Annotated in this window: 50 protein-coding genes and 1 riboswitch (2 of these 51 cut by a window edge); of the genes, 19 read left to right on the plus strand and 31 right to left on the minus strand. The window is 64.3% G+C overall.

The genetic code is table 11. From position 1 onward, the window contains the following. The 8 genes from ssuC to BVH06_RS05630 all read right to left on the minus strand — a co-directional run. Window positions 1-161 carry the 5' end (the start) of an aliphatic sulfonate ABC transporter permease SsuC gene (gene ssuC, locus BVH06_RS05595; RefSeq protein ID WP_075932367.1) on the minus strand. The gene continues 631 nt to the left of window position 1, outside the view, so only the first 161 of its 792 coding nucleotides appear in the window; the start codon lies at window positions 159-161; its stop codon lies off the left edge, out of view. Between the two features lie 50 nt (window positions 162-211). Next, entirely contained in the window at window positions 212-1,360 is a 1,149-nt protein-coding gene (gene ssuD, locus BVH06_RS05600) for an FMNH2-dependent alkanesulfonate monooxygenase (RefSeq protein ID WP_075933478.1), read from the minus strand. 55 nt (window positions 1,361-1,415) lie between these two features. Beyond that, a complete protein-coding gene (locus tag BVH06_RS05605; protein WP_075932366.1) occupies window positions 1,416-2,381 on the minus strand; it encodes a sulfonate ABC transporter substrate-binding protein in 966 nt (321 codons plus the stop codon). 103 nt (window positions 2,382-2,484) lie between these two features. Then, a complete protein-coding gene (gene ssuE / locus BVH06_RS05610) occupies window positions 2,485-3,072 on the minus strand; it encodes an NADPH-dependent FMN reductase (RefSeq protein WP_075932365.1) in 588 nt (195 codons plus the stop codon). A gap of 9 nt (window positions 3,073-3,081) precedes the next feature. Then, window positions 3,082-3,720 (minus strand): peroxiredoxin, encoded by a 639-nt coding sequence (locus BVH06_RS05615; RefSeq protein WP_075932364.1) that lies wholly within the window; start codon window positions 3,718-3,720, stop codon window positions 3,082-3,084. Window positions 3,721-3,856: 136 nt separating this feature from the next. After that, the gene (locus BVH06_RS05620) at window positions 3,857-4,408 is read right to left on the minus strand and encodes a sugar O-acetyltransferase (RefSeq protein WP_075932363.1); all 552 of its coding nucleotides are present in this window, start codon (window positions 4,406-4,408) and stop codon (window positions 3,857-3,859) included. A 59-nt stretch (window positions 4,409-4,467) separates the two neighbouring features. Further along, window positions 4,468-5,133 (minus strand): DUF4375 domain-containing protein, encoded by a 666-nt coding sequence (locus tag BVH06_RS25895; RefSeq protein WP_075932362.1) that lies wholly within the window; start codon window positions 5,131-5,133, stop codon window positions 4,468-4,470. 81 nt (window positions 5,134-5,214) lie between these two features. Next, window positions 5,215-7,572, minus strand: coding sequence for a DNA polymerase II (locus BVH06_RS05630; protein ID WP_075933479.1), 2,358 nt, complete (start codon window positions 7,570-7,572; stop codon window positions 5,215-5,217). A 101-nt stretch (window positions 7,573-7,673) separates the two neighbouring features. On the opposite strand from BVH06_RS05630, the gene BVH06_RS05635 reads away from it, so the two are divergent. After that, entirely contained in the window at window positions 7,674-8,309 is a 636-nt protein-coding gene (locus BVH06_RS05635) for a class I SAM-dependent methyltransferase (RefSeq protein WP_075933480.1), read from the plus strand. Between the two features lie 125 nt (window positions 8,310-8,434). On the opposite strand, the gene BVH06_RS05640 is transcribed toward BVH06_RS05635, so the two are convergent. Continuing rightward, window positions 8,435-10,309 carry a potassium transporter Kup gene (locus BVH06_RS05640; RefSeq protein ID WP_083651885.1) on the minus strand — a complete coding sequence of 625 codons (1,875 nt, stop codon included), beginning with the start codon at window positions 10,307-10,309 and terminating at the stop codon, window positions 8,435-8,437. Window positions 10,310-10,478: 169 nt separating this feature from the next. Between BVH06_RS05640 and BVH06_RS05645 the strand changes: the two genes are divergently transcribed. From BVH06_RS05645 to BVH06_RS05685, 8 genes are all read left to right on the plus strand, one after another. Further along, complete coding sequence (locus tag BVH06_RS05645) at window positions 10,479-12,005, plus strand: ATP-binding protein (protein ID WP_075933482.1); 1,527 nt, start codon at window positions 10,479-10,481, stop codon at window positions 12,003-12,005. Further along, window positions 12,002-12,685: a response regulator gene (locus tag BVH06_RS05650; RefSeq protein WP_075933483.1), complete on the plus strand. Its 684-nt coding sequence runs from the start codon at window positions 12,002-12,004 to the stop codon at window positions 12,683-12,685. The genes BVH06_RS05645 and BVH06_RS05650 overlap by 4 nt, the downstream gene beginning before the upstream one ends. Before the next feature lie 314 nt (window positions 12,686-12,999). After that, window positions 13,000-13,590 (plus strand): transcriptional regulator BetI, encoded by a 591-nt coding sequence (betI, locus tag BVH06_RS05655; RefSeq protein WP_075933484.1) that lies wholly within the window; start codon window positions 13,000-13,002, stop codon window positions 13,588-13,590. A gap of 518 nt (window positions 13,591-14,108) precedes the next feature. Beyond that, a complete protein-coding gene (gene betB / locus BVH06_RS05660; protein WP_075933485.1) occupies window positions 14,109-15,581 on the plus strand; it encodes a betaine-aldehyde dehydrogenase in 1,473 nt (490 codons plus the stop codon). 140 nt (window positions 15,582-15,721) lie between these two features. Further along, a complete protein-coding gene (gene betA, locus BVH06_RS05665; protein WP_075933486.1) occupies window positions 15,722-17,431 on the plus strand; it encodes a choline dehydrogenase in 1,710 nt (569 codons plus the stop codon). A gap of 109 nt (window positions 17,432-17,540) precedes the next feature. Continuing rightward, a complete protein-coding gene (gene mdtD, locus BVH06_RS05670) occupies window positions 17,541-18,956 on the plus strand; it encodes a multidrug transporter subunit MdtD (RefSeq protein ID WP_075932353.1) in 1,416 nt (471 codons plus the stop codon). Window positions 18,957-19,029: 73 nt separating this feature from the next. Continuing rightward, complete coding sequence (gene dbpA, locus BVH06_RS05675; RefSeq protein WP_075932352.1) at window positions 19,030-20,409, plus strand: ATP-dependent RNA helicase DbpA; 1,380 nt, start codon at window positions 19,030-19,032, stop codon at window positions 20,407-20,409. A 318-nt stretch (window positions 20,410-20,727) separates the two neighbouring features. Then, window positions 20,728-21,963: a diguanylate cyclase domain-containing protein gene (locus tag BVH06_RS05685; RefSeq protein WP_075933487.1), complete on the plus strand. Its 1,236-nt coding sequence runs from the start codon at window positions 20,728-20,730 to the stop codon at window positions 21,961-21,963. A 4-nt stretch (window positions 21,964-21,967) separates the two neighbouring features. Here BVH06_RS05685 and BVH06_RS05690 read toward each other — a convergent pair whose 3' ends face one another. Continuing rightward, window positions 21,968-22,720, minus strand: a complete 753-nt coding sequence (locus tag BVH06_RS05690) for an ABC transporter substrate-binding protein (protein WP_075933488.1) — start codon at window positions 22,718-22,720, stop codon at window positions 21,968-21,970. Between the two features lie 253 nt (window positions 22,721-22,973). Between BVH06_RS05690 and BVH06_RS05695 the strand changes: the two genes are divergently transcribed. Next, window positions 22,974-24,158 carry an NAD(P)/FAD-dependent oxidoreductase gene (locus BVH06_RS05695; RefSeq protein ID WP_075933489.1) on the plus strand — a complete coding sequence of 395 codons (1,185 nt, stop codon included), beginning with the start codon at window positions 22,974-22,976 and terminating at the stop codon, window positions 24,156-24,158. Between the two features lie 57 nt (window positions 24,159-24,215). Here the strand turns inward: BVH06_RS05695 and sstT are convergent, their stop codons facing one another. Together sstT and BVH06_RS05705 are read right to left on the minus strand one after the other, a co-directional pair. Beyond that, window positions 24,216-25,457 (minus strand): serine/threonine transporter SstT, encoded by a 1,242-nt coding sequence (sstT, locus tag BVH06_RS05700; protein ID WP_075933490.1) that lies wholly within the window; start codon window positions 25,455-25,457, stop codon window positions 24,216-24,218. 231 nt (window positions 25,458-25,688) lie between these two features. Next, window positions 25,689-27,077 carry an L-serine ammonia-lyase gene (locus tag BVH06_RS05705; RefSeq protein ID WP_075932348.1) on the minus strand — a complete coding sequence of 463 codons (1,389 nt, stop codon included), beginning with the start codon at window positions 27,075-27,077 and terminating at the stop codon, window positions 25,689-25,691. 142 nt (window positions 27,078-27,219) lie between these two features. On the opposite strand from BVH06_RS05705, the gene BVH06_RS05710 reads away from it, so the two are divergent. Continuing rightward, entirely contained in the window at window positions 27,220-28,161 is a 942-nt protein-coding gene (locus tag BVH06_RS05710; protein ID WP_075932347.1) for a LysR family transcriptional regulator, read from the plus strand. 10 nt (window positions 28,162-28,171) lie between these two features. Here the strand turns inward: BVH06_RS05710 and BVH06_RS05715 are convergent, their stop codons facing one another. The 9 genes from BVH06_RS05715 to BVH06_RS05755 all read right to left on the minus strand — a co-directional run bounded on the left by BVH06_RS05715 (window position 28,172) and on the right by BVH06_RS05755 (window position 37,475). Continuing rightward, the gene (locus BVH06_RS05715) at window positions 28,172-28,876 is read right to left on the minus strand and encodes a membrane integrity-associated transporter subunit PqiC (protein WP_083651887.1); all 705 of its coding nucleotides are present in this window, start codon (window positions 28,874-28,876) and stop codon (window positions 28,172-28,174) included. Between the two features lie 254 nt (window positions 28,877-29,130). Further along, window positions 29,131-31,380, minus strand: coding sequence for a DNA topoisomerase IV subunit A (gene parC / locus BVH06_RS05720; protein WP_075933491.1), 2,250 nt, complete (start codon window positions 31,378-31,380; stop codon window positions 29,131-29,133). 7 nt (window positions 31,381-31,387) lie between these two features. Beyond that, window positions 31,388-31,912: a TIGR02281 family clan AA aspartic protease gene (locus BVH06_RS05725; RefSeq protein ID WP_075932344.1), complete on the minus strand. Its 525-nt coding sequence runs from the start codon at window positions 31,910-31,912 to the stop codon at window positions 31,388-31,390. After that, entirely contained in the window at window positions 31,909-32,892 is a 984-nt protein-coding gene (locus tag BVH06_RS05730; RefSeq protein ID WP_075933492.1) for an esterase-like activity of phytase family protein, read from the minus strand. The genes BVH06_RS05725 and BVH06_RS05730 overlap by 4 nt, the downstream gene beginning before the upstream one ends. Beyond that, a complete protein-coding gene (gene parE, locus BVH06_RS05735) occupies window positions 32,892-34,790 on the minus strand; it encodes a DNA topoisomerase IV subunit B (RefSeq protein WP_075933493.1) in 1,899 nt (632 codons plus the stop codon). The genes BVH06_RS05730 and parE overlap by 1 nt, the downstream gene beginning before the upstream one ends. A gap of 45 nt (window positions 34,791-34,835) precedes the next feature. After that, window positions 34,836-35,417: a YqiA/YcfP family alpha/beta fold hydrolase gene (locus BVH06_RS05740; protein WP_075932341.1), complete on the minus strand. Its 582-nt coding sequence runs from the start codon at window positions 35,415-35,417 to the stop codon at window positions 34,836-34,838. Between the two features lie 64 nt (window positions 35,418-35,481). Next, on the minus strand, window positions 35,482-36,300 hold the full coding sequence (cpdA, locus tag BVH06_RS05745) for a 3',5'-cyclic-AMP phosphodiesterase (protein ID WP_075933494.1): 819 nt from the start codon (window positions 36,298-36,300) through the stop codon (window positions 35,482-35,484). A 114-nt stretch (window positions 36,301-36,414) separates the two neighbouring features. Then, on the minus strand, window positions 36,415-36,867 hold the full coding sequence (locus BVH06_RS05750) for a DUF1249 domain-containing protein (protein ID WP_075932339.1): 453 nt from the start codon (window positions 36,865-36,867) through the stop codon (window positions 36,415-36,417). Next, window positions 36,858-37,475, minus strand: coding sequence for an NUDIX domain-containing protein (locus BVH06_RS05755; protein ID WP_075932338.1), 618 nt, complete (start codon window positions 37,473-37,475; stop codon window positions 36,858-36,860). Before BVH06_RS05755 ends, BVH06_RS05750 begins: the two co-directional genes overlap by 10 nt. A gap of 171 nt (window positions 37,476-37,646) precedes the next feature. On the opposite strand from BVH06_RS05755, the gene BVH06_RS05760 reads away from it, so the two are divergent. Then, window positions 37,647-38,402, plus strand: coding sequence for an RsiV family protein (locus tag BVH06_RS05760; protein ID WP_256575137.1), 756 nt, complete (start codon window positions 37,647-37,649; stop codon window positions 38,400-38,402). A 97-nt stretch (window positions 38,403-38,499) separates the two neighbouring features. On the opposite strand, the gene thiC is transcribed toward BVH06_RS05760, so the two are convergent. Next, the gene (gene thiC / locus BVH06_RS05765; RefSeq protein WP_075933496.1) at window positions 38,500-40,386 is read right to left on the minus strand and encodes a phosphomethylpyrimidine synthase ThiC; all 1,887 of its coding nucleotides are present in this window, start codon (window positions 40,384-40,386) and stop codon (window positions 38,500-38,502) included. A 309-nt stretch (window positions 40,387-40,695) separates the two neighbouring features. Next, a riboswitch (TPP riboswitch) is annotated at window positions 40,696-40,802 on the minus strand. A 140-nt stretch (window positions 40,803-40,942) separates the two neighbouring features. On the opposite strand from thiC, the gene BVH06_RS05770 reads away from it, so the two are divergent. Continuing rightward, window positions 40,943-42,373 carry a TolC family outer membrane protein gene (locus BVH06_RS05770; protein WP_075933497.1) on the plus strand — a complete coding sequence of 477 codons (1,431 nt, stop codon included), beginning with the start codon at window positions 40,943-40,945 and terminating at the stop codon, window positions 42,371-42,373. A 170-nt stretch (window positions 42,374-42,543) separates the two neighbouring features. On the opposite strand, the gene waaA is transcribed toward BVH06_RS05770, so the two are convergent. Both waaA and BVH06_RS05780 read right to left on the minus strand, forming a co-directional pair. Next, window positions 42,544-43,824 (minus strand): lipid IV(A) 3-deoxy-D-manno-octulosonic acid transferase, encoded by a 1,281-nt coding sequence (gene waaA, locus BVH06_RS05775; protein ID WP_075932335.1) that lies wholly within the window; start codon window positions 43,822-43,824, stop codon window positions 42,544-42,546. Window positions 43,825-43,875: 51 nt separating this feature from the next. Beyond that, window positions 43,876-44,763, minus strand: a complete 888-nt coding sequence (locus BVH06_RS05780) for a LysR family transcriptional regulator (RefSeq protein ID WP_075933498.1) — start codon at window positions 44,761-44,763, stop codon at window positions 43,876-43,878. An 86-nt stretch (window positions 44,764-44,849) separates the two neighbouring features. Here BVH06_RS05780 and BVH06_RS05785 point away from each other — a divergent pair, with 86 nt between their 5' ends. From BVH06_RS05785 to BVH06_RS05800, 4 genes are all read left to right on the plus strand, one after another. Next, window positions 44,850-45,182 (plus strand): multidrug efflux SMR transporter, encoded by a 333-nt coding sequence (locus tag BVH06_RS05785; protein WP_013793240.1) that lies wholly within the window; start codon window positions 44,850-44,852, stop codon window positions 45,180-45,182. 39 nt (window positions 45,183-45,221) lie between these two features. After that, window positions 45,222-46,394 (plus strand): FAD-binding oxidoreductase, encoded by a 1,173-nt coding sequence (locus tag BVH06_RS05790; RefSeq protein WP_075933499.1) that lies wholly within the window; start codon window positions 45,222-45,224, stop codon window positions 46,392-46,394. Then, window positions 46,391-47,227: an aldo/keto reductase gene (locus tag BVH06_RS05795; RefSeq protein WP_168172892.1), complete on the plus strand. Its 837-nt coding sequence runs from the start codon at window positions 46,391-46,393 to the stop codon at window positions 47,225-47,227. The genes BVH06_RS05790 and BVH06_RS05795 overlap by 4 nt, the downstream gene beginning before the upstream one ends. Window positions 47,228-47,297: 70 nt before the next feature. Beyond that, the gene (locus BVH06_RS05800) at window positions 47,298-48,257 is read left to right on the plus strand and encodes a metal ABC transporter ATPase (protein ID WP_075932330.1); all 960 of its coding nucleotides are present in this window, start codon (window positions 47,298-47,300) and stop codon (window positions 48,255-48,257) included. Between the two features lie 55 nt (window positions 48,258-48,312). Here BVH06_RS05800 and hldE read toward each other — a convergent pair whose 3' ends face one another. The 3 genes from hldE to BVH06_RS05815 form a co-directional block, all read right to left on the minus strand. After that, the gene (hldE, locus tag BVH06_RS05805) at window positions 48,313-49,734 is read right to left on the minus strand and encodes a bifunctional D-glycero-beta-D-manno-heptose-7-phosphate kinase/D-glycero-beta-D-manno-heptose 1-phosphate adenylyltransferase HldE (protein WP_075929673.1); all 1,422 of its coding nucleotides are present in this window, start codon (window positions 49,732-49,734) and stop codon (window positions 48,313-48,315) included. Window positions 49,735-49,816: 82 nt separating this feature from the next. After that, entirely contained in the window at window positions 49,817-51,238 is a 1,422-nt protein-coding gene (locus BVH06_RS05810; protein WP_075933501.1) for a PIG-L deacetylase family protein, read from the minus strand. 4 nt (window positions 51,239-51,242) lie between these two features. Then, a complete protein-coding gene (locus tag BVH06_RS05815; RefSeq protein WP_075929676.1) occupies window positions 51,243-52,139 on the minus strand; it encodes a GNAT family N-acetyltransferase in 897 nt (298 codons plus the stop codon). A 109-nt stretch (window positions 52,140-52,248) separates the two neighbouring features. Between BVH06_RS05815 and BVH06_RS05820 the strand changes: the two genes are divergently transcribed. Beyond that, entirely contained in the window at window positions 52,249-53,433 is a 1,185-nt protein-coding gene (locus BVH06_RS05820; protein ID WP_075929678.1) for an O-antigen ligase, read from the plus strand. Continuing rightward, window positions 53,430-54,092 carry a lipopolysaccharide kinase InaA family protein gene (locus tag BVH06_RS05825; RefSeq protein WP_075929680.1) on the plus strand — a complete coding sequence of 221 codons (663 nt, stop codon included), beginning with the start codon at window positions 53,430-53,432 and terminating at the stop codon, window positions 54,090-54,092. Before BVH06_RS05820 ends, BVH06_RS05825 begins: the two co-directional genes overlap by 4 nt. A 28-nt stretch (window positions 54,093-54,120) precedes the next feature. On the opposite strand, the gene BVH06_RS05830 is transcribed toward BVH06_RS05825, so the two are convergent. The 4 genes in view from BVH06_RS05830 to BVH06_RS05845 are tightly spaced (at most 8 nt apart) and all read right to left on the minus strand, a layout consistent with a single transcriptional unit that may run on beyond the window. After that, window positions 54,121-54,999: a glycosyltransferase gene (locus BVH06_RS05830; protein WP_075929681.1), complete on the minus strand. Its 879-nt coding sequence runs from the start codon at window positions 54,997-54,999 to the stop codon at window positions 54,121-54,123. Beyond that, complete coding sequence (locus BVH06_RS05835) at window positions 54,996-56,144, minus strand: glycosyltransferase (RefSeq protein WP_075929683.1); 1,149 nt, start codon at window positions 56,142-56,144, stop codon at window positions 54,996-54,998. Before BVH06_RS05835 ends, BVH06_RS05830 begins: the two co-directional genes overlap by 4 nt. After that, window positions 56,137-57,036 carry a glycosyltransferase family 2 protein gene (locus BVH06_RS05840; protein ID WP_075929684.1) on the minus strand — a complete coding sequence of 300 codons (900 nt, stop codon included), beginning with the start codon at window positions 57,034-57,036 and terminating at the stop codon, window positions 56,137-56,139. The genes BVH06_RS05835 and BVH06_RS05840 overlap by 8 nt, the downstream gene beginning before the upstream one ends. An 8-nt stretch (window positions 57,037-57,044) precedes the next feature. Further along, window positions 57,045-57,671, minus strand: the 3' portion of a protein-coding gene (locus tag BVH06_RS05845) for a glycosyltransferase family 9 protein (RefSeq protein ID WP_075929685.1). The gene runs 426 nt beyond the window's last position; the window shows 627 of its 1,053 coding nt (coding positions 427-1,053); the start codon falls outside the window, past its right edge; the stop codon is at window positions 57,045-57,047.

The raw sequence follows: 57,671 nt of genomic DNA on the forward strand, positions 1-57,671 counted from the left end.
AGCAGTTGCCAGCCGGCCTCGAATACCGCGCTGGGCGCCGGCAGAATGCGCGTGGACAACAGCCCCAGCGCCACCGAGCCCTGCCAGGCGACCAGCAGCGCCACGGGCAAAGCCCAGGGCGCCAGGCGTAGGGCCAGGCTGTTGGAAGATGTTTTGCTCATCGCGTACCTCGAAATCATCGCGGGCCGGGCCATCCACGCCCGGCCGTGTTTCAGCTGGCCGAAGCCGCCTTGGGCAGAATGTCGTTGGCGACCATTTCACCGAACGGACTCATGTAGTTGGCGCCTTCCGGCAGCGCCGGGCGATTCACCTCCAGATGGGGGAACAGCAGCTCGGCGACGCGATAAGATTCTTCGAGGTGTGGATAACCAGAGAAGATGAAGGTATCGATGCCCAGCGCGGCGTATTCCTTGACCCGTTCAGCGACCGTAGGGCCATCGCCGACCAGCGCCGTACCGGCACCACCACGCACCAGGCCGACGCCCGCCCACAGGTTGGGTGACACTTCCAGGTTGTCCTTGCTGCCGCCATGCAAGGCAGCCATGCGCTGCTGACCGACCGAATCGAAGCGCGCCAGGGACGCCTGGGCGCGGGCGATGGTGTCGTCGTCGACATGGGCAATCAGCTTGTCGGCGGCCTTCCAGGCCTCTTCATTGGTTTCCCGCACGATCACGTGCAGGCGAATGCCGAAGCGCACTTCGCGGCCCTGAGCCGCAGCCTTTTCGCGCACCTGGGCGATCTTCTCGGCCACCGCGGCGGGCGGCTCGCCCCAGGTCAGGTACAGCTCGACCTGCTCGGCAGCGAGATCCTGCGCCGCTTCCGAAGATCCGCCGAAGTACAGCGGCGGGCGTGGTTGCTGGACAGGCGGATAGAGCAGCTTGGCGCCTTTGACCTGAATGTGTTTGCCGTCGTAATCGACCACCTCGCCTTCCAGCACGCGGCGCCAGATGCGGGTGAATTCGACGGACGCCTCGTAACGCTCGGCATGGGACAGGTTGAGGCCATCGCCGGCCAGCTCGTCCGGGTCACCGCCGGTCACCAGGTTGAATAGCGCGCGGCCACCGGACAAGCGATCCAGGGTCGCCGCCTGGCGCGCGGCCACGGTCGGGGAAATGATCCCCGGCCGCAGGGCAACGAGGAATTTCAGCCGCTGGGTCACCGGGATCAGCGAGGCGGCGACCAGCCAGGAGTCCTCGCAGGAACGTCCGGTGGGGATCAGTACGCCGCCGAAGCCGAGGCGGTCGGCGGCCTGGGCGATCTGCTGCAGGTAGCCGTGGTCGACGGCTCGGGCCCCTTGCGAGGTACCGAGGTAGTGGCCATCGCCGTGGGTGGGCAGGAACCAGAAGATGTTGAGGCTCATGGAGTGGTCTCCTTGGAAGTCGCGAGGCCCCCGCCCGACAGGCAGGGGCGAGGGTTCATTGCTGGGCGACCTTGGTGGCCGGGGCATGCCAGATCACGTCGCTGATGTTCAGCTTTTTGGGAATCAGCTTGAGCGCGGTAAAGGTGTCGGCGATCTTCTGCTGGGCCTCGACCACCTCAGGGGTGATCAGTTGTGCACCGTAGCTCTGGCGCTCTACGGCCAGGCGAGTAATGTCCGCCGACAGGCCAAGCAGCGGCGCGACCTGGGCAGTGGCCTCGTCGTTGTTGGCCTTGACCCACTCGCCGACGGCACGGATTTCCTCGACCAGCGCCTCGATCACTTCCGGGTGTTTCTCGGCATACGGGCGGGTCGCCAGGTAGAACTGGTGGTTGCTGACCAGGCCCTTGCCATCGATCAGGGTGCGGGCTTGCAGTTGCTGTTCGGCGGCCGCCTGGAAGGGATCCCAGATCACCCAGGCATCGACGCTGCCGCGTTCGAAGGCGGCGCGGGCGTCGGCAGGCGGTAGGTAAACCGGCTGGATATCGCTGTATTTAAGACCGGCCTCTTCCAGGGCGCGCACCAACAGGTAGTGCACGTTGGAGCCCTTGTTGAGGGCGACCTTCTTGCCCTTGAGCTCGGCGACCGATTTGATCGGCGAATCCTTGGCGACCAGGATGGCTTCGCTGGTCGGTGCTGGCGGCTCGAAGGCCACGTAGAGCAGATCGGCACCGGCGGCTTGGGCGAACACCGGCGGCGTTTCGCCAGTGGTGCCGAAGTCCACCGAGCCGACGTTCAGGCCTTCGAGCAGTTGCGGCCCGCCGGGAAACTCGGTCCATTTGACGTCGATGCCTTTGGCGGCCAGGCGCTTTTCCAGGGAGCCGTTGGCCTTGAGCAGTACCAGGGTGCCGTACTTCTGGTAGCCGATACGCAGCGTCTCGGCCTGGGCTTGAGTGATGGCGCCGAAAGAAATGGCCGCGGCAAACAAGGCGACCAGACTCCGACGCAGGGTGACAGTGCGCATGGCGCTCTCCTCTGCATTGAGTGTGTGGCCACCTGCTGCCTCGTTGACGGGCTAGTAAGGTGGGGCGGCAGCGAACTGCCTGGGATCTGTAGGTTGGCTTGCTTCAGGCGCTCCAGCGCCCACTGAGCAGACGCTCGTTCAGCAGGCCCGGCTCGATGGGCTGGGGCCGGCGATTGAGCGCCTGAATCAGGTGTTGCAAGGCGTCGTCCAGACGCTGTTCCAGGGCCGGCGCCAAGTCGCCGCCGTCCTCGGTGTAACTGATCTGGCTGTCATCGGCGAACACGCCGTGCAGCACTTCCTGGGCCTTGAGCGCGGACAGTACCGGCTTCAGGGCGTAATCGACCGCCAGCATGTGCGCGCTGCTGCCACCGGTGGCGACCGGCAGCACCACCTTGTGGTGCAACGCGCGTTCGGGCAGTACGTCGAGCAAGGTCTTCAGGGCACCGGAAAACGACGCCTTGTACACCGGCGTCGCCACCACTAGGCCATCGGCCGCCGCTACATGCGCTTGCAAACCCTGGATCCGCGGGCTGTCGAAACGGGCAAAAAGCAGGTCCTCGGCCTCGAAGTCGCGTACCTGATAGGTCACCACTTCAACACCAACGGCCTGCAGCCATTGCCTGGCCTTGCCCAGCAACACATTGGAGCGTGACCTCAGGCTCGGGCTGCCGCCCAGAAAAACCACCAACATGAGACATCCTTACTTGTTGGGCTGCGGGGTGAGGCGCAGGTAAGGCTTCACGGCGCGATAGCCTTTGGGGAAGCGCTGCTTGATCTCGTCCTCGTCCTTGAGCGACGGCACGATCACCACCTCATCACCGTCCTGCCAGTTGGCGGGCGTGGCCACCTTGTGGCTGTCGGTGAGCTGCAGCGAATCGATCACCCTCAGGATTTCATGGAAGTTGCGCCCAGTGCTCGCCGGGTAGGTGATGGTCAGACGCACCTTCTTGTTCGGGTCGATGACGAACAGCGAACGCACCGTCAGGGTGTCGTTGGCATTGGGGTGGATCAGGTCATAGAGCTCGGACACCTTGCGGTCGGCATCGGCGAGGATCGGGAAGTTGACCGCGGTGTTCTGGGTCTCGTTGATGTCGCCGATCCACTTCAGGTGTGAATCGACCGGATCGACGGACAGGGCGATGGCCTTGACGTTGCGTTTGGCGAACTCGTCCTTCAGCTTGGCAGTGAAGCCCAGCTCGGTGGTGCACACCGGGGTGAAGTCGGCAGGGTGGGAGAACAGGATGCCCCACTGGCCGCCCAGCCACTCGTGGAAACGAATGCGGCCTTCACTGGAATCCTGTTCGAAGTCGGGGGCGATGTCGCCCAGGCGAATGCTCATGGGTGTGCTCCTCAGGTGAGTCGTTGCGTGGCGCTCACTATGCTGAGGAACAGAAAATATTAAAAAGAATAAATAATGATTTATTTATAACCAAACAATAAGTGCTCGATCAGTAAGCGAGCCGTCATCATTGCGATCAATCGCGTATTCGTGCCGGGTTGCCGACCACCGTGGCACCAGCCGGCACGTCACGGGTCACGACGCTGCCCGCACCGATCAGCGCGTCGTCGCCCACCGTCACGCCCGGCAGGATCAACGCGCCGGCGCCTATCCACACATTGCGGCCGATAGTCACCGGCCGCCCGAACTCCAGGCCGGACTCGCGCTCGGCAGCGTCGCGCGGGTGATCGGCGGTGAGGATCTGTACGCCCGGGCCGATCTGCGTCTTGTCGCCGATGCTCACCGCCACCACGTCGAGAATCACGCAGTTGAAGTTGATGAACACGCCATCACCCAGGCTGATGTTGAAGCCGTAATCGCAGTGAAACGGCGAACGCACCACCACGCCCTTGCCGACCGCCGCCAGGCGCTCGCCCAACACCTGGGTACGCTCGGCCGGCGACAGGCCCAGGTTGCCGTTGTAACGCGCCAGCCAGGCGATGGTCGCCGCGCTATCGGCCTGCAGCTCCGGGTCGCTGGCCAGGTAGAGTTCGCCGGTGAGCATCTTGTGTTTTTCACTGAGCGCCATGGCGGGTCGCCTCCTCACGAATGTCCAGTAAAGAACACGGGACAGAGGTGAGGTTCCGGCTAATCGGTCAAAGGTCGCTCGGCGTCGACAACCAGGAAATGATGCAGGGCCTGAACCGGCAGGCTGCTGATCAGCGCCTCGAAACCTTCTTCCAACTCGTCGATACGCGCGTTCTCCGCTTCGCTGAGCCAGCTGCAGATGTCCCACAGCGCGATGTCCTCGGGTTCGTCCTGCAGGCGGGCGAACACCGCATACAGATCACGCAATGCCTGGCAGGCAGCCGGCAGGCCGATCAGCGTCAACGCCTGCTGCGCCAGTTCGAAGGTCGGCATGCCCCAGTTGGCGAAGAACTGCATCAGCCCACCGTTGTAGTAGTCGGCCTGCAGGCGCCACAGCGCCACCAGTTGCTGATCCCGACGATCGAGCGCCTGCAGATCCCAGCCGGCCTGGTCGAGGCGGCGCATGGACTGGTCCTGCAGCTCGTCCCAGACCAAATCGAGGCTGTCGCAGGCACCTGCCCCCTGATGCCGCCAACTGGCGATGAAACCATCTTCAAGGCGTACGTCCTGCCGTTGTTCGGCTGATAGCCGGTCCAGGCGCAGGTAACCGTCGCTCGGAAGGGAGAACTGCTGGCCGTTGCGCAGATGGATATGCGCGGCCTGGCTATCGACGGCGACGCGTTCGATCTGCAGGCAACCGAGTTCAGCGTGCAGGGGATGACTCATCGAGACTCCAACAGGGGAAGGAAGACGCACGACCATGCCAGAGCTCGACTGGCAGCGCCAGACGCCTGGACAGCGAAGCGCCTAGAACAGCTCGAGCTGCCCGCCGATCAATGCGCCGAAGTCATCGTCCACGAACGGCAGGATGGCGTCGGCCACCGGCTGCAGCTGTTTGCTCAGGTAATGGCCGTAGTCGATGGGCGCTCGGCGCAGCTCCATGGGTTCCGGGCCGGCGACGCTGATCACGTAGCTGATCCAGCCGCCGCTCTGGTACTGGCGAGGGCGGCCCTGCTCGTCGTTGTGGGCGTCAGCCAGGCGCGCAGCGCGCACATGGGGCGGCACGTTGCGCTGGTAGTCGTCGAGGCGCCTGCGCAGGCGTTTACGGTACACCAGACGCTCCTCGAACTCGCCAGCCAGGGTGCGTTGCACGTAGTCGCGCACGTAGTCCTGGTAGGGCTGGCCCTTGAAGATGCGCAGATACAGCTCCTGCTGGAACTGTTGGGCCAGCGGCGACCAATCACTGCGCACGGTTTCCAGGCCCTTGAAGACCATGTCCTCGCGGCCATCGGCGCGGCGGATCAACCCGGCATAGCGCTTCTTGCTGCCCTCCTCCATGCCGCGGATGGTGGGCATCAGAAAGCGGCTGAAGTGGGTTTCGAACTGCAACTCCAGAGCGCTCTGCAAACCGAACTCGGCCGCCAGGTGCTCGCGCCACCAGGCGTTGACGCCCTGCACCAGGCTACGGCCGATACGCTCGGCGTCTGCCTCCGCATGAGCGCGGCGTAACCAGACGAAGGTGGAATCGGTGTCGCCGTAGATCACCGTGTGCCCTTCGGCTTCGATCAGCTCACGGGTACGGCGCATCACTTCGTGACCGCGCAGGGTGATGGACGACGCCAGGCGGGTATCGAAAAAACGGCAGCCGCTGGAGCCGAGCACGCCGTAGAAGGCGTTCATGATGATCTTCAGCGCCTGGGACAGCGGCGCGTTGCCGGCTCGCTTGGCCGCCTCGCGGCCCTGCCACACGCGCTCGACGATGGCCGGCAGGCAATGCCTGGTGCGCGAGAAACGCGCGCCACGAAAACCCGGAATAGAGTGTTCGTCGTCGGGCTGGCGCAGGCCTTCGATCAGCCCCACCGGGTCGATCAGAAAGGTGCGGATCAGCGACGGATACAGGCTCTTGTAGTCGAGCACCAGCACCGACTCGTAAAGGCCCGGCCTAGAATCCATCACGAAACCGCCGGGGCTGGCCTCGGGCGGGCGCTCGCCCTGGTTCGGCGCGACGAAGCCCTGGCGGTGCATCAGCGGCATGTACAGGTGGCTGAACGCCGCCACCGAACCGCCGCTGCGATCCACCGGCAAACCGGTGACCGTGGCCCTTTCGAGCAGGAAGGTGAGCAGCTCGGTCTTGGCGAAGATGCGCGTGACCAGCTCGCAGTCCTTGAGGTTGTAGCGGGCCAGGGCCGGCTTGTCCTCGGCGAACATACGGTTGATCTCGTCCATGCGCTGGTACGGGTTGTCGATCGCCTTGCCCTCGCCGAGCAGTTGCTGGGCGACGCTTTCCAGGCTGAAGGACTGGAAGCTCCAGGTCGCCGAACGCAGCGCCTCGATGCCATCGATGATCAGCCGACCCGGCGCGCTGGCGAAGAAATGCTGCTTGGAACCGTGCTCGCGCCAGCTCAGCAATTCGCCGCCACGGCCCAGGCGCAACGGCACTTGCAGGCGCTGGGCATGTTCGTGCAGCACGCGCAGGTCGAACTGCACCACGTTCCAGCCGATGATGGCATCCGGATCAAAGCGCTCCAGCCAGCCGTTGAGCGCTTCCAGCAGCGCAGCGCGGCTATCCAGATAGTCGAGATCGAAATCGACTTCAGCGTGGCCATTCGGCGGCCCGAGCATGTACACCTGGCGCTGGCCGCAGCCTTCCAGGGCGATGGAATACAGCTCGCCCCGGGCGGTGGTCTCGATATCCAGGGACACCAATTTGAGCTGCGGGCGGTAGTCCGGCGCGGGCTTGAGCTGGGCGTCGACCAGCACGCCGCCTGCCGTCTCGGTGCCACCGAACAGCACCGGTGCAGTGATGAAGCGCTCCATCAGGTAGCGCTCGGGCGGGCGGATATCGGCCTCATAAACGGCCACACCGCCCTGGCGCAGGGTCTGTTCCAGCTGGATCAACGGACGTTGCTGCCGGCAGTACAGGCCGAGCACCGGCCGTTGGTGGAAATCGCGCAGCTGCAACGGGCGCAGCTCGAATTGTTTGTCGCCAGCGATCAGCGCCTCGGCGCGGGCACGCTGCTCGGCGGGGATGAAGGCCACGGAGGTTTGCGGCGGCAGGCGCACCAGGCACGGGCCGGCGTCGGTCGACAGCCAGAATTCCACCTGGCTGCCGGCCGGCGTATCGCGCCAGTGCCGGGTCAGGACGAAGCCCTGCCGTAGATCCACCCTGCCACCTCGAATGCTGTTCAGGGTGCGATGGTAACCCGGCCGCGCAACGGCTGCAGAATGGGGTTAAATGGCCGCCAGGTTTTGTACGGAGGCTCGACATGCCCCTCGATCATCAACAGCTGCAACAGATCACCACCCTCACGCTGGCCCATTATCAGGCCGGCGCCGAAGAATTTCGCGAGGGCACCCGCGACCACGACGTCAGCCAGAACATCGAGGCGCTGCTGCGTCATGTGCGCGGCAGCACGCCTCTGAGCCTCCTCGATTTCGGCTGTGGACCGGGTCGGGATCTGCGCGCCTTCAAGGCCCTGGGCCATCAACCTGTCGGCCTCGACGGCTGCGCTGAGTTCGTCGCCATGGCCCGTGCCGATAGCGGCTGCGAGGTGTGGCAGCAGGACTTTCTGGCCCTGGATCTGCCGGCCGAGCGCTTCGACGGCATTTTCGCCAATGCCGTGCTGTTCCATATTCCAAGCCAGGAGCTACCGCGCGTACTAGGCGAACTGCGCAGCAGCCTGAAGCCCGGCGGCGTGCTGTTCAGCTCCAACCCGCGCGGTGACAACCAGGAAGGCTGGAGTGGCGATCGCTACGGCGCCTGGCACGACCTGGCCAGCTGGCGCCGCCTGCTCGACGCCGCCGGTTTCGACGAACTGGAACATTACTACCGGCCCACCGGCCTGCCGCGGGAGCAGCAACCGTGGCTGGCGAGTGTTTGGCGCAAGCGGGAGATGGTTTGATTCGACGGGCGATGGTTCTGGCCATCCGGAGCCCCCACGTGAGAACGAACCATCCGCACGATTTTCGCGCGCGTGGCGCCGCGCCCACAAAAGCCTGCTGCCAACCGCTCCTACCTTGAAACGTCCTAAATCTCCACCTGCGTCCCCAACTCGATCACCCGATTCACCGGCAGGCGGAAGAAACCCAGCGAGCTACCGGCGTTCTTCTGCAGCACGGCGAACAGGCGCTCGCGCCACATGGCCATGCCGATGCGCTCGGAGGGGATCACCGTTTCCCGGCTGAGGAAATAGGTGGTCTGCATCGGCGGGCAGTCGATGCCCTTTTCGCTCAGTTGGGCCAGGGCCCGGGGAATGTCCGGTGCCTCGAGGAAGCCGAAGCGCAGGCGCACGCGGTAGAAGCCCTGGTCATAGGCCTCCAGATCGAAGCGTTCGGCCAGCGGCACCCGCGGGCGATCCTCGTAAAGCACGGTGAGCAGCATCACCCGCTCGTGCAGCACCTGGTTGTGCAGCAGATTGTGCAACAGCGCGTGGGGCACCACCTCGACCCGACTGGTCAGGAACACTGCCGTACCGGTCACCCGATGGGGCGGCTGCAGGGCGATGCTGGCGATGAAGTCACGCAGCACCAGGGAGTGTTCGTCGAGACGCTCGAGCACCAGTTGGCGACCGCGCTTCCAGGTTGTCATCAGGCCGAACAGCAGCAGGCCGACGACCATCGGCACCGCGCCGCCGCCGATGATCTTCGGCACGTTGGCGGCGAAGAAGATGCCGTCGACCAGCAGGAACACCGCCAGCAGCGGCACGGCCAGCACCTTCGGCCAGCGCCACAGCAGCAGGATCACCGACGACACCAGCAGCGTGGTGCACAGCATGGTGCCGGTCACCGCCACGCCGTAGGCGCCAGCCAGGCCGCTGGACGACTGGAAGCCGAGCACCAGCAGCACCACACCGACCAACAGCATGCTGTTGATCAACGGAATGTAGATCTGCCCCTGCTCGGCGCTGGAGGTGTGCAGGATCTGCATACGCGGCACGTAGCCGAGCTGGATGGCCTGGCGAGTCACCGAGAAGGCGCCGGTGATCACCGCCTGGGAGGCGATGATGGTGGCCAGCGTCGACAGGCCGATCAGCGGAATAAGCGCCCAGCCCGGCGCCAGCAGATAAAACGGGTTGCGCACCGCCTCGGGGTCGCCGAGCAGCAGCGCACCCTGGCCGAAGTAGTTGAGGATCAGGCACGGGAACGCCAGGAACAGCCAGGCATGCACGATAGGCTTGCGGCCAAAATGGCCGAGGTCGGCGTACAGGGCTTCCGCGCCAGTGATGGTCAGCACCACGGCGCCCATCACCGTCAGGCCGAGCAACGGGTTGGCGATGAAGAACTGCAGCGCCCAGTAGGGGTTGAGCGATAGCAACACTTCCGGGCGCTGCACGATGCCATGCACGCCCAGGGCGCCGAGCACCAGAAACCACACCACCATCACCGGGCCGAACAGGTAACCGATGCGCGCGGTGCCATGGCGCTGCAGCAGGAACAGCGGAATCAGGATCAACAGCGCCAGCGGCACCACCCAATGGTCGATGCCGTCGACCACCAGGCCGACGCCTTCGACCGCGGAAAGCACCGAGACCGCCGGCGTGAGCATGCTGTCGCCGTAGAATAGCGCGGCGCCGAACAGGCCGAGCATGATCAGCACGGTGCGCAGCCGCGGATAATCGGCGGCCGCCCGTTGCGCCAGGGCGGTGAGCGCCATGATGCCGCCCTCGCCGCCGTTGTCGGCGCGCAGGATGAACATCACGTACTTGACCGTGACCACCAGTGTCAGCGACCAGAAAATCAGCGACAGGATGCCCAGCACGCTGGCCTGGGACAGGCCGACGCCGTAATGCGGCGAGAAGATTTCCTTGAGGCTGTACAGCGGGCTGGTACCGATGTCGCCATAGACGATGCCGACGGCGCCGACCAACAGGGCGAAGGGCGAGGTACGGGAAGGGGTGCTCACGTTGCAGGGTATCCGTGATGAACTCGATTACCCTTAGGTATACGCCGGCTTTACGCGCGCAGCAGCTTGATGCCGCGCAGTTTTACGGCTTTTTTACGCGCAGGCGCGCTTCTTTACGCCAACCTTGCACGACGCCATGATCTGCCCACGCCCCGCACCGGAATTGCGCATGACCACCGCCGCCGATCGCCCTGCACGCCGCACGCCAGCCCCGCCACGCGATTACCTGCTCGCTGCCCTCGCTGCCGGGCTCGGCTGCCTGTTGGCGCTGGCCGTCTCGCGCTGGCTGGACTTGCCGAACATCTCCCTGGTGTTTCTCGCCGTGGTACTGGTGGTAGCGGTGCGCAGCAGTGTCGGCCCGGCCCTGCTGTGCGCCCTACTGTCGTTCGTCGCCTACGGGTTCTGCTTTCTGCCACCGACCTGGTCGGTGGTGGTGCACCGCGAGCAGGACGTGCTGACCCTGCTGTTCTTCCTGCTCATCGCCCTGCTCACCGGCAACCTCGCCGCGCGCCAGCGCCAGCAATTCCGAGACCTGCAGGTGGCCCAGCGGCAGACCGAAAGCCTGTTGGGCTTCGCCGGCAGGCTGTCCAGCGCCCAGGACCAGCGCGACCTGCTGGCCGCCATGCTCAGCCAGCTGGACCTGCCGGCCGAGCGCCTGTGCCTGCTCAGCCGCGACGCCCAGGGCAACTGGTACCAGGCCGACGGCAGCCGGCTGGCGCTTAGCGAGCTGGAGCGCATCAGCGCCGAACACGCCTGGCAGAGCCGTCATCCGCGTGGTTACGACAGCCACAGCCTGACCCATCCGCACTGGTGGTGGTGGCCATTGATGGACAACGATCAGCCACTGGCGCTGCTGGGTATGCGCACCGCCCAAGGCGACCCGCCAGCGGGTGAGCAGCGCCAACTGATCGACGTGCTGTTGCCGCTGCTGGCCCACGCCCTGGCCCGTGTGCAACTGGTCGAGACGCTCGGCCATACGCGCCTGCAACATGAAACCGAGCGCCTGCGCAGCGCCCTGCTCGCTTCGGTGTCCCACGACCTGCGCACGCCGCTGACAGCCATGCGCGGCAATATCGAAACCCTGCAGTTGTTCATCGACAGCCTGGACGCAGCGACCCGCGACGACCTGCTGCAAAGCACCGCCAGCGAAGCCTCGCGCCTGGACCGTTACATCCAGAACCTGCTGGACATGACCCGCCTGGGCCACGGCGGCCTGCACCTGGAGCGCGACTGGGTAGCCGCCAGCGACCTGCTCGCTGCCGCTCTGCAGCGCCTGCAACCGGTGCTGCAGCACCTGCAGGTGCGTATGGATGTACCCGCCGACCTGCCGCTGCTGTGGGTGCAGGGCGCACTGATCGAACAGGCGCTGGTCAACGTGCTGGACAATGCCGCGCGCTTCTCGCCGCCCGGCGGCGTCATCGACATCCGCCTGAGCCACGACGGCGAGACGTTCAGCTTCGCCATCGCCGACCAGGGGCCGGGGATTCCCGCCGACGAACAGGCGCAGATCTTCGACCTTTTCTACACCGCAGCCCGAGGCGATCGCGGCGGTCAGGGCACCGGCCTCGGCCTGGCGATCTGCCTGGGCATGCTCAACGCCCACGGCGGCACGGCGCGGGTCGAATCGATGCCCGGCCAGGGCACCACCCTGATCCTGCAACTGCCCCTGCAAGCCCCTGACGAGAACCCGGCATGACTGAAGCGCGCATCCTCCTGGTCGACGACGAAGCGGCGATCCGCAAGTTCCTGCGCATCGGCCTGCAGGCCCAGGGCTACCAGGTACTGGAGGCCGACTGCGGCGAGGCGGCCCTGCGCCTGGCGGCCCTGGAACAACCCGACCTGGTGGTGCTCGACCTCGGCCTGCCCGACCTGGACGGCCAGGAGGTACTGACCCGCCTGCGCGAATGGTCCGCCGTGCCGGTGCTGGTGCTGTCGGTGCGCGCCGGCGAGAAGGACAAGGTGCAGGCCCTGGACAACGGCGCCAACGACTACGTCAGCAAGCCCTTTGGCGTGCAGGAGTTTCTCGCCCGGGTGCGCGCACTGCTGCGCAGCCGGCCAGCGGGCGAAAAGCCCGCCGCGGCGCTCGCCAGCGGCCCGCTGCGGGTCGACTTCGCCTTTCGCCGCGTGACCCTGGATGACCAGGAAATCAGCCTGACGCGCAAGGAATACGCGGTACTCGAAGCCCTCGCCCGTCATCCCGGCATGGTCGTTACCCAGCAGCAACTGCTGCGCGACATCTGGGGCCCGACCCACATCGAGCACAGCCACTACCTGCGTATCGTCATCGCTCATCTGCGCCAGAAGCTCGGTGATGACCCGGCGGCGCCGCGGCTGATCATTACCGAAGCAGGTGTCGGCTACCGGCTGATCGCCTGAGCGCCTGTTCATGATCTTTCAGCCCAGATTCGTCGATTTTGGTAGCTGAGTGGCGGGAGCGGTCGTTATCCGATCCATTGTGGGAGCCGCGACCTCGCGGCGAATCGCTCAGCCACCGCCGAAATAGGCAGTCAGGCTGCAATCGTTTCGCCCCGAGGTCGGGGCTCCCACAGGTTGGTTTGATTGTCTGCTTCTGCCTTGCAGTTGCCGCTTCATGCGCATAGAGATCGTGAACAGGCTCTGAGAAACCTGAGCACGCCGACAACTCCACGCGCTCTGTTAGACTCGGGAAACACCCCTCGCCGGAGAACACGATGCCCAAGGTCGGAATGCAGCCGATCCGCCGCTCCCAGCTGATTGCGGCAACCCTGGAAGCCGTCGACCAGGTTGGCATGAGCGATGCCAGCATCGCCTACATCGCGCGGATTGCCGGCGTATCGAACGGCATCATCAGCCATTATTTCCAAGACAAAAATGGCCTGCTCGAGGCGACCATGCGTCACCTCATGCAGGCGTTGCGCGAGGCGGTACATGCACGTTATCGGCTGCTGCGCGAAGACACCCCACGGGCACGCCTGCGCGCCATCATCGACGGCAACTTCGACGAAACCCAGGTCAGCGGCCCGGCGATGAAGACCTGGCTGGCGTTCTGGGCCAGCAGCATGCACCAGCCGGCCCTACGCCGCCTGCAGCGGGTCAACGACCAGCGACTGTATTCCAACCTGTGCGGCCAGTTCAGCCGCGCCCTGCCGCAAGCACAAGCCCGCGCCGCTGCCCGCGGCCTCGCAGCGCTGATCGACGGCCTGTGGCTGCGCGGCGCACTGACCGGCGAGAACTTCGACACCCGCCAGGCCGCGCAGATCGCCTACGACTATCTGGATTTGCAGCTCGCCAAGGCGCAATGAGCCCTACCGTCTCCAAGTTCCAGCCCAGGCTCGCCGATTCCGGCAGCTAAGTGGCGGGAGCGGCCTTTTGTAGGGTGGACGACGCTTCACCCGTCCACCGCTCTGCGATCGCAATGGTGGATCGAAAGAGCGTCATCCACCCTACCTAGCGAGTGGCCGCTTCTGCCTTGTAGTGGCCGCTTCACTCCCATAAAGATCGTGAACAGGGTCTAAGACTCCCTGCAGGCCTACGGACTGGATGCGTATGTGGGAGCGGGCCATGCCCGCGAATCGCAGGCATGGCCCGCTCCCATCGAGATCGTTCGTCGAGAGCCTCCGCAAAAAACCTGAAACCCAGCATCTATGCCGCATCTGGCACGGTTTCGGTCGTCCCCAGGATTTTTATTGATTGATCGATCAATAAAAATAAAGTAGGCTGTTTTTTAACCAACTCGGCTGACATCCCTTTTCATCTCGCTCAGTCGATCCATACGCCAAGGCGCCCGACGCGCGTCTTGCCCCGATCAGGAGGACGCCCCATGGCCCGATTCGCAGACCAGCAGCTCTACATTGGCGGCCAGTACGTCGACGCCACCAGCGGTACCACCTTTCAAAGCATCAACCCAGCCAACGGCGAGGTGCTGGCCAACGTGCAGCGCGCCAGCCAGGACGACGTCGAACGCGCCGTGGCCAGCGCCGAACAGGGCCAGAAGGTGTGGGCGGCGATGACCGCCATGCAGCGTTCGCGCATCCTGCGCCGCGCCGTAGACATCCTGCGTGAGCGCAACGATGAGCTGGCCGAACTGGAGACGCTCGATACCGGCAAGCCGCTGTCGGAAACCCGCTATGTCGATATCGTCACTGGCGCCGACGTGCTGGAGTACTACGCCGGCCTGATTCCGGCCATCGAGGGTGAACAGATCCCGCTGCGCGACACCAGCTTCGTCTACACCCGCCGCGAACCGCTGGGCGTGGTCGCCGGCATCGGTGCCTGGAACTACCCGATCCAGATCGCCCTGTGGAAATCCGCGCCGGCCCTGGCCGCCGGCAACGCGATGATCTTCAAGCCCAGCGAAGTCACCTCGCTGACCGCCCTGAAGCTCGCCGAAATCTACACCGAGGCCGGCGTGCCGGACGGCGTGTTCAACGTGCTGACCGGCCTGGGCGGGGAGGTCGGCCAGTGGCTGACCGAGCATCCGCGCATCGAGAAGATTTCCTTCACCGGCGGCACCGTGACAGGCAAGAAGGTCATGGCCAGCGCTTCCAGCTCGTCGCTCAAGGAAGTGACCATGGAGCTGGGCGGCAAGTCGCCGCTGATCATCTGCGAAGACGCCGATCTCGACCGCGCCGCGGACATCGCCATGATGGCCAACTTCTACAGTACCGGTCAGGTGTGCACCAACGGCACCCGGGTGTTCGTGCCCCGCGCCCTGCAGGCGCGCTTCGAGAGCAAGATCGTCGAGCGGGTGAAACGCATCCGCCTGGGCAGCCCCCAGGACGACAAGACCAATTTCGGCCCGCTGGTCAGCTTCGCCCACATGGAACGCGTGCTCGGCTACATCGAGCAAGGCCGCCAGCAGGGCGCGCGCTTGCTGATCGGCGGCGAGCGCGTCACCGACGGTGACTACGCCAACGGCGCCTACGTGGCACCCACGGTATTCACCGACTGCCGTGACGACATGATCATCACCCGCGAGGAGATCTTTGGCCCGGTGATGAGCATCCTCGTCTACGACAGCGAAGACGAAGTGATCCGCCGCGCCAACGACACCACCTACGGCCTGGCCGCCGGCATCGTGACCCGCGACCTGAACCGCGCGCACCGGGTTATCCACAAGCTGGAAGCGGGCATCTGCTGGATCAACACCTGGGGCGAGTCGGCGGCCGAGATGCCGGTCGGCGGCTACAAGCAATCCGGCGTGGGCCGCGAGAACGGCCTGACCACGCTGGCCCACTACACGCGCATCAAGTCCGTGCAGGTCGAGCTGGGCGACTACGCCTCGGTGTTCTGACTCGCCACCACGGAGTGGGAGCAGCCGGGCAGCGCACCGCTCAGCCGCTTCCGCAAGCAAGGCGCAGCCCCGTAGCCCGGATGCCATCCGGCAACAGTCACCGTGTTCTCCCGGACCACAGCCGGGTAACAGGAGGAGCCATGACTCAGGAATTCGATTACATCATCATTGGCGCCGGCTCGGCCGGTAACGTGCTGGCGACCCGCCTGAGCGAGGATGCGGATGTCAGCGTACTGCTGCTCGAAGCCGGTGGCCCTGACTACCGCCTCGATTTCCGCACCCAGATGCCAGCCGCTCTGGCGTTTCCCCTGCAAGGCCGCCGCTACAACTGGGCCTACGAAACCGACCCGGAGCCGCACATGGGCAATCGCCGCATGGAATGCGGGCGCGGCAAGGGCCTGGGCGGCTCGTCGCTGATCAACGGCATGTGCTACATCCGCGGCAACGCCATGGACTTCGACAACTGGGCCAAGCAGCCCGGCCTGGAAGACTGGAGCTACCTGGATTGCCTGCCCTATTTCCGCAAGGCGGAAAGCCGCGACACCGGCGCCAACGACTACCACGGCGACAGCGGCCCGGTCAGCGTGACCACGCCCAAGGCCGGCAACAACCCGCTGTTCCACGCCATGGTCGAGGCCGGCGTGCAGGCCGGCTACCCGCGTACCGATGACCTCAATGGTTATCAACAGGAAGGCTTCGGGCCGATGGATCGCACCGTGACGCCCGAAGGCCGTCGCGCCAGCACCGCACGCGGCTATCTGGACCAGGCCCGCGAACGGCCGAACCTGACCATCGTCACCCACGCCACCACCGACCGCATCCTGTTCGATGGCAAGCGCGCCAATGGCGTCGCTTACCTGATCGGCAATGCGAACGAGGCGACCATCGCCCATGCCCGCCGCGAAGTACTGCTGTGCGCCGGTGCCATCGCTTCGCCGCAGATCCTGCAACGCTCCGGCGTTGGCCCCGGCGAATTGCTGCGCAGCCACGACATCGACGTGGTGCATGACCTGCCGGGCGTTGGCGAGAACCTGCAGGATCACCTGGAAATGTACCTGCAGTACGCCTGCACCCAGCCGGTGTCGCTGTACCCGGCGCTCAAGCTGCTCAACCAGCCGGGCATCGGCGCCAAGTGGCTGTTCGCGGGGGATGGCATCGGCGCCAGCAACCAGTTCGAAGCCGGCGGTTTCATTCGCTCGCGCGCGGAATTCGAATGGCCGAACCTGCAGTTCCACTTCCTGCCGGTGGCGATCAATTACAACGGCAGCAACGCGGTCAACGAGCATGGCTTCCAGGCTCACGTCGGTTCCATGCGCTCGCCGAGCCGTGGCCGCGTGCGGTTGAAATCCAGGGATCCGCGCCAGCACCCGAGCATCCTGTTCAACTACATGAGCAGCGAGCAGGACTGGCAGGAATTTCGCGACGGCATCCGCCTGACCCGCGAGATCATGAACCAGCCGGCGCTCGACCCGTACCGCGGTCGCGAGATCAGCCCGGGCGCCCACGTACAGACCGACGAGGAACTGGACGCCTTCATCCGCGAGCACGCGGAAACCGCCTTCCACCCGTCCTGCTCCTGCAAGATGGGCTCGGACGACATGGCGGTGGTCGACGGCCAGGGTCGCGTACACGGCCTCGAAGGGCTGCGCGTGGTTGATGCGTCGATCATGCCGGAGATCATCACCGGCAACCTCAACGCCACCACGATCATGATCGCCGAGAAAATCGCCGACCGTATCCGCGGTCGCCAAGCGCTGCCGCGCAGCACCGCGCCTTACTACGTGGCCAACGGCGCGCCGGTACGCGGCACCCCGCAACGGGTGGTCGAGGACATGCGCTCGGCCTCCTGAGCCAACTGACACCCCCGCGCCTGAATCAGGGCGCGGGGTGTCTATTTGTTGCGACATTTGTCGCCAAGTTGGGTCACACTGATCCAACCACCGCTGATCACCGATCGCCATGACCCTGCTCGACGCCCGCACTGCCCGCCTGCTGCCCTGGATCGTCGCCATCGCATTCTTCATGCAGACGCTGGACGGCACCATCCTCAACACCGCTCTGCCGAGCATGGCCGCGGACCTGTCCGAAGACCCGCTGCGCATGCAGTCGGTGGTCATCGCCTACATGCTCACCGTGGCGCTGCTGATTCCGGCCTCCGGCTGGCTGGCCGACCGCTTCGGCACGCGGCACATCTTCTTTGGCGCCATCGCCCTGTTCAGCCTCGGCTCCCTGCTCTGCGCGGTCTCCCAGTCGCTGACCATGCTGGTGATCGCACGCATCATCCAGGGCCTGGGCGGCGCGCTGATGATGCCGGTGGGGCGCTTGGTGGTGCTGCGCGCCTACCCGCGTACCGAGCTGGTGCGCATCATGAGCTTCATCACCCTGCCCGGCCTGCTCGGCCCGCTGATCGGCCCGACCCTGGGTGGCTGGCTGGTGGAATACGCCAGCTGGCACTGGATCTTCCTGCTCAACCTGCCGGTCGGCGCCCTGGGCTGCTGGGCCGCGTACCGTTTCATGCCGGAGCTGCGCGGCAGCGAGCGCACGCGTTTCGATCTGATCGGTTTCCTGCTGTTCGGCGCCAGCATGCTGCTGATCACCATGGCCCTCGAAGGCCTTGGCGAACTGCACCTGCCGCACATGCGCGTGGTGCTCCTGCTGCTTGCCGGCCTGGCGTGCCTGGCCGCCTACTGGCTGCGCGCCGGGCGCACGGCCAATGCGTTGTTTCCGCCGCGGCTGTTCAACACCCGCAGCTTCGCGGTGGGCATCTTCGGCAACATCTTCGCGCGCCTGGGTACCGGTGCATTGCCGTTCCTCACGCCACTGCTGCTGCAACTGGGCATGGGCTATTCGCCGGCCCAGGCGGGCATGAGCATGATTCCCCTGGCGCTCGCCGCCATGGCCATGAAACCGCTGGCCAAACCGCTGATCGACCGCCTCGGCTACCGCCGCATCCTGACCTTCAACACCGTGCTGCTGGGCCTACTCATCACCAGCATGGCGCTGGTCGACGGCCAGACCTCGCACCTGCAGCTGGCCATCCAGCTGAGCCTGATCGGCGCCTTCAACTCGCTGCAGTTCACCGCCATGAACACCGTGACCCTGATCGACCTGCCCGACAGCGAGGCGAGCAGCGGTAATGGCTTGCTGTCGGTGGTGGTGCAGCTGTCGATCAGCATGGGCATCGCCACCGGTGCCGCGCTGCTCAGCGGCTTCAGCCTGGACAACGCGGATGCGGCCGATGGCGTGCTCAGCGCGTTCCAGGCCACTTACCTGTGCATCGGCCTGCTGACGATCCTGGCAGCCGGCATCTTCCTGCAGTTGTCGGCGGAGGACGGGCGCAGTGCCAGGCGTGTGAAGGTCGACGTCGACGAATGACGAGCAGTCGGCAGGCCATGACGTGGCGCCTGTTACACTAGGGCTCTTTCCGAACGCTCTTCAGGCCCGTACCGTGACCGCCACCGCTTTCTCCTCGCTTGCCTTGTCGCCCGCCATGCTGGCTAACCTCGAGTCCCTCGGTTACGCGCAGATGACGCCCATCCAGGCGCAGAGCCTGCCGGTGATGCTCAAGGGCATGGACCTGATCGCCCAGGCCAAGACCGGTAGCGGCAAGACCGCGGCCTTTGGCATCGGCCTGCTGGCGCCGCTCAACCCGCGTTATTTCGGCTGCCAGGCGCTGGTGCTGTGCCCGACCCGCGAGCTGGCCGACCAGGTCGCCAAAGAACTGCGCCGCCTGGCCCGCAGCGAAGACAACATCAAGATTCTCACTCTGTGCGGCGGCGTGCCCATGGGCCCACAGATCGGCTCCCTGGAGCACGGCGCGCAGATCATCGTCGGCACCCCGGGGCGCGTACAGCAGCACCTGGCCAAGGGCACGCTGAAGCTGGACGGCCTCAATACCCTGGTGCTCGACGAAGCCGACCGCATGCTCGACATGGGCTTCTACGACAGCATCGCCGAAATCATCGGTCAGACCCCGGAGCGCCGTCAGACCCTTCTGTTCTCGGCCACCTACCCAGCCGGCATCAAGCAGCTGTCGGCGACCTTCATGCGCAACCCGCAACAGGTCAAGGTCGAGGCGCTGCACGACGACAGCCAGATCGAGCAGCGCTTCTACGAAATCGCCCCGGAAGAGCGCATGGACGCCGTGGTCAAGCTGCTCAACAGCTACCGTCCGACCTCCTGCGTGGCCTTCTGCTTCACCAAGCAGCAATGTCAGGAGGTGGTCGACCACCTCACCGCCAAGGGCATCTCCGCCGCCGCCTTGCACGGCGATCTGGAGCAACGCGAGCGTGACCAGGTGCTGGCGATGTTCGCCAACCGCAGCCTGTCGGTGCTGGTCGCCACCGACGTGGCCGCGCGCGGCCTGGATATCGACGGCCTGGATATGGTGATCAACGTCGAACTGGCGCGCGATTCGGAAATCCACATCCACCGCGTAGGCCGCACCGGCCGTGCCGGCGAGAAAGGTCTGGCCATGAGCCTGGTTGCCCCGGCCGAAGGTCATCGCGCCCAAGCCATCGAGAACCTGCAGAAATCGCCGCTGAACTGGCACCCGCTGAGCAGCCTGAAACATCAAGGCGGCGCGCCGCTGCAGCCGCTGATGATGACGCTGTGCATCGGCGCCGGGCGCAAGGACAAGCTGCGCCCCGGCGATATTCTCGGCGCCCTCACTGGCGAGGGCGGCATTCCCGGCGCGCAGGTCGGCAAGATCGCCATTTTCGACTTCCAGGCCTATGTTGCCGTTGAACGCAGCCTGGCCGTTAAAGCGCTCAAGTGCCTGAGCGAAGGCAAGATAAAAGGTCGCTCGCTGCGCGTGCGCACGCTATAGGGTCTGTTGACGTTTCACGCACGGCCGCGCCGGAGCCCGCTTTTGCGCGAGGCAAGGCACGAGATGCGAAGTTTGGCAGGCCAAATGAGCCATCGAGTAACGCCGCATCGCGCAAAAACGGGCCCGGCCCTGCGGGTTGCGCGAGAAATCTCGCCATGCGTTGTTGGAGGACTTGGCAAGGGAACAGCCATTCCCTGCGTCCTCTGCCTAGCGGATCGCCGCCCGGCCTGGCGAGATTTCTCGCGGCAACGCGGCTCGCGTTGAAACGTCAATAGACCCTAGAATCAAGCCAATGGCAGAACGGGCATAGGGGGTTCCGTGCGCAATATCCTGGTCATCGAAGACAGCCCGCTGGTGCTCAAGATCCTCGATCACCTGTTCCGCCAGGAGCCGGATCTGCAGCCGGTGTTCTGCGCCTCCCTCGGCGAAGCCGAAGTGATGCTGGAAACCTCGGCGGACCTGTTCTTCGCCGCCATCGTCGACCTGCACCTGCCCGACGCGCCGGACGGCGAAAGCGTCGACCTGGTAATGCGCTACGCCCTGCCCTGCATCGTGCTCAGTGGTTCGTACAACGAGAAGCGTCGCGACGACCTGCTGCTCAAGGGCGTCGTCGACTACGTGCTCAAGGAGAGCCAGCACTCCTACGAGTACGCCTTTCGCCTGCTGCACCGCCTGGAGAGCAACAGCCAGGTGAAGATCCTGGTGGCTGAAGATTCCGAGGCCACGCGCAATTTCATCCGCCACGTACTGGCGCCCCATCGCTACCAGATCATCGACGCTCACGACGGTGACGAAGCCCTGCGCATTCTCAAGGAGCAGCCGGACATCGACCTGCTGGTGGTCGACCACAGCATGCCGGGCATCAGTGGCTTCGATCTGGTCAAGTTGCTGCGCCAGAAGATGAAGCGCAACGACCTGGTGATTCTCGGCCTGTCCGCCGACACCAAGGGTTCACTCAGCGCGATGTTCATCAAGCATGGCGCCGATGACTTCCTGCGCAAGCCGTTCTGCCCCGAGGAACTCAATTGCCGGGTGATCTCCACTCTGGAGCGCCGCGACATGCTTCGCGCTCTGAAGAAAGCCGCGCAGTACGATGCCCTGACCGGCCTGAACAACCGCCGCGCCTTCTACGAGCAGGGCCTGCAGCAGTTCCAGCAGGCGCAGCGCGAAGGCTACCCGCTGAGCGTAGCGATGCTCGACATGGACCTGTTCAAGCAGATCAACGACGAACACGGCCACGCCGCCGGTGATGCCGCGCTGATCGCCTTCAGCCGCGCGTTCAGCGCCGCCTTCCCGGACACGCTGCTCGGGCGCCTGGGCGGCGAGGAATTCGCCATGGTCAGCGCGCAACCTGCCGAGCAGCTGGGCCAGGCTCTGGACCTGCTGCGCGCGCACTGCAGGCAGCTGAAATACGCTGTGGGCGCCCCGCCACTGTCATTCAGCGCTGGTATCCACCACGGCCCCCCGGAGGATCTGGAAAGCCTGCTGCACCTGGCCGACCAGCAGCTCTACCAGGCCAAGCATCAGGGTCGCGGACGCACCAACTGGTCGTGACCGCTCACTGCAGACCGTAGCGCGTCATGATCGCCGCATAGCTGCCATCGGCCTGCATGGCGGCGATGGCGGCATCGAAACGGCGGGCGATCTCCGCATGCTCGACATGGGTGAGGCGAATGAGAATATGCAGGCCATTCTCGCTGAGGGGCATCGGCAGGAACTCCAGATCGTCGGCGATCGCCTTCAGCGAGTCGTTGAACAGGAAGCGGGCGACGTACTCATCCTCCAGCGCCAGGCTGACTCGGCCGCGTTGCACCATGTGCGCGGCGCTCTCGAAACTGCTGACCTCGACAGTCTGCATCTGGTCGTCGGCGGTGAATGCCGGCGAATAGGCATAGCCACGCCGCACCGCGATCTGGTGGCCATGGAGATCGGCGAGCTGATCGAAAACGATGCCCGCGCCCTTACGCTGCACCACACGAATGCGGTTGACCAGATAGGGCGCGGAGAAATACCCGAACGCCTCCCGCTCCTTGCTGTACCAGGCGGTGATCAGCACATCGTAGTCACCGCGCTGCAGCCCCAGCACGGCGCGCTGCCAGGGCACTTCGCGATAGTCGTTGGCGTAACCGGCACGGCTCAGCGCGGTACTCACCAGTTCCACTGCCACGCCGTTACCTGGTAGCCGCTGATCGGTGAACGGCGGCCAGCTGTCGGCGACCAGACGCAGGGGCTGCGCACTCGCAGCCCACGGCAACAGCACTAGCGACAGCAACCAGACGCGCCAGGTTTTCAATGGTGGCAAGCCCTGCATATGGAGGAGAAAAGGATCACGCTGACGCATGATCAAAAGGCTGATAGACAAGATAGCGGCAAAAAGCCAGTGCAGCTCGCTATTGGCCCTTATTCGCTAGACCCGAACGCCGCGCCAGGGGTTCGAAAAAACGCATTGGCGTGCCAGCGTAACCGAGCAGATTACGTACCACAGCGCCTTCAGCCCTTCAGGTAAACTGCGCCGTTTCGCGTCGGCCCAGCCATGCCGGCGCCCAGCGTACGAGGACCATGCCGTGCTTTCACCCCAGGTTGTCATCATTGGTGCCGGCGCCGCCGGGCTGATGTGCGCGATGACCGCCGCCGCCCGCGGTCGCCGCGTGCTGCTGCTCGACCACGCCAACAAGGCCGGCAAGAAGATCCTGATGTCCGGCGGCGGGCGCTGCAACTTCACCAATATGTACTGCGAGCCCGGCAACTTCCTCTCCCACAACCCGCACTTCTGCAAGTCGGCGCTGGCGCGTTTCACTCAGTGGGATTTCATCGCCCTGGTCGCCAAGCACGGCGTGCCCTACCACGAGAAGAAACTCGGCCAGCTGTTTTGCGATAACAAGTCCAGCGACATCCTCGCCATGCTGCTGGATGAGTGCCAGCAGGTCGGCGTCGATCTGCGCCTGGATACCTCGGTGAGCGCCATCGAACGCGCGGGCGACGGTTACCACCTGGCCACAAGCGTCGGCGCGGTCACCTGCGAGTCGCTGGTGATCGCTACTGGCGGGCTGTCGATCCCGACCCTGGGCGCCACCGGCTTCGGTTACCAGATCGCCCGCCAGTTCGGCCACGAGCTGCTGCCGACCCGCGCCGGCCTGGTGCCCTTCACGCTTACCGACCCGCAATTGAAGACCCTGTGCACGGAGCTGTCGGGCACCTCGGTGGAAGATTGCCGGGTCAGCTGCAACGGCCAGAGCTTCGTGGAGAACATTCTGTTCACCCACCGCGGCCTTAGTGGCCCGGCGATTCTGCAGATTTCCTCCTATTGGCAGCCCGGCGACACGGTGAGCATCGACCTGTTGCCGCACATCGACCTGCCCGAATGGCTGCAGACCCAGCAGCGCGAGCGGCCCAACAGCGAACTGAAAACCCTGCTGGGCGAGTTGTTCACCAAAAAGATGGCCGGCCTGCTGGCCGACCAGTGGTTCGCCTCCAAGCCGATGAAGCAATACACCCCGGCCGAGTTGAAGGCGATTGCCGAGCGCCTGGCCGACTGGCAGCTGGTGCCGGCCGGCACCGAGGGCTACCGCACGGCAGAAGTGACCCTGGGCGGGGTCGATACCCGCGAGGTGTCGTCCAAGACCATGGAGTCCTTGAAGTCACCCGGGCTGTATTTCGTTGGCGAAGTGCTGGACGTGACCGGCCACCTGGGCGGCTTCAACTTCCAGTGGGCCTGGGCCTCCGGCTACGCCGCGGCGCAGTACGCGTAGGCGACAGCGACCCATGAAAAACGCGCCCTGGGACGCGTTCTTCATTACCAGAACGGGTTATGCGTCGACCCGATTGTCCTGCCCCGCACGCACCTCACCGGCGTAGGAGACGGCGGCGGTGAACACCACGTCAGTGTGGGAGTTCAGCGCCGTTTCGAAGGAATCCTGCACCACGCCGATGACGAAACCGATGGCGACGACCTGCATGGCGATCTCGGTGTCGATACCGAACAGGCTGGTCGCCATCGGGATCAGCAGCAGCGAACCTCCGGCCACACCGGACACGCCCGCCGCCGCCAGGGACGACACCACGCACAGCAGCAGTGCGGTCGGCAGGTCGACGTTGATACCCAGGGTATGGGTGGTCGCCAGCGCCATCACGGAGATGGTGATCGCCGCGCCGGCCATGTTGATGGTCGCACCCAACGGGATGGTGATCGAGTAGGTGTCCTTGTCGAGCTTGAGCTTCTCGCACAGACGCAGGTTGACCGGGATGTTGGCCGCCGAGCTGCGGGTGAAGAACGCCGTCACGGCGCTTTCGCGCAGCACGGTGAACAGCAGCGGATACGGGTTGCGGCGCATCTTCAGGTAGGCCAGCAGCGGGTTGATGACCAGGGTCACGATCAGCATGCAGCCGATCATCACCATCAACAGCCGCGCATAGCCATACAGCGCCTCGAAACCGGACTCGGCCAGGGTGCTGGAAACCAGGCCGAAGATGCCGATCGGCGCCTGGTTGATGACGAAGCGCACCACCTGGGTGAAGGCGTTGGACACGTCGTGCAGCATGGTGCGCGTGCTTGGCGCGGCGTGGCGCAGGAACAGGCCGAGGGCGACCGCCCAGGCCAGGATGGCGATGTAGTTGGAGGTATTGAGCGCCTGCACCGGGCCAACGAAGATGCTGGTCAGCAGGTTGTGCAGCACATCGATGATGCTGCCCGGCGGGTTGCCTTCGGCCGAGCCGACGTCCAGCGACAACATGGTCGGGAACAGGAAGCTGGCGCACACCGCCAGGGCTGCGGCGCTGAAGGTGCTGATCAGGTACATCAGCAGCACCGGACGAATGTGGGTGGGCTGGCCACTCTGGTGGGCCGCCAGGGACGAGATCACCAGCACCAGAACCAGCACCGGCGCAACGGCCTTCAGGGCGAGGACGAACAGTTCGCCGAGCAGACCGACCTTGAGTGCGGCGTCCGGGGCGAAATAGGCGAGCAGAATGCCGAGCACCAGGCCGATGAAGATGCGTAGCACCAGGCTGGTATTCGAGTAGGCGGAAGCAATGCGTTTAAGAGTATTCATGTTGTAGACGCTGTCCAGAATTCTAGGCTTGATGGCATTGGGGGACAGGTCAGCAAGGGAATGAACCACGCCAACCGGGCAGGTCACCCCAAGACATCCCGCGATTATAAGGGACGCAAGGGGCGACAGCGCTACCCAGGTGGTGCGCCAGGTCAGGCGGGGACGTGTTACTTGGTGTTAGTCAGCCGGGCGAGCCTCGGAGGGCTCGCCGCAGATATCGGGCGGCGGCAATCAGCACTCGATGATATTGACGGCCAAGCCGCCGCGAGCGGTTTCCTTGTATTTGGTCAGCATGTCGGCGCCGGTTTCGCGCATGGTCTTGATCACCTTGTCCAGGCTCACGTAGTGCGCGCCGTCGCCGTACAGCGCCATGCGCGCCGCGTTGATGGCCTTCACCGAAGCGATGGCGTTGCGCTCGATGCAAGGGATCTGCACCAGGCCGCCGACGGGGTCGCAGGTCAGGCCCAGGTGGTGCTCCATGCCGATCTCGGCGGCGTTCTCGACCTGCTCAGGAGTGCCGCCCAGCACGGCGCACAAGGCGCCGGCAGCCATCGAACAGGCCACGCCGACTTCGCCCTGGCAGCCGACTTCAGCGCCACTGATCGAAGCGTTTTCCTTGTACAAGATGCCGATCGCCCCGGCGGTGAGCAGGAAATCGATGATGCCGCGCTCGGTGGCACCGGAAATGGCGTTGGCATAGTAATGCAGCACGGCGGGAATGATGCCGGCGGCGCCGTTGGTGGGCGCAGTGACTACCCGGCCACCGGCGGCATTCTCTTCGTTGACCGCCAGGGCCCACAAGTTGACCCAGTCGAGCATTCGCAGCGGATCTTCGGTGTAGCTGCGCTGGAAGCCACCCAGCTTGCGCGCCAGGATCGCTGCGCGCCGGCGCACCTTGAAGCCGCCAGGCAGGATGCCCTCGGTGCGGCAGCCGCGCTCGACGCAGCCCTGCATCACTTTCCAGATGGCCAGCAGGCCGTTGTCGATTTCCTCGTCGGTGCGCCAGTGGCGCTCGTTGCGGCGCATGATCTCGGCGATGCCCACACCGTACTCGCGGCTTAAGCGCAGCAGATCCGCACCGGTGCGAAACGGCAGCGGCAGCGCGGTGGCGTCCGGGGCGATTACCTTGTGCTTGGAGCCGTCGGCGAGCACCGCCTCGCTGACCACGAAGCCGCCTCCCACCGAGTAATAGGTGGCCTCGTGCAGTTGAATACCGGCGGCGTCGAACGCCGCGAACCGCAAGCCGTTGGCATGCAGTGGCAACGCCTTGCGGATCATCTTCAGGTCGGTTTTTTCATTGAAAGGTACCGCGTGACCGCCTGGCAACACGATACGTTTGTCGGTGCGAATGGCGTCGATATAGCCGGCAACCTGCTCGACATCCACGGTATCCGGCTCGTAGCCGCTCAGCCCCAGCAGCACCGCCTTGTCGCTGCCGTGGCCCTTGCCGGTGGCGCCCAGCGAGCCGTACAGCTCGGCGACCACGCGCACCACACTCGGCATGTGCCCCTGGTTCTCCAGCGCATGGGTGAACAAGGCGGCCGCACGCATCGGGCCAACGGTGTGTGAACTCGATGGGCCGATGCCCACTTTGAACAGATCGAATACGCTGACGGCCATGGCTGATTTTTCTTCTGTTGGGTGAGGACGGGCGCACGGTCAGGCGCCGTCGGTGAGAAAAATCTAAAAGCCCACTTACGTTATGTATACTGATTTATTCTTACTGTATTAATTAGAGAATCTTACCTATCGGGCATCCGTCATGGATCTGATCCGTCTGCGCACCCTTCGCGAGCTGGCCCGTTGCGGCACCATGGCGGCCACTGCCGAGTTCCTGCACCTGACGCCGTCTGCCGTGTCCCAACAGGTCGCGCAGCTGGAACGCGAGGCCGACGTGGCATTGATCGAGCGGCGCGGCCGTGGCGTGGTACTGACGCCGGCCGGCACGCGGCTGGTGGCCCATGTGGAGCGGATCCTGGTGATTCTCGACGAGGCGCGCTCGGAGCTCGCGCAGATGCGCAGCGAGATCGCCGGCGAACTGCGCGTCGCCGCATTTCCCTCGATCGCCGTGGCACTGGTCGCGCCCATCGTGCACAACCTGCGCCAGGCCTATCCGCGCCTGGAGGTGGTGGTCGCCGACCTGGAGCCCCAGGAAAGCCTCAGCGCATTGAACGCCTGGCAGATCGACGTGGCGGTGGTCGATGACCTGGCTGGTGCCAGCAAGGCGCGCCAGGAACATTACGAGCTGATTCCACTGACCGAGGATCGCCTGCACGTGCTGTTACCCGTCAGTCATCCATTGGCATCACGTGCCACACTGACCATCGCCGACCTGCAGGACGAAGCCTGGGCGCTGGACTCCACCAACAGCTCGTTCGGCGAATTCATCACCAACCTGTGCCGCCGCTCGGGCTTCACGCCACGCATCAATGCGCACTGCGCAGGCTTCGAAATGGTCGCAGCGATGGTCGCCTCCGGCAATTCGATTTCGGTGGTTTCCGGCCTGCGCCTGCTACGGCCGGTGGAAGGCGTGACCGCCGTGCGCCTGGCACCGGCAATTCAACGCAAGATATTTCTGGCCTACCGCAAGGGCGAACGCAAGCACCCGGCCGTCACCGTCTTTCTCGACGAGGCGGTGCGCACGGCGGGCGTGCTGGAGGGCTATCAGCGAGAAGACGCCGAAAGCGGGTCAGGCCAGGCCTGACCCGCCGGCATCAGAAGCGGAACACTTCGGCGTCGATGCGAATCGGCTCGGCCACCGGCATCTTCGGTGGCTCCTGCCGGGCAGCCGGCACCGGCGCCTTGCGGCGCGGCTCTTCGGCAGCGAGCGGGGTGTTGCCGTGATTCTTCACCGCGGTGGCCAGCTGCGCGACCAACTGCTGCACCACTTCGCTCTGGGCGCGGACCTGATCGGCGACCGAGCCCTTGTGCTTTTCTTCCAAGCGCACCAGGCGGGTGTCGAGCAACTGCCCGTCACGGCCGACCAGCCGCCACTGACCTTCGAGCACCGCAGGCTGGTGCGGGCCGGAATCCAGGCGGGTGACGGACAGTAGCACCTGCACCTGGGCCTTGTAATTCGGGTTGTCCGACGCCAGCACCAGGCGCTGGCTGTTGATGCGGTTCGACAATTGGCGCAGCACCTGGCGATCCAGGTCGGTGGCCAGGCTACCGGCCCAGCGCGAGGTCAGGGCGGGGCTCAGGCTGCCGTCGTCCTGGCGCTGCAGCAGGGTTTCGCGCTGCAGGTAATCGGCGACGGTGATCGGGCCCAGCAACACGCTCATGCCGTCCTTGTCGGCAGTCTTGGTCGGTGCCGGGCCGCCATCGAGCTGGTAGAGGGAGACGGGCATCAGGTGCGAGCAACCGGTCAGCATCAGCAGACCGGTGAGAAGCAGGGTGAGAGGAAGCCGCTTAGCAATCATCAATATCTTCCGGCTGGCGACAGGGCCAGCGATCGTGGCTACAGGTGAAAAAGCCAATAACAAAAAATAGATAAATCATCGCGTCGGCCAGTGCCGATGCGATGCCAATAATCCCTGTCCACATGCAATGCGCCTGCCACCCGACGACTGAATACCAGGGTGGCAGATGGCCCACCGTCCGGCGGGCATGCGAGGGGCGGTATCATCCGATAAACCGCCCGTTAACTCCAGCCCCAGGCCATTGGCCAGCAGCCCTACTCGACCAGCAGGGCGTCCACGCGCTGGAAGCCACGCGGCAATTTGTTGCCGCGGCGGCCGCGCTCGCCCTTGTAGTGTTCGAGGTCATCGGCCTTCAGGGACAGAGTACGCTTGCCAGCCTGCAACACAAGGGTCCCGCCCGCCGGCAGCACGGCCAGGTCGGTGAGGTACTCCTCGCGGCTGGCCACTCGATCGCCGGGAATGCCGATGATCTTGTTGCCTTTGCCCTTGCCCAGTTGCGGCAGGTCGGCGACCTTGAACAGCAGCAGGCGGCCCTCGGTGGTCACCGCGGCCAGCCAGTCTTCCTCGCGGTTGGCGAGCGGCCGCGGGGCCACTACGCGCGCACCATTGGGCAGGCTGAGCAGCGCCTTGCCGGCTTTGTTCTTGGCCTGCAGGTCTTCACCCTTGACCACGAAACCGTAGCCGGCATCGGAAGCGATCACGTACAGCGCCTCATCATCGGGCAGCAGCACGCACTCGAAGGAGGCACCCGGCGGTGGCGTCAGACGGCCGGTCAGCGGCTCGCCCTGACCACGGGCCGACGGCAGCGAATGGGCGGCAAGCGAATAACTGCGTCCAGTGGAATCGATGAACACCGCGTACTGATTCGAGCGCCCGGGCGCGGCGGCCTTGAAGCCATCGCCGGCCTTGTAGGACAGGCCGGTGGCGTCGATATCGTGGCCCTTGGCGCAGCGTACCCAGCCCTTTTCGGAAATCACCACGGTCACCGGCTCGGTGGGCATCAGCTCGGTTTCCGACAGGGCTCGGGCTTCGGCACGGGCAACGATCGGAGAGCGGCGGTCATCACCATACTTTTCGGCGTCTTCGAGGATTTCCTTGCGCACCAGCTTCTTCAGCCTGGCCTCGCTGCCCAGCAGCGCCAGCAACTTATCGCGCTCCTTGATCAGCTCGTCCTGCTCGCTGCGGATCTTCATCTCTTCCAGGCGTGCCAGCTGACGCAGGCGGGTGTCGAGGATGTAGTCGGCCTGGATCTCGCTCAGTTCGAAGCGCTCGATCAGGCGCGCCTTGGGATGCTCCTCGGTGCGGATGATGTGGATCACTTCGTCCAGGTTGAGGAAGGCGACCAGCAAGCCTTCCAACAGGTGCAGGCGCTTCTCGACCTTGTCCAAACGGAACTGCAGGCGCCGACGCACGGTGCCGACCCGGTACTCCAGCCACTCGCGCAGCATCTGGCGCAGGTTCTTGACCTGAGGCTTGCCATCCAGGCCGATCACGTTGGTGTTGACCCGGTAGCTGGACTCCAGATCGGTGGTAGCGAACAGGTGGGTCATCAGCTCGTCGGCATCGACGCGGTTGGAGCGCGGGATGATGACGATGCGGCACGGGTTCTCGTGGTCCGACTCGTCACGCAGGTCGGCGACCATCGGCAGCTTCTTGGCCTGCATCTGGCTGGCGATCTGCTCGAGCACCTTGGAGCCGGATACCTGATGCGGCAGCGCGGTGACCACGATGTCGCCATCCTCGACGCTGTACACGGCGCGCATGCGCACCGAGCCGCGGCCGGTTTCGTAGATTTTCAGCAGGTCGGCGCGGGGCGTGATGACTTCCGCCTCGGTCGGGTAATCCGGGCCCTGTACGTGCTCGCACAACTGCTCGACCGTGGCGTTCGGCTCATCGAGCAGACGCACGCAGGCGGCAGCGACTTCGCGCAGGTTGTGCGGCGGCACGTCGGTGGCCATGCCCACGGCGATACCGGTGGTGCCATTGAGCAGCAGGTTGGGCAGGCGCGCCGGCAGGGTCGCCGGCTCATTCAGGGTGCCGTCGAAGTTCGGCACCCAGTCCACGGTGCCCTGGCCCAGTTCATTGAGCAGCACTTCGGAATAGCGCGACAGGCGTGCCTCGGTGTACCGCATGGCGGCGAACGACTTGGGATCGTCCGGTGCACCCCAGTTGCCCTGCCCATCGACCAGGGTATAGCGGTAACTGAACGGCTGGGCCATCAGCACCATGGCCTCGTAGCAGGCGCTGTCGCCGTGGGGGTGGAACTTGCCGAGCACGTCACCGACGGTACGCGCCGACTTCTTGTGCTTGGCGTCGGCGTCCAGGCCCAGCTCACTCATCGCATAGACGATGCGCCGCTGCACGGGCTTGAGGCCATCGCCGATATGCGGCAGCGCGCGATCCATGATCACGTACATGGAGTAGTTGAGATAAGCCTGCTCGGTAAAGTCGGCAAGGGAGCGGCGTTCGACGCCGTCCAGGCTCAGATCGAGGGTTTCGCTCATGCGTGCCTCATTGCAAGGTTGATTGGCGCAGCATCAGGCTGCCGCCCTTCTGACTGAATTCGAGTTGTTTCAAGGCGCTCATGCCCAGCAGGATCTCGTCGCCATCCATGCCTGGGGCGATGAGTGCGGACACGTCATGCAAGATGATATCGCCGAGTTGCAAGCGCTCCAGGCGCGTACGGTGGGCCGTGGCGATGCCGTTGGCGGTACGAATCTGAACCGGCGCGCCGGCCTGCAGACCGAGATCGCGGGCGACCTGGCTGGGGATGGCGACCTGGGTGGCGCCGGTGTCGAGCAGAAAGCTCACCGCCTCGCCGTTGATCTGTCCATCGGCCCGATAATGCCCACCGGGGCTGCTGGCCAGACGCACTTCGACGTAATCATCGCCATGCACCGATTCCGGCTGGCGATTGGGATGCTGCTTGGCATCTTCCCAGTTGCCGAAGAAATGCGTAGCCAGCAGCAGGCCGGCGCCCCAGGCGAGCACCAGCATCACCCGGCCGGCACGGCGGCCTGCGGGCTGTTCGCTCACTGTGCAGCACCCCAGCCGCCGGCCGGCGCGGCGAAGCGCCAGACCACCGGGCGCTTCTCGCCGTCGCCACGGGCGTGCCCACCGTTGTCGAGGCCGATCCAGGCGCCCTCGGCGTCCATCGAAAGGGCTTCGGCAACGCCGTAATGCAGCGGATAACGGCGCTCGTCGGTCAGCGCTTCGGCGGCGAACGACCAGCACCGCTCGACCTCGCCGCTGGCCGGAGTGCGCCGGCAGATGCGGTGGGCCTGGCGCTCGAGGGTGTAGAGCTTCTCTTCGAAGAAAGCCAGGTCGGAGAAATCCACCGGCGCGGGGCGGCCGCCTAGCGCCGCGTGCGAGGCTTCCTCGCCGCCCTCGTTGAGCAGCACGCAACCACCTTCGCAGCGCCAGGTGGCGCGCCGGTTATGCAGCACCACCAGGCCGCGCCGCTCCTTTTCCGCGGCCAGCCACAGGCGCTCGCCGGCCGGGTCGATGGCGATGCCTTCGAACAGCGAGTTGAAGTGCAGCAGCATGCCGCTGGCCCGCGCCTGGCGCACCATGCCCTCAGGCAGGTTCAGCCATTGCGCATCGGCCGCCGGCGGTACCTGCAGCACCGCCGCGCGGGTTTCGCTGACCAGATAGCGATTGCCCTTGGCGTCGCAGGAGATTCCCTCGAAGTCCAGGTGACCGCCGCGCACCAGGCCGGCTACCCACGAGCGCATACGCAACCCCCAGGGCAACGGCATGTCGGGCGCCGGTGGCGCCACGAAACGCTCGGCCTCGGCCTGCCAGACACTGGCCGACGAATCGAGACGGTACAGGCGATCATCCTTGCGGTCGGACACCGCCCACAGCGCATCACCGCACCAGGCCAGACCCGACAGGTTGCCAGCGTCCATCCCGGCCACCGGGTGTTCGCTGACCAGTTTGAGTTCTTCGAGCTGCGTGTCGGCCAGCACCGGCGTCACGGCTGCGAACAGCACGGCGCCGAACAGCTGGCGCATCAGAGCAGCACCTCGGCCAGGTTGCCCTTGGACTCCAGCCAGGATTTGCGGTCACCGGCGCGCTTCTTGGCCAACAGCATGTCCATCACTTCGCGAGTGCCCTCGAAATCCTCGAGGGTCAGCTGCACCAGGCGCCGGGTGTTGGGGTCCATGGTGGTTTCGCGCAGTTGTGGCGGGTTCATCTCACCCAGGCCCTTGAAGCGGGTGACCTGGGGCTTGCCGCGTTTCTTCTCGGCCACCAGGCGATCGAGAATGCCGTCGCGTTCGGCCTCGTCGAGGGCGTAGTAGATGTCCTTGCCCAGATCGATGCGGTACAGCGGCGGCATGGCCACGTAGACATGGCCGGCGTCGACCAGCGGGCGGAAGTGACGCACGAACAACGCGCAGAGCAGCGTGGCGATGTGCAGGCCGTCGGAGTCAGCATCGGCGAGGATGCAGACCTTGCCGTAGCGCAGCTGCGCCAGGTCGCTGGAGCCGGGGTCGATACCAATGGCCACGGCGATGTCATGCACCTCCTGGCTGGCCAGCACCTCGCCGCCGTCCACTTCCCAGGTGTTCAGAATCTTGCCGCGCAGCGGCATGATCGCCTGGAATTCCTTGTCCCGCGCCTGCTTGGCGCTACCGCCGGCGGAGTCACCCTCGACCAGGAACAGCTCGCAGCGCAGCGGGTTCTGGCCCGCGCAGTCGGCCAGTTTGCCGGGCAGCGCCGGGCCCTGGGTGATCTTCTTGCGCTCGACCTTCTTGCCTGCCTTGAGGCGGCGGCTGGCATTGCTGATCGCCAGCTCGGCGAGTTGTTGGCCGAATTCCGGGTGGGCGTTGAGCCACAGGCTGAAAGCATCCTTGACCACACCGGAAACGAATGCCGAGGCCTCGCGAGACGACAGGCGCTCCTTGGTCTGGCCGGAGAACTGGGCGTCCTGCATCTTCATCGACAGGACGAAGGCGATGCGCTCCCAGACGTCTTCCGGCGCCAGCTTGACGCCGCGGGGCAGCAGGTTGCGGAACTCGCAGAACTCGCGCATGGCGTCCAGCAGGCCCTGACGCAGACCGTTGACGTGGGTGCCGCCCTGGGCCGTGGGGATCAGGTTGACGTAGCTTTCCTGCACCACGTCGCCGCCTTCGGGCAGCCACAGCAGCGCCCAGTCCACGGCTTCCTTGTTGCCGGCCAGGCTGCCGCAGAAGGGCTCGTTGGGCAGGCGCTCGAATTCACTGACCGCATCGACCAGGTACGACCGCAGGCCGTCTTCGTACAGCCACTCGACTTTTTCGTTACTGGCCTTGTCGTGGAAGCTGACCGCCAGGCCGGGGCACAGCACGGCCTTGGCCTTGAGCACATGCTTGAGGCGACTGACCGAGAATTTGTGGGAATCGAAATACTTGGCGTCTGGCCAGAAGTGCACGCTGGTACCGGTGTTGCGCTTGCCGACCGTGCCGGTCACTTCCAGGTCGCTGGCCTTGAAGCCATCGGCGAAGGCCATGGCGTACTCACTGCCATCGCGCTTGACGCGCACTTCCACGCGGGTCGACAGGGCGTTGACCACCGAGATGCCGACGCCGTGCAGGCCGCCGGAGAACTGGTAGTTCTTGTTGCTGAACTTGCCGCCGGCATGCAGCTTGGTAAGGATCAGCTCGACGCCCGGCACGCCCTCCTCGGGATGGATGTCCACCGGCATGCCGCGGCCGTCGTCGATCACTTCCAGGGAATTGTCCTCGTGGAGGATCACCTGGATGGACTTGGCGTGGCCGGCCAGGGCTTCGTCGACGCTATTGTCGATGACTTCCTGAGCGAGGTGGTTGGGGCGCGTGGTATCGGTGTACATCCCCGGGCGCTTGCGCACCGGGTCGAGGCCGGAAAGCACTTCGATGGCATCGGCGTTGTAGGCGTTTTGCTGGGCCATGGGTCTCTGCAATGCTCTGATTTATCGGGGATTCGGTGCGGCCACTCAGGCAGCGGGGGCAATGCCGGCAAAGGCGAACACCATCGGCAGGCGCTCGGCGAAGCCCTGGAAACCGTGGTCGCCACCCGCTTCGATGCGCAGGGCGCAGTGCCGGTAGTAGGCCTGAGCCCGCCGGTAGTCGAGGGTTTCGTCGCCGGTTTGCAGCCATACCTGGTAACGATTCGGGTCTGCTGGCGGCTCGACAGCGAGCTCGGCCAGGGCCGTCACATGGTCGGCGGTCAGTTCCCAGGTTTCGTTGCTGTAAAGGTTGGTTTGTGTGCCCAAGTAGCCGTCGAACAGCTCGTGGGGCCGCACCGCCGGGTTGATCAGCAGCGCCTTGAGCCCGTGCCGCTCGGCCAGGTGGGTCGCATAGTAGCCGCCCAGCGAGCTGCCGACCAGCGTGGGGCGCCCCAGCTCGGCGATCAGCGCGTCGAGCTGGGCAATGGCCTGGCGAGGATGATGATGCAGGGCCGGAACCCGCAGCTGGGCCTGTAGGCCACGGGCGGTCATGGCGGCTATCAGCTGGCTGGCCTTGGTGGAAGCTGGCGAGCTGTTGAGGCCGTGGATATAAAGAATGCTATTGGTCATAACGGGAGGCTACTAGCGCCAGCCTGCAGGCTGCAAGCGCTGCTGTCGCTGCGGCCTGCGCGCCTCAGTAGCCGCCAACGCTGTAGTCGGGCTCGAACACGAAGCCTTCGACCCGAGACACACCAGTATCCAGACGCCCGTCATCGTGCAGACGCAGCCAGCGATAGCCTGGCGCCGCGCTGTCGGCCTGGAAATCCTCACTGCCCGGCGTGAACTGCACGCAGGTGGAAGGCGAGGCCAATAGCCGCAGGTCACCGCGCTGGGTGTCGATGGTCTGGTGCACATGCCCCCAGAGCACGGCGCGTACCTGGGGAAAGCGCTGCAGCAGGTTGAACAGGGCATCCGGGTTGCGCAGGCCGATCGGCGCCATCCACTGGCAGCCGATATCCACGGGATGATGGTGCAGGCAAACCAGGTGGTGGCGATCCGGCGCTTCGCTCAGCGCCCGCTCCAACAGCGCCAACTGGGGCTCCTGGAGATAGCCCGGTACGGCGCCGGGGATGGACGAGTCGAGCAACGTGATACGCCAATTGCCCAGGTCGACGACCGGCTCGAGCAGGTCGGTGCCCACGCAGGCGGTCTGCATGGCGGGAATGTCGTCATGATTGCCCGGAATCCAGCGTGCCGGGGCGTCGATCGCGGCGCTCAATTCGACGAAACGCTCGTAGGACGCTGCGCTGCCGTCCTGGGACAGGTCACCGGTGGCCAGAATCAGGTCGATGGCCGGCTGCTCCTTGAGCACCTGCTCGATCACCCGGCGCAGGCTGTCGGCGGTATCCATGCCCAGCAGTCGGCCGTCCGCATCGGCGAACAGATGGCTGTCGGTAATCTGCACCAGCAGAACCGAAGAATCGGCAGAGGGGGAAACGGCCGCACGCGCCAAGGTGCTTCTCCTTGAATGAGTGCGAATTATGGAATCGTCAAACGAGGTGGTAAACCCGTAAACAAGCACTGGTTCACAGAAATCCGATGCAACTTCATGGCCAAAGGCCATCAATCACATCAACGGCTCGGTTTCATGCCCGCAGGCCAGGCAGTGACTCAACCATTCGCCGAGAAACACGTTGAGCTGAGTTTTCTCGTCCGGCTGGTGCATGGCGGCGTTGGGATAAGGATAAATGCCGCGAAAGCGTCGCGCGCTTTGAGCACCGGTAACCTCGGCCATGCGCGCATCATGGTAGACGCGCACTTCCAGCTGCGGCACCGGCAGCCACGGCAGGCTGTGCTCCTGGCGCACCTGTACCGTGGACGTATACGGACAGCTCTCGACCACTTCCAGCGCCAGCACGCCGAGCTGCCGCTCGCCCTGGCTGAGCGCGACCCGCCGAGCCCCCTGGGTTTCTCGCATGCCGGGCAGCAGGCGCATCAGCCGCGCATAGTTGGCTTCGCAAGCCGCCTGCAGCTCGATCAAGTCGACCCGGTAGCGCTCGCGCAGCAGATTCAACCCCATAGCCCCCTGACCTCGGCACGGTTGAGCGCCAGCCACTGCAGGGCGATGATGCTCGCCGCATTGTTGATCTTGCCGTCCTTGACCGCCTGCAGCGCGTCCTCGAAGGGCCATACCTGCACGCGGATGTCCTCGCCCTCTTCCTCGAGGCCGTGAATACCGCCCACGCCAGCGCTGTCGCAACGGCCGAGGAACAGGTGTACGAACTCGTCCGAGCCACCTGGCGAGGGGAAGTAGCGGGTTATCGGCCACAGCGAGGTCAGCGTCAGCCCGGCCTCTTCCTCGGCTTCGCGTAGTGCGACTTCGTCCGGCTCCTCGTGCTTGTCGATCAGCCCAGCCACCAGTTCGACCAGCCACGGGTTGGTGGTCTTGTGCATGGCGCCGACGCGGAACTGCTCGATCAGCACCACGCTGTCGGTCACCGCGTCGTAAGGCAGCACGCAGACGGCATCGTGGCGGATGAACAATTCGCGGCGCAGCACCGGGCCCATTTCGCCGGAAAACTGCCGATGGCGCAGGTGAAAGCGATCCAGACGGTAGAACCCGCGGAAACATTCCTCACGTTCGATGATTTCCACCGCGTCCGGGCCGGGGTTGAAGGTTTCGGTCATCAGCTGCTCTCTCGTTCACCTACATATTGGAACCATCCTAGGGGCTGTTAAGGCTCTCCCGCAAGCGACGTATCGAAAGCCTGGCCGATCTGCCCGCATTGGCGAATAATCGCGAACTCCCCTGCCGTCAGGCAGTCGAACGCCCGTCCTCTGCCAATGGCTTTTTCCTGCATGAACATGTCCCAAGTTGCCCGTCTCGGTGCTCTTTTCAGCCTTGCCCTACTGCTCGGCGCTTGCCAGAGCCTGTCCCGTCCCGACGCGCCGGCGGGGGTGGCGACCACCCATGAGAAGTGGGAGCACAAGCCAGCCGACTGCAGCGCCCAGGATTGCCCGCTGGTCAACGTCGAACTGCAGCGCGTGGCCGATCAACCGGCCCTCAATGCACGCATCGAAGCCACCCTGCTCGACTTGGTGAAAGCCGCCACCGGCACGCGCCCCGCGTCGCTGGCCGAACACGAGCGTGACTTTCTCGCCAACGGCAAGCCAGGCTGGGTGAGCTACCTGCAGGCCAAGGTACTTAGCCAGCATGACCAACTGGTGGTGATCGAGCTGTCCAGCTACCACTTCATCGGCGGCGCCCACGGCGTACCCGGTCGCACCTACCTCAATTACGACCGTGAACAGAACGAGGTGCTGAGCCTGCAGGACATGCTGGTGCCCGGCGAGGAAGCGGCGTTTTGGCAGATCGCTCAGCGCGCCCACCAGGCCTGGCTGATCGCCCAGGGCCACGGCAACGATGTGGAATACCGCAAGACCTGGCCGTTCGAGCGCACCGCCAATATCGCCCTGAACCCCGATGCGGTGATGCTCAAATACGATGTCGCCCGCCTGGCGCCCTACTCCGACGGCCATCCGGAAATCCTGATCCCCTACAGCCAGTTGCAGGGCATCCTGCGCCCGGCCTACATGCCTGGCGCCGCACGCTAGAGCGGGATTGCTAGGGTCTGTTGCCGTTTCAACGCGAGCCGTGCGTGAAACGGCAACAGACCCTTGGCGCAGGCGCGATATTCGTCGCGCCTGAGGTTTACACCTGCCGGTAGATCACCGAGCCTTCTTCCTTGAAACGCTCGGCCTGTTCCTTGAAGCCGGCTTCGACCGCCTTGCTCTCGTCCGACAGACCGTTCTCCTTGGCGTACTCACGTACCTCCTGGGTGATCTTCATCGAGCAGAACTTCGGCCCGCACATCGAACAGAAGTGAGCGACCTTGGCCGAGTCCTTCGGCAGCGTCTCGTCGTGGAAGCTGCGTGCGGTATCCGGGTCGAGGCCGAGGTTGAACTGGTCTTCCCAGCGGAACTCGAAGCGCGCCTTGCTCAGCGCGTTGTCGCGGATCTGCGCACCCGGGTGACCTTTTGCGAGATCGGCGGCATGCGCGGCGATCTTGTAGGTGATGATCCCGGTCTTGACGTCATCCTTGTTCGGCAGGCCCAGGTGCTCCTTGGGCGTGACGTAGCAAAGCATGGCGCAGCCGAACCAGCCGATCATCGCCGCACCGATGCCCGAGGTGATGTGGTCGTAGCCCGGCGCGATATCGGTGGTCAGCGGGCCGAGGGTGTAGAACGGCGCCTCGTCGCAGCATTCCAGCTGCTTGTCCATGTTCTCCTTGATCAGTTGCATCGGCACGTGGCCGGGGCCTTCGATCATGCACTGCACGTCATGCTTCCAGGCGATCTTGGTCAGCTCGCCGAGGGTTTCCAGCTCGCCGAACTGGGCGGCGTCATTGGCGTCGGCGATGGAGCCCGGACGCAGGCCGTCGCCCAGCGAGAAGCTGACGTCGTAGGCCTTCATGATTTCGCAGATTTCCTCGAAATGGGTGTAGAGGAAATTCTCCTTGTGGTGGGCCAGGCACCACTTGGCCATGATCGAACCGCCGCGGCTGACGATGCCGGTGACCCGCTTGGCGGTCAGCGGCACGTAACGCAGCAGCACGCCAGCGTGGATGGTGAAGTAGTCCACGCCCTGTTCGGCCTGTTCGATCAGGGTGTCGCGGAACAACTCCCAGGTCAGGTCTTCAGCCACACCGTTGACCTTTTCCAGCGCCTGGTAAATGGGTACGGTGCCGATCGGCACCGGCGAGTTGCGGATGATCCATTCGCGGGTTTCGTGGATATGCTTGCCGGTGGACAGGTCCATCACCGTGTCCGAGCCCCAGCGGATGCCCCAGGTCAGCTTGGCCACTTCTTCCTCGATGGAGGAACCCAGGGCCGAGTTGCCGATATTGCCGTTGATCTTCACCAGGAAGTTGCGGCCGATGATCATCGGCTCCAGCTCGGTGTGGTTGATGTTGGCCGGAATGATGGCGCGGCCGCGGGCGACTTCCTCGCGGACGAACTCGGGGGTGATTTCCTTGGGAATGCTGGCGCCGAAACTCTGGCCGCCATGCTGTTCCTTGAGCAGGCCGGCGGCGCGGTGCTCGGCGAGCTTCATGTTCTCGCGAATGGCGACGTATTCCATCTCCGGGGTGATGATGCCCTGACGTGCGTAGTGCATCTGGCTGACGTTCTTGCCGGCCTTGGCCCGGCGCGGGTTGCGCACGTGGGCGAAGCGCATCTTGGTCAGTTCCTCGTCGGCCAGGCGGCGCTGGCCGAACTCGGAGGACAGGCCATCCAGGCGCTCGGTGTCGCCGCGATCCTCGATCCAGGCGCTGCGCACGTCGGCCAGGCCCTTGCGCACGTCTATGGTTACGCTTGGGTCGGTGTAGGGGCCGGAGGTGTCGTAGACGGTGACCGGCGCGTTGATCTCGCCACCGAAGTCGGTAGGTGTGACATCCAGGCTGATCTCACGCATCGGTACGCGAATGTCCGGGCGACTGCCCTGCACGTAGATTTTCTGTGAGCGTGGGAAAGGCTGGATCGACTGCTGGTCGACCTGGGCGGACTCACTGAGGTTCTGCTGTTGTTGTTTGACGCTCATCGGTTGGCTCCTCGGCTGGATGTCGGGGAGAACCTGACGGACACACGCGATGAGCCAACGCCGAGCCCGGGCTGCTTGAACATGCGGAGATCGTGACGAGCGCCGGCATGATCAAACAGCCAGGGCGCGGGCACACCACGAGTGTGGTGTGGGGGAATCCACCATGCAGATCGATGAAAAACTATCTGCGTTGCCATCGCGGCGTTAAAAACCGGCTCAAAATGCTCATGTACTACTCGTACACTCCGCTTTTTCGCCACTTTTTGCCTTGCGCTGGCTGCCTCGCCTACGTTTTTAAACGATCTGTAGAGGTGGATACCTCTTGTTCCCTACGCAGGCCTTAACCTGATCAGGTTCAACGGGATCCGGAACTCTCCGATCTCAGCCTCCGATTCGAGGCACCCCGACAAGAACCCGGCCAGTCTACTGACAGCCGCGGATGGCGGCAATCGCGAGCAGACCCGCCGGTCGCATTGCGGCCACTGACGCCGCGCCTTGACCACCCCGGTGGCCGGGCTTAGTCTCGCCTGCTACTGCCCCTCTAGGATCCACCGACATGCTGCGCAGACTCTCCCTGGCCGTTGCCGTGACCGCCACTTCAACCGCCACGGCCTGGGCAGAACCCGCGCCGCTATCGGTGCGTACCGACCTGATGTCGGTGTACCAGGAAGCCGCCGCCAACAATGCCGACCTGGCCGCGGCCCGCGCCGACTACCAGGCCCGCCGCGAGGGCGTGCCCCAGGCCCGCGCCGGCTTGCTGCCGAATCTCAGCGCCGGCGCCCGGATCAACGACACCCGCACCGCCCTGCAGCAGCCTGCGGCCACCCAGTCGCGCAGCGCCACGGTCTACCAGGCCAACCTCAGCCAACCATTGTTCCGTGCCGACCGCTGGTTCCAGCTGCAGGCCGCCGAAGCGGTCAGCGAGCAAGCCGCCCTGGAGCTTTCGGCCAATGAACAGAACCTGATTCTGCAGAGCGCCGAAGCCTATTTCTCAGTGCTGCGCGCCCAGGACAACCTGGCCTCGACCAAGGCCGAAGAAGCCGCCTTCAATCGCCAGCTCGACCAGGCCAACGAGCGCTTCGATGTCGGCCTCTCGGACAAGACCGACGTGCTGCAGGCCCAGGCCGGCTTCGACAGTGCCCGCGCCAACCGCATCACCGCCCAGCGCCAGGTCGACGATGCCTTCGAGGCGCTGATCACCCTGACCAACCGCGAATACCGCAGCATCGAGGGCATCCAGCACAGCCTGCCGATCCTCACCCCGATGCCCAATGACGCCACCGCCTGGGTCAACACCGCGGCGGCCCAGAATCTCAACCTGCAGGCCAGCAACTTCGCGGTGAATGCCGCCGAGGAAACCCTGCGCCAGCGCAAGGCCGGCCATGCGCCGACCCTGGACGCGGTTGCCAGCTACCAGCGCGGCGACAACGACGCCTTCGGCCTGAGCAACCCCAACTACACCGGGCAGAGCTACGGCAGCGACGTGTCGCAACGCAGCATCGGCCTGGAGCTGAACATCCCGCTGTACAGCGGCGGCCTGACCAGCTCCCAGGCACGCGAGGCCTACCAGCGCCTGAGCCAGTCCGAGCAGCGCCGCGAAGGCCTGCGCCGTGAAGTGGTGCAGAACACCCGCAACCTGTACCGGGCGGTGAATACCGATGTGGAAACCGTGCAGGCGCGTCGTCAGTCGATCATCTCCAACCAGAGCGCGCTGCAGGCCACGGAAATCGGTTATCAGGTCGGCACTCGCAACATCGTCGACGTGCTCGACGCCCAGCGCCAGCTATACAGCGCCGTGCGCAACTACAACGACGCGCGCTACGGCTACATCCTCAACAACCTGCGTCTCAAGCAGGCCGCCGGCACCCTCAGCCCGGCCGATCTGGAGGCACTGGGCGCCTACCTGAAACCGGACTACAACCCGGATCGCGATTTCCTGCCGACGGATCTGGCCAAGGCTGGCGAAACGAAGCTGCAGGGCGAGTAAGCATGCGGGCAGTCAGGACTAGGAATATAAAGGCGGTTGTTAAGCAGCCAATCGTGGGAGCGCGCCATGCGCGCGAATTCGCGGGCATGGACTAGGCGTCCCCGCGCGCTCCCACATGAATCGAGGCTGTGCGCAGCGTTGCGGCCACATCCAGGCCAATTGAGCAGGCCTTAAACGAGCAGCCTTCCCAACCCATCCAGCAGGCGTTTCAACGCCCCCTGATTGGCCTTGAGCACCGCCAGCCCGGCATCGCGCATCTCGGCTGCTCTTGCGGGATTACTCAGCAGCATTGCGACCTGATCGCCGAGCGCATCGGCATCCGCGACTTCGCTGAGCGCGCCGTGCTCGAGCAGTTGCGCGGTGATTTCCAGAAAGTTGAAGCGGTGCGGCCCCATGATCACCGGCAGGCCCAGTGCAGCCGGCTCCAGCGGGTTGTGGCCGCCGGTCTCGACCAGGCTGCCGCCGACGAAGGCGATATCGGCCAGGGCGTAGAGAAACATCAGCTCGCCCATGCTGTCGCCGAGCAGCACCTGCACATCGTGACCCACCGCTTCGCCCGCGGAGCGCCGCACGTAGCTCAAGCCCGCTTCACGCAGTTGCGTCGCGGCCGTATCGAAACGCTCCAGGTGGCGCGGCACCAAAATCAGCAAGGCATCCGGCTGGCTGGCGAGCAATCGCCGGTGCGCCTGGATCACCAGCGCATCCTCGCCCTCGCGGGTGCTCGCAGCGATCCACACCGGCCGCTGCCGCGCCTGCCATTGCTCGCGCAGCGCGCTGGCGCGTGCACTCAGCTCGGCGTCAACCTGTTGGTCGAACTTGATCGAGCCGGTCACCTCGACGGCTTCGGGTCGCGCGCCAAGGGCGATAAAGCGCTCGGCTTCGACCTGCGTCTGCACTGCGAGCAGGTTCAGCTCGGCGAGCATCGGCGCGGTAAGTTTGGCGAAACGCCCGTAGCCCCTGGCCGAACGCGCGGACAACCGACCATTGGCCAACGCCACCGGAATGCCGCGGCGGGCACATTGGTGGATGTAGTTGGGCCACAGCTCGGTCTCCATGATCACCGCGAGCTTCGGTCGCACCTGCTTGAGAAAGCACGCTGCGGCCCAGGGCATGTCGTAGGGCAGGTAGCAGTGCTGCACCCGGCCGGCGAACTGCGCCTCGGGAAACAGCGCACGGATGCGCTCGGAGCCGGTGGGCGTCATGCAGGTCAGGGTGATCGGCAGATCCGGATAGCGGGCCAGCAGCTCACGCACCAGCGGTGCCGCGGCGATGCTTTCACCTACCGATACGGCGTGCACCCAGATACCGCCGGGGCGCAGTGGCGGCAGCAGGGCGAAGCGTTCGCCGATACGATTGGCATACGCCGGCGCACGCCAGGCGCGCCAGGCCAGGCGCAGGCCGATCAGCGGCAGACAGAAGTGAAACAGCAGGCTATAGAGATGTCGGTTCATGGCGGCGAAGCTTAGGGTTGCCGGCGGGGCAGCACAAGTCGCGCCACGGGCTCATGCCTTGAGCACTCGCAACCGTTCGGCCAACGCCGCAGCCAGCCACTGGGCGGCCGGCCCGAGCGCCTCGTCGCGGCGGAATACCATTTCCAGCGGCAACGGCGGCGCGATCCAGTCGCTGCGCAGCTCCACCAGATGGCCCTGATAGGTCGGGTACTGGGCCACGTGCCGCGGCAGGCAAGCCCAGCCCAGGTTGCGCATCAGCAGCTCGGCCATCGAGTAGAAGCTGTCTGCATGCCAGGCTGAGGGGCTGATCCGTTCGTTGCCCGGGTACTGGGTGTCCTGCAGGGTGATCAGCAGTTGGCGGTGGCGCGCCAGCTCACGGCGCCCGACCGCGCCGGCCTGCGCCAGGGGATGGCCGGCCCCGCACACCATGACCATTTCCACCATGCCCAGGCGCCGCCGTTCGAGCTCCGCCGGCATGCCCTCATGGTGGAACAGCAGGCCAAGATCGGCACGCCGCTCGATGAGCCGACGCGCCACCACGCCCTGCCCGCCACTGGTCATCTGCACTTCCACGCCTGGAAAGGCTCGTGCCAGGGCCTCGAGACTGTCGAGCACCGGAGGCAGCGGCAAGGCCTCATCCTGGGCGAGCCGCAGGCAGGCCTCCTCCCCCTTGGCCAGGCCGAGCGCTCGGCCCTCCAGCCGCTCGCACTGGCGCAACAACTCGCGCGCCTCTTCCAGCAGCGCCTGGCCGGCCTCCGTCAAACGTGGCTGACGCCCGCTGCTACGCTCGAACAGACGGACACCGAGGTCATCTTCCAATGCGGCCACCGCCGTGCTGACCGCCGACTGCACGCGACCCAGGCGACGCGCCACGGCCGAAAACGAACTGCCCTCGGCGACTGCAACGAAGACGTCTAACTGCTCAAGACTCCAGCGCACAACCTATCTCCCACATAGATAGGTAATCAGTTTACCTAACAGCAGGCGACGGTAAAATTGGCAGCCTGTCAAGAGGAGTGCTGCCGATGAATGGTTATCTCTATCTCGCCCTGGCGATTGCCGCCGAAGTCGTCGCCACCACCTCCATGAAGGCCGTGGATGGTCTGAACAAACCCCTGCCGCTGCTGCTGGTGATCGCGGGCTACAGCATCGCCTTCTGGATGCTGATCCTGGTGGTGCGCACCATTCCAGTGGGTATCGCCTACGCCATCTGGGCCGGGCTGGGCATCGTGCTGGTCAGCATCGCGGCAATGTTCGTCTATGACCAGAAACCGGACCTGCCAGCCGTGCTGGGCATGGGCCTGATCGTCAGCGGTGTGGTGGTGATCCAGCTGTTCTCCCGCGTCACCGGCCACTGAGCGTTATACTGCGCACCTGTTTTTCTGAGAGGCGCCCGCATGTCCCAAACTCTGAGCACAGACGTCCTGATCGTCGGCGGCGGCGTCGCCGGCCTGTGGCTGAACGCACGGCTGCGCGCCAAGGGCTACGCCACGCTGCTGGTGGAGCGCGAAAGCCTGGGCGGCGGTCAGAGCGTCAAGTCCCAGGGCATCATCCACGGCGGCGCCAAGTACGCCCTGCATGGCGCCCTGAGCGGTGCATCGGAAGCCATCGCCGACATGCCACGGCGCTGGCGCGAGGCGCTGGATGGCACGGGCGAGTTGGATCTGTCTGGCGTGCGTCTGCTTTCCGACGCCCATTACCTGTGGTCGCCAGGCACGCTGGCCGGCAACCTGACCAGCTTCTTCGCCAGCAAGGCGGTACGCGGGCGGGTCGACCAGGTCAAGGGCGAGCAACTGCCTCCGGCGCTGCAGAACCCGAAATTCAAGGGCAAGGTCTATCGCCTGGCGGAATTGGTGGTGGACGTGCCCAGCCTGATCACCCGCCTGGCCGAGCTCGCTGGCGACAGCCTGCTCGCCGCCGATGCCATCGAGCCACTGCACGAGAACGGCCAACTGGTTGGCCTGCGTGTCGATGGTCGCGAAATCCGCGCCCAGCGCATCGTGCTCAGCGCCGGTCGCGGCAACGCCGACCTGCTGGCCAGCCTTGGCATCGCCCAACCCAGCCAGCAACTGCGCCCGCTGCACATGGTGATGGTCAAAGGGCCGAGCCTCAAGCCGCTGTACGCCCATTGCCTGGGCGGAGGCCCCAAGCCGCGGATCACCGTGACCAGCCACCCGAGCGCCGATGGCGAATGGGTCTGGTACCTGGGCGGTGATCTGGCTGAAGCGGACGGCGTAGCCCGCGACGAAGCCGCGCAGATCGAAGCCGCGCGCAAGGAGCTCACCCAGCTGCTGCCCTGGATCGATTTGTCCACAGCCCAATGGGCGACCCTACGTGTCGAGCGGGCGGAACCCGCGCAAAGCGGCCTGGTGCGGCCGGACAATGCTTTCCTGAGCGACCAGGGCGCCCTGCTCGTCGGCTGGCCAACCAAGCTGGCCCTGGCGCCGGACTTCGCCGATCGCGTGCAGAGCCATCTCGAGCGCGACGGCATTCGCCCGGCGGCTCAAGCTGCCTTGCCCGAACTGCCACGCCCGGTTATCGGCCGTACTGCGTGGGAGGCAGCATTCTGATGCGCGACCTGCACGAGCTGCATCGCCCGCTGGGCTCCACCGGCCTGAGCGTTTCCCCCCTTGGTTTGGGCACCGTCAAACTGGGCCGTGATCAGGGCGTCAAGTACCCCAACGGCTTCACCATTCCCGATGACCAGCAGGCGCTGCAGTTGCTCGGCCTGGCCCGGGAGCTGGGCATCAATCTGCTCGATACCGCGCCGGCCTACGGCACCAGCGAACAGCGCCTCGGCCCGCTGCTGCGCGGCCAGCGCCACGATTGGGTGATCGTCAGCAAGGTGGGCGAGGAGTTCGACAACGGCCTGTCGCATTTCGATTTTTCCGCCGCGCACACCCGACGCTCGGTGGAGCGCAGCCTGAAACGTCTGGAAACGGACTATCTCGACCTGGTGCTGGTGCACTCCAACGGCGACGACCTGGCGATCCTGCAGCACGAAGCGGTCTACCAGACCCTCGCCGAGCTCAAGCAGGCCGGGCTGATTCGCAGCTTCGGCTTCTCCGGCAAGACGGTCGAGGGTGGTCTGCTGGCACTGGAGCGCGGCGACTGCGCCATGGTCACCTACAACCTGGGCGAGCAGCAGGAACGTCCGGTATTGGACTATGCTGCCAGTCACGCCAAAGGCGTGCTGATCAAGAAAGCCCTGGCCAGCGGCCATGTCTGCCTGGACAGCGGTGTCGACCCGGTACGCGCCAGCTTCGAGCTGATCTTCGCTCACCCGGGTGTGGGCAGCGCCATCGTCGGCACCATCAACCCACTGCATCTGGCGCACAACGTGGCAGTGGCTGCCGAGGTTATTGTCGGCACTAAAAGTGGTAACAGAGGATCAGCAGAGTGATGAACAGGCGTTCCGAAAACGCCTTTTGACGCCGCCCAGGCGGCCGACCCCGACGCAAGAAGGAGCCGACATGCCGCGCATCATTTCCCGCAAGGACCCCGCCACCTTCAAGACCTTGCCGTTATACGTCGAGGCAACGCCTGATGGCATCGCCTACCAGAGCCTTGGCCGCCCACTGAATTTCAGCGAAATGCTCGAACGCCGCAAACCGGTCGAGCTGCCCGACAGCCAGCGCTTCGCGGCGGAGCTGGCCAACCTGGGTGTATCGGTGCGCCTGACCCTGCACTGGCAGGGCCGCGAATACTGGCTGCTGGTGCGCCAGCGCCGCCACGACCGCGGCGATGTCGTGCTCAAGCTGATCTCCGGCTACGTACCGGCCCACGAACTCAACCTGCCGCTGCTGACCGCTATCCAGGAGGTGGCCGAGGAATGCCTGTTGGAAACCAGCGAAGGCTGGCTCTACGGCCGCTTCGGCGACACCTGGCTACCAGCGCCCTACGAGGGCGCACTCAAGTACCGGGAGAACGTCCATTTCCGGCTCAGCCCACTGTCTGGCGCCGCTCGCCCGGTGCAATGCGGCAACCTGACCTTGCTGGAGCGCCCGCGGGCCTACGTGCATGTACCCACTGCCTCGCTGCAGCTGGTCTACGACCTGCGCCTGGACCTGCCCAAAGAGGCGAAGCAACCTAGCCTGCTGCACGTCGATGAGCACCTGGAGAACGGCAAGCTGATCGCCCGTCTGGATCACGCCCGCCCCGATCTGTATTTGATTCCCCTGGAGCAGGGCCGCCCCACCGCCGAGCTGTTGACCCTGCGCCAAGGCCAACTGGTGCCTGCCAACACCCGCGGCCTGTGGCTGGCGGAAAGCTTCGCCGCCCAGGACGGCTGGCTGGTTCGCGATGAACGCATCCGCTGGAAGGATTGGCTAACGCTGCAGAACCTGACGCCGAAGCCCGGCAAGTCCGAATTGTTCGGCACGCGCCCTGAGGCTTCTTCAAGGGCTCGCCTGGATACCGCCGCGGCGGTCTGACCGGCAGGCGCCACAAAACAAAACCCCGCCAAGTGGCGGGGTTTTGTTTGCGCGATCAGCGACTGCGGATCTTCTCGACGATGGCCGTGGTCGAGCTGTTCTCGACCAGCCCCAGCACCCGCACTTCGCCGCCGTAGGCCAGCACGATATCGGAACCGACAACCTGGTCGATACCATAATCGCCGCCCTTGACCAGCACATCGGGCTGCACCTGCTTGAGCAGGCGCTCGGGCGTGTCTTCGCTGAAGCTCACCACCCAGTCCACGGCGCCAAGACCGGCCAGCACCGCCATACGGCGATCCACGGCATTGATCGGCCGGCCCGGGCCCTTGAGACGGCTCACCGACGCGTCGTCATTGATCGCCACGATCAGACGGTCGCCCTGGGCCCGCGCCTGCTCGAGGTAGGTCACGTGGCCGGCATGCAGGATATCGAAACAGCCGTTGGTAAAGACGATCTTCTCGCCATGGGCGCGCGCATCCTCGGTGGCCAGCAGCAGTTGCTCCAGGCTCAGCACACCACGCTCGGAGCCCTCTTCACGCTGGACCGCACGACGCAGCTCAGGCGTGCTGATGGCCGCGGTGCCCAGCTTGCCCACCACGATACCGGCAGCCAGATTGGCCAGCGCCACGGCCTGGGGTAGCTCCTCGCCTGCCGCGATGGAGGCCGCCAGTGTAGAAATCACCGTATCGCCCGCGCCCGTCACATCGAACACCTCGCGCGCACGCGCTGGCAGGTGCAGCGGCGCATGATCAGGGCGCAGCAGCGTCATGCCATGCTCGCCACGGGTAACCAGCAAGGCGCCCAGGTCGAGTTCACGCATCAGGCGCGCGCCACGGCTGACCAACTCGGCTTCATCCTCACAGCGACCGACGATCAACTCGAACTCACTGAGGTTCGGGGTGATCAGGCTGGCGCCGCGGTAAATGGAGAAATCCTTGCCTTTCGGGTCGGCCAGCACCGGAATGCCACGCTTGCGCGCCGCCTTGATCAAGGCCTGATGATTCTGCAGCGCGCCTTTGCCGTAATCGGACAACACCAGCACCTTGACCTGATCGAGCAACTGCTCGACCTGCCGGGCCAACGCCTCGGCGTCGGTCTGGAAGGGTTCTTCGAAATCCATGCGCAACAGCTGCTGATGACGGCTCATGACCCGCAGCTTGACGATGGTCGGCTGGTTTTCGATGCGCTGGAAGTAGGTTTTCACGCCAATGGCTTCCAGGCTCTGCTGCAAACTCTGTGCAGCCTCGTCCTCGCCGGTAACGCCGACCAGAACGGCTGGCGCACCAAGGGCGGCGATATTCAGCGCGACGTTGGCCGCACCGCCGGGGCGATCCTCGATCTGTTCGACCTTGACCACCGGCACCGGAGCCTCGGGCGATATACGCGAGGTAGCGCCGTGCCAATACCGGTCGAGCATGACATCACCCACCACCAAGACGGGTGCCTGATCGAAACGGGGCATGGATAACTTCATGCGGAAACTCCGGAATTGCAAAATCGCCGCGGAGAATAGCACATCAGCTATTGCGAACCGCCGCCGCGCGCTTCAGCACGGCTTAGCGGTCGAACGGGCGAACCCAGAACAGCTCATGGCGACGCACCGCCTTGCGGAAGAATTCGTCCTCTCCCGCCTGCGGCCAGCGGCGTGCAGCCAGGCACCATTGAATGAAACGACGCAGACGCTTCTTGAAGGGTAGCGGCGTTTGCAGATCGTGCTGCATCGCCAACGCCTGACTCTTGTCGAGCAATATATTGTCATCAAGTTGCAGACACCACAGCCTATCGGCCGGCAAGGGCTCGATACACGGCGGCAACGCCACGCCATTGCCTGCCGGCCCCATGGGCCAGCGGTCATTGTCAGCCAGGTGATTGGCGTAGAGCAGTTGCACGTCTGGCTGCCAGCCACTTTGCTCGATGGCCTGACGCAGTGCGCGCCCGGTCTGGATATGGTCGGGATGCGGATCGAGCTCGGGGTGCGGAAGCACGATGACTTCCGGTTTGAAATGCTGCAACAACGCCGCGAGATCGGCGGTCAGGTTATTCCACGTTGGCGCTCCGTCCACATCGCCGGGGAGTTTCAAGGCATTGAAACGACGAACACTGCGGATATCGGAGTCGCCCGACTCACGCGACCCACAAGCCACGGCTGGCTCGGCCTCCATCTGCCGCAGTTGCATGCAGTAATAGCCAAGCTGCACACATCGACTGGGCTCGACTCCGCCCCACAAGGGTACCGTCTGGCTGCTCCAACTGCGCAGCCGCCCCTTGAGGCGCGCGGCGGCAGCATCGCTAAGACCAAGACGCCGATAGAAGTCGGCTTCGATCTCGCCCTGAGTCAAGGTGACGATAGACACCTCTTGGCTGCGGCTATAGAGACCGAATGCGGCAAGCTCGGCATCATCCGCGTGGGGAGCGAGCACCATCACGCGCTTGCGTGAGTAGTCGGGATTGCTGAAGCCATACAGGGTTGCTTCGCGCCCGAGCTTGCAGAACCGCCCGCGCAGCCTCAGTTGCCCACCACGCAATAATGGCAGGCAACCTGACAGGTTGAGAAACCGTACGCCATTGACGCCACGCTCGAAGTCCTGGCGGTCGAGACCTTCGCCCTCGCCGATCAGGACGTGGGGGTCGAGACAACGTCCCAGCCAACTGCTGCGTACATGCAAGGCCAGCACCAGTGTTTCAGCCTCCTCGGGCCACGCCCCACCATGAGGAGAAACCCTCCCGTCACGGTCGAGCATTACCGATAGGCTGAAGCTATCCGAAGGGAAGGCGTGGCGATAATCGTCACGGGGCGAGTAGAAAAGGTGGTCGGAAAACCAGGCTTCGTGGGCAATCCAGGCCAACACCAGAACGACGGGTGCCGTTCCCCACGAACCGAACCAGTCGAGCGCCACCAGAATCGGCAATGCCACGACCATGAGAATACGTTTGTTACGCCGATGCCGACGTACCAACCGCTGCTTGCGTGCTTCCATTCACTTACACCCGAAAAACAGGCTGGCGATTACACCAACGATCCTTGTATTCAACATCCGCTCTGCCGAACGAGTAGCGCAGCGGCTTTCCTCGCAGACGCGCATCTTCCCATGCGGACTGGGTATTGATAAAGCTGAGTACACTGCCGGGGCTGAAATCACGAGAGGCTGGATCCACTCCACCGTTGATATATTCGATGCTGATCCAGTCTGGCGATTCGACCCTGTACAAAACCTGAACGGCTATGGGCTTTCCATCGAGCTGCAGATAAACGCCCCAGAGAAACGCTTTCAGCGCCTCGAAAACCTCGACGAGATGCTGCTTGCCAGGCACGTCGAAGCCCCAGCGCTTTTCGAACAGCTCCGTATAAATTGCGGCCAGCGCGTGGGCTGACAAGCCGGAAACCGGCAGAATCTCGCCGCCAGCCTCTTCGAGCATCCGCAGTTCACGACGCTGGTTGTAACGAAACTTCTTGCCGTACTCCTCCGGCTGCCTAGCCAGGGCCAGCTCCTCAGCCTGTGTGCGCAAAGTCGATATCGCCCCCTCGTTCAAGGCGGATACATAACGCATACGGTGTCGAACCGGCACGGCCGCCCCTGCCGCGATCGGGAGTATCACCTCGGCATTGCCGAGGTCGAAGAGGTCTCGACAACCCTTGCGTTTGAGCACATCGCGAGAAAGTGCCAGCGCATTTCCCCAGACTGGAACTGCAGCCTGCAACTCGCCCTGCCGCGGCCAGCCCAGGTAGCGAACGGGAATGCCGGCCAGCGCCGACAGCCGAGAGACGACGTCCGGATGGGTCATGACACTGCCGCCGAACCGCGCCCACACCTGCGCATAGACGTCGGCGCTTATCGGCTGCCAGCCTCGCTCGCGCCAGCGTTGTAACGGGTTGAACATCAGGCATCCGGCTCGGGCGAAAAGGTTGCCAAGCTTATCACGCGGCCGCTGCCTACTGCCGGACGATGCTTTAAGATATGCCCTTTTTACCCATGCTTTAGGATCTCTGGTGCAGCTACTCTCTTCACAACCCGACGCCTTGCGTACGCGTCTTTTCGACTTTATCACCACACGTTGGCTGGTAGGCGGCTACCTGGTTTTATTGACAGGCCTGTTCTGGATTCCCGATGGCAGTCAGTACACGAAATTCTATTACGCACTGATCGCGGCACCTGCTCTTCTGGCGGTGATGCTCATGCCTCGCCAGATGAAACCACTGCTAAGTGAACCCGTGGTTCTCTGCTTTCTGCTCTTGAGCGCCTGGTTGCTCCTCACCATGGGCTGGAGCCGCGCCGAGGATAGCTTCGGCAGCCTGGCCAAGCGTCCGCTTTATGTATTCATGTTGTTCGTGGGCTGCGCACTGATCGCCCTGCGCAACGAAGAGCGGTTCTTGAAAACCTTGCGCATAGGAGCCGCCCTCGGCGCCTTGGCTGCGTTGATCAACGTCGCCTGGTTCATGCACATCGCAGCACCGGGCGAGCGACTGATCGGTACCGGAGCTCTGCGCAACCCGCTGCTCACCTCCCACGTTCTAGGCTTTTTATGCACCTATTGGGTCGCAGCCTGGCTGTCACGCAACGAACGTCATGACTGGCTACCGATTCTGATGGCACTTCCCTTGCTGGCTGCGCTACTGGCCACGGGTTCGCGGACGCCGCTGATGGGCCTGGCACTGACCAGTGTCTGGATGCTGTCGATGAGCGGCAAACGGGCCATGTACTTGGTCGCCGCGTTGCTGCTCGGCGCGGCTGCCGCCTATCTGGTCGCGCCCGAGATCATTCTGCAACGCGGTACCTCCTTCCGCCCCGAACTGTGGGGCGATGCCTGGCGTCAGGCCGGACAGCATCTTTGGCTAGGCGCCGGTTATGAGAGCAAGTTCGAATTCGACATCCCAGGCGTGGGCCATTTGTTGCACGACCCGCACAACGTCGAGCTGGCGGTTCTTCTCGAGCTGGGCATGATAGGCCTGGGTATCTGGGCCATCATGTACGGCTTTGCCCTGCTCCGCTGCCTGCACCTACGCGCCCTGCCGCAATTCCAGATCGCTTCGGCACTGCTGATCTATGGACTTTGCGCGGGGCTGACGGAGGGAGGCAACTACCTGTCGCGCCCCAACGAAAGCTGGTTTTTGATCTGGATCCCAATGGCGTTGCTCGGCGCGCTGTCCATCCGGCATCGGCAGGCTAACGCATGAAACGTATCGATGCGATACAGTTGGACGCCCTGCTGCAAGGCGCCAAAACCATCGAAGAAGATGGCCTTGGCGTCAAAGTGGCGCGACTGGGCAGCGGCGACTTTCTGAAACTGTATCGCCGCAAGCGGCTGCTGTCCTCTGACCTCTGGGACTTGCCGGCACAGCGCTTTGCAGACAATGCCAGAGGCTTACTACGCCTGGGGGTCATCGCGCCGACCGTACTCGATGTTCTGATGATCAGCGAACGCCGCCTGAGCGCCGTTCTTTATCAACCCTTGCCAGGCGACACCCTGCGTAATCGATTACGCCAACTCGACGCTGGGCAGCGTCCGGCACTGGTAAGACGATTCGGGACGTTCCTCGGCGAGCTGCATCAGCTTGGCGTCTATTTCCGCTCGCTGCACCTGGGCAACGTTCTACTACTGCCCGACGACAGCTTCGGCCTTATCGACCTGTCGGACATGAAACTGGAAAGCCGTCCGCTCGCTCCCTGGAAAAGACGGCGCAATCTGCAGCACATCCTGCGCTATGCCGAGGATATCGACTGGCTGGCGCATCAGCACGTCGATAGCTGGCTAGAGGGCTATGCAGACAGCGCCAGCCGACGTGACACCGAGCGTTTCAGCCGCGACCTAAGAAAGTGGCTGCAAGCCCGGTAGTCCGGCCAATGAGCGCTACGACCGGCGCTCAGCGTTTGAGCCAGTAGCGCCAGAGCCCCTTGAGCGTCTTCAGATTGCGCGCGCGCCATGGGATCTGCGCCAGCAACTCGCCAGCCAGCGCTCGGTCCTCGTTGGCAACCTTGGTGAACATGGCGTTCAGGTAGCGCAGGCGCGTCGCCTCGTAACCCGGATGGTCACTGAAGCGCTGGTAGATCGCCAACTCGGTTTCGATCATCAGACGACGGTTCTTGTAGGTGTTGCTGCCGTGCACGCGGTACAGCGCCAACGGCTCTTCGAGTATGTCGATAAAATAGCCGGCCCGGGCGATACGTAGCTCCACGAAATAATCTTCGATACGGATGGTCGGATCGAAGCCGCCCACCGCCTCCAGTGCCTCGCGGCGAAACAGCAAGGTCGGCGCCGGCGGGCCAGGCTTGCGATCCATGAACAGGTCATCGAAGTCGAGACGCCTGGCCGGGCGATGCCGCTGCTTCTTTTCGGGCAATGGCTTGCCGTCGCCGTCGATGAGCACGATGCCGCCCGCACAGATTCCGGTCTCCGGATGCTGCTCCATAAATGGAATCTGCAAGGAAAAGCGCTCGGGCAGCATCACGTCATCCGAGCCCAGCGGCGCGATGTACCGCCCCTTACTTCGGGCGATCATCTCGTTGAGCGTGGTGCATAGCCCTTTGTTCGCCTGGGCGACGAAGTCGAAACCGAGCTCCGCCTGCAATCGCTGAATCAGCTCGACACTGCCGTCACGCGAGCCATCATCGACCACCAGCAGCTCTATGTTGGGATAGTGCTGCGCATACACGCTGCGAATGCTGGCCTCGATGAAGTCCGCATGGTTGTAGGAGGAGATCAGTACCGATACCAGGGGCAGCGGGAGGGTGCTATCGGTCATTGAGACGATCCTGTCAGCGGCTGGTCGCCTTCGAGCAGCTCACGGTATTTACGGCGAAAATCCTCGATATCGTGCTCGCGCCGGAGGTAGCGATAAGCCCGCTCACCTTGCTCTGCTCGCTCGGCTTCGCCGTCGGCCAGACTAGCGCGCAGTTGCTCGGCCAGCGACTTCACATCGCCCGGACTGAACAAACGACCGCCAGCACCGTGCAACAAGGGACGCATCGCTGGGATATCCGAGCCCATTACCGGCAGGTGGCCGCACATGCCTTCGAGCAGGGCAAGCCCGAGCCCCTCCTGTAGCGACGGCATGGCAAAGATGTCGAACGCCCTTACATAGCGCATCGCATCGGGCTGGGTACCGCACAAATGCACACGCCCCTGCAAACCGGACTCGGCGATCAGCGCAGCGAGATTGTCCTGCTCGCGACCTCCACCGATGACGGCCAGGTTCGCCTGTGGGAACTCCTGACTGACGGCAGCGAAAGCCCGGATCAGATAGGTATGCCCTTTGATTGGAACCAAGCGCCCGATGGCACCGATGATCACTGGTCCCATCGGCAAACCCAGCGCCTCGCGCGCCTCTTCTCGCGACAGTTGCAGCGACTCGGCCAGGTCGATATCCAGCGCGTTGGTGATGGCCACCGTGTTCGCCTTCGTGAAGCCACAGCGCAGCGAAACCAGGTAATCGACCACTGCCGGCGAAACCCCGACGAAACGCCAGCATTCGTCGATCAAGCGCCTGGCCTGCCAGCGCCGATAGAATCTGTCGTACTCGCCGAAGCCATGGGAGACGCCAATGCAACGGGCGATGCGCAGCTTCTTGTTGAGGTGCATGAACAGGTTGACGGCCTTGAAGCGATGCAGCAACACCACATCGAAACCTTCCTCCCGACAAAACGCCAATAGGCGCGCACGCACCCTGCGGCGCAAACCGCTCATGTCCTTCTCACTGAACTCGAAGAATACCTGACGACGACCAGGCGGGAGCGGTGCACCGTCAGCCGGCCGCCCCTCGAGGTAGGCATTGACCACCTCGAAACGCTCTGCAGGCAGCCCTTGCAGAATCTGCTCGCCCAGGTCGGAGTTGGTATCGGCTGCGTTGTAACGGGTTTGCAACTGCAGGACTTTCAGCGGCTTAACCATCCAGGCGGCCCATCCACAGGCGGATCGCCTTGCGCAAATACGAGAGTTTGAGCAACACGCGCCAGTCGCTTGCCACCGCCTGGCGGTAGAACTGCTTGGCGGCACTTACGTCGCGAGCGATGTAGGCACTCCGAAACAGTGATAAACAGCGCTGCTTATGGAACGACGCACGTAACGACTGAAATTCGCTTGGCAGGCGACCGAAAACCTCATCGACCAGTCCAACCCCTCCAGCAAGGCTCGAGTGAAAATCGTGGCGCAGGCTGTCGCCGTGCTTATGCACGATGGCCAATGCCTCACGAAGCGTGCTGACCGAACCAAGCGCCATTGCCTGAGCGAAAACTGGAATGTCCTCGGCATTACGAAAGTGCTCGGGATACAGCCCTGCTGCAAATACCTCGCGATGTAGCAGGCTCGCACCGTTAGAAATGCTCAGGCTCTTGTCCAGCAAATAGCCACGTACACGGTCGAAGGCAGAATCTGGCAAGCTTGCTGGTAGATGCATGCGCTTATGGCCCGTCTCATCGACTGTCCAGTGCCCGCCAATGACCACTTTGGTATCCGTGTTCTCAAGAAGATGGTGCCGTATCAAAGACAAGGCGTTGGGCGTCATTTCGTCATCGGCATCGAGAAATATGAACCAGTCGCAGCGGGCCATCTCGATCCCCAGGTTACGGGCCGAAGCAGCGCCACCATTCTCTTTTCGCACGGCGCGGAATTGGTTACGGAACTCCCCCTGGAGCGCCTCTATGACCGCTGCAGTGGTATCGGTGGAGCCATCGTCGACGATCAACAACTCATCGTCGGCAGCCAATTGAGGTAAGACGGAACGAACTGCCCTGGCCAATGCATAGCCGTAGTTGTAAACAGGGATTACCACCGTAATTGCCATGAACCCGCTCACGTCCTAGCCCTTTTTACTTGCTCACGCAAAACATTGAAGCTACGCACTACACGTCCAACGCTTAAGAAACGCCACCATTGATTACGCAATATGCCTGGCGATACGGCTGGTCGCACCACCTGACCTTGCCCCCAGCCAGGCCGCCAGCAAAAACCATCTCGGCGCTTGCGGTAGATGGTGAGCACAGGAATACCCAGCATTGAGGCCAAGTGCCCAACGCCTGAGTCATTACCGATGACGTACCCCGACTCGTAAAGGTACGCCGCCAGCGCTTGAGCATCGGCAAACGCAGGAATCTCGAATTCCGTGCCAAATGCCTCAAGATGATCGCGGCGCTCCTTGGGAGACAGCACGAACTGCGGATCGTAACCGTCCGTGCGAAGCTGACGCGCCAAGGCCACGTACTTGTGTGCAGGCCAGTTCTTTTTTTCGTTGTAAGACAATGGGTGGAGCATCACGCGTCGAGGATAGTGTCGATACTTCAGTTCGAGCGGAATCTGTAAACCGACCCCGTCATGAGCGTCAACCAGCCCCATACGCATACGACAGAACGCCACAGCTTGATCGACCATGCTGACGCGGTCGTCGTCAAGGCAACGAAGCGGACCTGCAGCAGCCGCGAG

This window comes from Pseudomonas sp. PA27(2017), assembly GCF_001945445.1.
Taxonomy (GTDB): domain Bacteria; phylum Pseudomonadota; class Gammaproteobacteria; order Pseudomonadales; family Pseudomonadaceae; genus Aquipseudomonas.

What these genes read in the sequence shown, in the direction of transcription:
- ssuD (WP_075933478.1), bottom strand. Translation starts at nt 1,360, where the DNA reads ATGAGCCTCAACATCTTCTGGTTCCTGCCCACCCACGGCGATGGCCAC.
- BVH06_RS05605 (WP_075932366.1), bottom strand. Translation starts at nt 2,381, where the DNA reads ATGCGCACTGTCACCCTGCGTCGGAGTCTGGTCGCCTTGTTTGCCGCG.
- ssuE (WP_075932365.1), bottom strand. Translation starts at nt 3,072, where the DNA reads ATGTTGGTGGTTTTTCTGGGCGGCAGCCCGAGCCTGAGGTCACGCTCC.
- BVH06_RS05615 (WP_075932364.1), bottom strand. Translation starts at nt 3,720, where the DNA reads ATGAGCATTCGCCTGGGCGACATCGCCCCCGACTTCGAACAGGATTCC.
- BVH06_RS05620 (WP_075932363.1), bottom strand. Translation starts at nt 4,408, where the DNA reads ATGGCGCTCAGTGAAAAACACAAGATGCTCACCGGCGAACTCTACCTG.
- BVH06_RS25895 (WP_075932362.1), bottom strand. Translation starts at nt 5,133, where the DNA reads ATGAGTCATCCCCTGCACGCTGAACTCGGTTGCCTGCAGATCGAACGC.
- BVH06_RS05635 (WP_075933480.1), top strand. Translation starts at nt 7,674, where the DNA reads ATGCCCCTCGATCATCAACAGCTGCAACAGATCACCACCCTCACGCTG.
- BVH06_RS05645 (WP_075933482.1), top strand. Translation starts at nt 10,479, where the DNA reads ATGACCACCGCCGCCGATCGCCCTGCACGCCGCACGCCAGCCCCGCCA.
- BVH06_RS05650 (WP_075933483.1), top strand. Translation starts at nt 12,002, where the DNA reads ATGACTGAAGCGCGCATCCTCCTGGTCGACGACGAAGCGGCGATCCGC.
- betI (WP_075933484.1), top strand. Translation starts at nt 13,000, where the DNA reads ATGCCCAAGGTCGGAATGCAGCCGATCCGCCGCTCCCAGCTGATTGCG.
- betB (WP_075933485.1), top strand. Translation starts at nt 14,109, where the DNA reads ATGGCCCGATTCGCAGACCAGCAGCTCTACATTGGCGGCCAGTACGTC.
- betA (WP_075933486.1), top strand. Translation starts at nt 15,722, where the DNA reads ATGACTCAGGAATTCGATTACATCATCATTGGCGCCGGCTCGGCCGGT.
- mdtD (WP_075932353.1), top strand. Translation starts at nt 17,541, where the DNA reads ATGACCCTGCTCGACGCCCGCACTGCCCGCCTGCTGCCCTGGATCGTC.
- BVH06_RS05690 (WP_075933488.1), bottom strand. Translation starts at nt 22,720, where the DNA reads ATGCAGGGCTTGCCACCATTGAAAACCTGGCGCGTCTGGTTGCTGTCG.
- sstT (WP_075933490.1), bottom strand. Translation starts at nt 25,457, where the DNA reads ATGAATACTCTTAAACGCATTGCTTCCGCCTACTCGAATACCAGCCTG.
- BVH06_RS05705 (WP_075932348.1), bottom strand. Translation starts at nt 27,077, where the DNA reads ATGGCCGTCAGCGTATTCGATCTGTTCAAAGTGGGCATCGGCCCATCG.
- BVH06_RS05710 (WP_075932347.1), top strand. Translation starts at nt 27,220, where the DNA reads ATGGATCTGATCCGTCTGCGCACCCTTCGCGAGCTGGCCCGTTGCGGC.
- BVH06_RS05715 (WP_083651887.1), bottom strand. Translation starts at nt 28,876, where the DNA reads ATGATTGCTAAGCGGCTTCCTCTCACCCTGCTTCTCACCGGTCTGCTG.
- parC (WP_075933491.1), bottom strand. Translation starts at nt 31,380, where the DNA reads ATGAGCGAAACCCTCGATCTGAGCCTGGACGGCGTCGAACGCCGCTCC.
- BVH06_RS05730 (WP_075933492.1), bottom strand. Translation starts at nt 32,892, where the DNA reads ATGCGCCAGCTGTTCGGCGCCGTGCTGTTCGCAGCCGTGACGCCGGTG.
- parE (WP_075933493.1), bottom strand. Translation starts at nt 34,790, where the DNA reads ATGGCCCAGCAAAACGCCTACAACGCCGATGCCATCGAAGTGCTTTCC.
- BVH06_RS05740 (WP_075932341.1), bottom strand. Translation starts at nt 35,417, where the DNA reads ATGACCAATAGCATTCTTTATATCCACGGCCTCAACAGCTCGCCAGCT.
- BVH06_RS05750 (WP_075932339.1), bottom strand. Translation starts at nt 36,867, where the DNA reads ATGGGGTTGAATCTGCTGCGCGAGCGCTACCGGGTCGACTTGATCGAG.
- BVH06_RS05755 (WP_075932338.1), bottom strand. Translation starts at nt 37,475, where the DNA reads ATGACCGAAACCTTCAACCCCGGCCCGGACGCGGTGGAAATCATCGAA.
- BVH06_RS05760 (WP_256575137.1), top strand. Translation starts at nt 37,647, where the DNA reads ATGAACATGTCCCAAGTTGCCCGTCTCGGTGCTCTTTTCAGCCTTGCC.
- thiC (WP_075933496.1), bottom strand. Translation starts at nt 40,386, where the DNA reads ATGAGCGTCAAACAACAACAGCAGAACCTCAGTGAGTCCGCCCAGGTC.
- BVH06_RS05770 (WP_075933497.1), top strand. Translation starts at nt 40,943, where the DNA reads ATGCTGCGCAGACTCTCCCTGGCCGTTGCCGTGACCGCCACTTCAACC.
- waaA (WP_075932335.1), bottom strand. Translation starts at nt 43,824, where the DNA reads ATGAACCGACATCTCTATAGCCTGCTGTTTCACTTCTGTCTGCCGCTG.
- BVH06_RS05785 (WP_013793240.1), top strand. Translation starts at nt 44,850, where the DNA reads ATGAATGGTTATCTCTATCTCGCCCTGGCGATTGCCGCCGAAGTCGTC.
- BVH06_RS05790 (WP_075933499.1), top strand. Translation starts at nt 45,222, where the DNA reads ATGTCCCAAACTCTGAGCACAGACGTCCTGATCGTCGGCGGCGGCGTC.
- BVH06_RS05800 (WP_075932330.1), top strand. Translation starts at nt 47,298, where the DNA reads ATGCCGCGCATCATTTCCCGCAAGGACCCCGCCACCTTCAAGACCTTG.
- hldE (WP_075929673.1), bottom strand. Translation starts at nt 49,734, where the DNA reads ATGAAGTTATCCATGCCCCGTTTCGATCAGGCACCCGTCTTGGTGGTG.
- BVH06_RS05810 (WP_075933501.1), bottom strand. Translation starts at nt 51,238, where the DNA reads ATGGAAGCACGCAAGCAGCGGTTGGTACGTCGGCATCGGCGTAACAAA.
- BVH06_RS05815 (WP_075929676.1), bottom strand. Translation starts at nt 52,139, where the DNA reads ATGTTCAACCCGTTACAACGCTGGCGCGAGCGAGGCTGGCAGCCGATA.
- BVH06_RS05825 (WP_075929680.1), top strand. Translation starts at nt 53,430, where the DNA reads ATGAAACGTATCGATGCGATACAGTTGGACGCCCTGCTGCAAGGCGCC.
- BVH06_RS05830 (WP_075929681.1), bottom strand. Translation starts at nt 54,999, where the DNA reads ATGACCGATAGCACCCTCCCGCTGCCCCTGGTATCGGTACTGATCTCC.
- BVH06_RS05835 (WP_075929683.1), bottom strand. Translation starts at nt 56,144, where the DNA reads ATGGTTAAGCCGCTGAAAGTCCTGCAGTTGCAAACCCGTTACAACGCA.
- BVH06_RS05840 (WP_075929684.1), bottom strand. Translation starts at nt 57,036, where the DNA reads ATGGCAATTACGGTGGTAATCCCTGTTTACAACTACGGCTATGCATTG.